This is a genomic window from Streptomyces sp. NPDC048417 (genome assembly GCF_040651615.1).
Classification (GTDB): Bacteria; Actinomycetota; Actinomycetes; order Streptomycetales; family Streptomycetaceae; genus Streptomyces.
On sequence record NZ_JBEZKI010000029.1, the window covers coordinates 114567 to 162555 of the forward strand.

Annotated in this window: 37 protein-coding genes, 1 tRNA gene and 2 pseudogenes (1 of these 40 running past the window's edge); 16 read left to right on the top strand and 24 right to left on the bottom strand. The window is 72.3% G+C overall.

Annotation, left to right across the window (positions count from 1 at the left end; translation table 11 throughout):
- Together AB0D59_RS37750 and AB0D59_RS37755 are read left to right on the top strand one after the other, a co-directional pair.
- Positions 1-2426 carry the 3' portion of a glycoside hydrolase family 48 protein gene (locus AB0D59_RS37750; protein ID WP_362575307.1) on the top strand. It extends 511 nt beyond the left edge of the window, so only the last 2426 of its 2937 coding nucleotides appear in the window; its start codon lies beyond the left edge, outside the window; its stop codon occupies positions 2424-2426.
- A gap of 178 nt (positions 2427-2604) precedes the next feature.
- Positions 2605-5262 carry a cellulose binding domain-containing protein gene (locus AB0D59_RS37755; RefSeq protein WP_362575309.1) on the top strand — a complete coding sequence of 886 codons (2658 nt, stop codon included), beginning with the start codon at positions 2605-2607 and terminating at the stop codon, positions 5260-5262.
- 60 nt (positions 5263-5322) lie between these two features.
- Here the strand turns inward: AB0D59_RS37755 and selD are convergent, their stop codons facing one another.
- On the bottom strand, positions 5323-6369 hold the full coding sequence (gene selD, locus AB0D59_RS37760) for a selenide, water dikinase SelD (RefSeq protein ID WP_362575311.1): 1047 nt from the start codon (positions 6367-6369) through the stop codon (positions 5323-5325).
- Positions 6370-6453: 84 nt separating this feature from the next.
- Between selD and AB0D59_RS37765 the strand changes: the two genes are divergently transcribed.
- Positions 6454-6546, top strand: a tRNA-Sec gene (locus tag AB0D59_RS37765).
- Positions 6547-6569: 23 nt separating this feature from the next.
- Here the strand turns inward: AB0D59_RS37765 and AB0D59_RS37770 are convergent.
- The 9 genes and pseudogenes from AB0D59_RS37770 to AB0D59_RS37810 form a co-directional block, all read right to left on the bottom strand.
- Complete coding sequence (locus AB0D59_RS37770) at positions 6570-8351, bottom strand: SelB C-terminal domain-containing protein (RefSeq protein WP_362575313.1); 1782 nt, start codon at positions 8349-8351, stop codon at positions 6570-6572.
- A gap of 3 nt (positions 8352-8354) precedes the next feature.
- Complete coding sequence (gene selA / locus AB0D59_RS37775) at positions 8355-9719, bottom strand: L-seryl-tRNA(Sec) selenium transferase (protein ID WP_362575315.1); 1365 nt, start codon at positions 9717-9719, stop codon at positions 8355-8357.
- 245 nt (positions 9720-9964) lie between these two features.
- Positions 9965-10963 (bottom strand): NrfD/PsrC family molybdoenzyme membrane anchor subunit, encoded by a 999-nt coding sequence (gene nrfD, locus AB0D59_RS37780; RefSeq protein WP_362575317.1) that lies wholly within the window; start codon positions 10961-10963, stop codon positions 9965-9967.
- Complete coding sequence (locus AB0D59_RS37785; protein ID WP_362575319.1) at positions 10960-11988, bottom strand: 4Fe-4S dicluster domain-containing protein; 1029 nt, start codon at positions 11986-11988, stop codon at positions 10960-10962. The genes nrfD and AB0D59_RS37785 overlap by 4 nt, the downstream gene beginning before the upstream one ends.
- Positions 11988-15299: a formate dehydrogenase gene (fdh, locus tag AB0D59_RS37790; RefSeq protein ID WP_362575321.1), complete on the bottom strand. Its 3312-nt coding sequence runs from the start codon at positions 15297-15299 to the stop codon at positions 11988-11990. Before fdh ends, AB0D59_RS37785 begins: the two co-directional genes overlap by 1 nt.
- A gap of 281 nt (positions 15300-15580) precedes the next feature.
- Complete coding sequence (locus tag AB0D59_RS37795) at positions 15581-16789, bottom strand: ferritin-like domain-containing protein (protein ID WP_362575323.1); 1209 nt, start codon at positions 16787-16789, stop codon at positions 15581-15583.
- A complete protein-coding gene (locus AB0D59_RS37800) occupies positions 16786-17640 on the bottom strand; it encodes a PhnD/SsuA/transferrin family substrate-binding protein (protein WP_362575325.1) in 855 nt (284 codons plus the stop codon). Before AB0D59_RS37800 ends, AB0D59_RS37795 begins: the two co-directional genes overlap by 4 nt.
- Positions 17640-18794 (bottom strand): acyl-CoA dehydrogenase family protein, encoded by a 1155-nt coding sequence (locus tag AB0D59_RS37805; protein WP_362575327.1) that lies wholly within the window; start codon positions 18792-18794, stop codon positions 17640-17642. Before AB0D59_RS37805 ends, AB0D59_RS37800 begins: the two co-directional genes overlap by 1 nt.
- Before the next feature lie 180 nt (positions 18795-18974).
- Positions 18975-20048, bottom strand: a pseudogene (locus tag AB0D59_RS37810) (rhamnogalacturonan lyase); the annotation flags it as partial.
- A gap of 17 nt (positions 20049-20065) precedes the next feature.
- On the opposite strand from AB0D59_RS37810, the gene AB0D59_RS37815 reads away from it, so the two are divergent.
- Together AB0D59_RS37815 and AB0D59_RS37820 are read left to right on the top strand one after the other, a co-directional pair.
- On the top strand, positions 20066-20359 hold the full coding sequence (locus AB0D59_RS37815) for a transposase (RefSeq protein WP_362575329.1): 294 nt from the start codon (positions 20066-20068) through the stop codon (positions 20357-20359).
- Positions 20360-20485: 126 nt separating this feature from the next.
- Complete coding sequence (locus AB0D59_RS37820) at positions 20486-20947, top strand: hypothetical protein (protein ID WP_362575331.1); 462 nt, start codon at positions 20486-20488, stop codon at positions 20945-20947.
- Between the two features lie 138 nt (positions 20948-21085).
- Here the strand turns inward: AB0D59_RS37820 and AB0D59_RS37825 are convergent.
- The 3 genes and pseudogenes from AB0D59_RS37825 to AB0D59_RS37835 form a co-directional block, all read right to left on the bottom strand.
- Positions 21086-21243, bottom strand: a pseudogene (locus tag AB0D59_RS37825) (SAM-dependent methyltransferase); the annotation flags it as partial.
- Between the two features lie 5 nt (positions 21244-21248).
- Positions 21249-21554 (bottom strand): 4a-hydroxytetrahydrobiopterin dehydratase, encoded by a 306-nt coding sequence (locus AB0D59_RS37830; protein ID WP_362575332.1) that lies wholly within the window; start codon positions 21552-21554, stop codon positions 21249-21251.
- A 43-nt stretch (positions 21555-21597) separates the two neighbouring features.
- A complete protein-coding gene (locus AB0D59_RS37835; RefSeq protein ID WP_362575334.1) occupies positions 21598-21726 on the bottom strand; it encodes a hypothetical protein in 129 nt (42 codons plus the stop codon).
- On the opposite strand from AB0D59_RS37835, the gene AB0D59_RS37840 reads away from it, so the two are divergent.
- The 7 genes from AB0D59_RS37840 (at position 21725) to narI (ending at position 31011) form a co-directional block, all read left to right on the top strand.
- A complete protein-coding gene (locus tag AB0D59_RS37840) occupies positions 21725-22555 on the top strand; it encodes a helix-turn-helix transcriptional regulator (RefSeq protein WP_362575336.1) in 831 nt (276 codons plus the stop codon). The genes AB0D59_RS37835 and AB0D59_RS37840 overlap by 2 nt on opposite strands.
- A gap of 86 nt (positions 22556-22641) precedes the next feature.
- Entirely contained in the window at positions 22642-23505 is an 864-nt protein-coding gene (locus AB0D59_RS37845; protein ID WP_362575338.1) for a helix-turn-helix transcriptional regulator, read from the top strand.
- 12 nt (positions 23506-23517) lie between these two features.
- Positions 23518-24333: an SAM-dependent methyltransferase gene (locus AB0D59_RS37850; RefSeq protein ID WP_362575340.1), complete on the top strand. Its 816-nt coding sequence runs from the start codon at positions 23518-23520 to the stop codon at positions 24331-24333.
- A gap of 153 nt (positions 24334-24486) precedes the next feature.
- Positions 24487-28170, top strand: a complete 3684-nt coding sequence (locus AB0D59_RS37855) for a nitrate reductase subunit alpha (RefSeq protein WP_362575342.1) — start codon at positions 24487-24489, stop codon at positions 28168-28170.
- A 32-nt stretch (positions 28171-28202) separates the two neighbouring features.
- Positions 28203-29798, top strand: coding sequence for a nitrate reductase subunit beta (narH, locus tag AB0D59_RS37860; protein WP_362575344.1), 1596 nt, complete (start codon positions 28203-28205; stop codon positions 29796-29798).
- Positions 29798-30292 (top strand): nitrate reductase molybdenum cofactor assembly chaperone, encoded by a 495-nt coding sequence (gene narJ, locus AB0D59_RS37865; RefSeq protein WP_362575346.1) that lies wholly within the window; start codon positions 29798-29800, stop codon positions 30290-30292. Before narH ends, narJ begins: the two co-directional genes overlap by 1 nt.
- On the top strand, positions 30289-31011 hold the full coding sequence (gene narI, locus AB0D59_RS37870) for a respiratory nitrate reductase subunit gamma (RefSeq protein ID WP_362575348.1): 723 nt from the start codon (positions 30289-30291) through the stop codon (positions 31009-31011). The genes narJ and narI overlap by 4 nt, the downstream gene beginning before the upstream one ends.
- 250 nt (positions 31012-31261) lie before the next feature.
- Here narI and dnaK read toward each other — a convergent pair whose 3' ends face one another.
- The 6 genes from dnaK to AB0D59_RS37900 form a co-directional block, all read right to left on the bottom strand.
- Positions 31262-33109, bottom strand: coding sequence for a molecular chaperone DnaK (gene dnaK / locus AB0D59_RS37875; protein WP_362575350.1), 1848 nt, complete (start codon positions 33107-33109; stop codon positions 31262-31264).
- A 137-nt stretch (positions 33110-33246) separates the two neighbouring features.
- Complete coding sequence (locus AB0D59_RS37880; RefSeq protein WP_362575352.1) at positions 33247-33672, bottom strand: OsmC family peroxiredoxin; 426 nt, start codon at positions 33670-33672, stop codon at positions 33247-33249.
- A 69-nt stretch (positions 33673-33741) separates the two neighbouring features.
- A complete protein-coding gene (locus AB0D59_RS37885; RefSeq protein ID WP_362575354.1) occupies positions 33742-35553 on the bottom strand; it encodes a hypothetical protein in 1812 nt (603 codons plus the stop codon).
- Positions 35550-36611, bottom strand: a complete 1062-nt coding sequence (locus AB0D59_RS37890; RefSeq protein WP_362575356.1) for a MoxR family ATPase — start codon at positions 36609-36611, stop codon at positions 35550-35552. Before AB0D59_RS37890 ends, AB0D59_RS37885 begins: the two co-directional genes overlap by 4 nt.
- A 181-nt stretch (positions 36612-36792) precedes the next feature.
- Entirely contained in the window at positions 36793-38793 is a 2001-nt protein-coding gene (locus tag AB0D59_RS37895; protein ID WP_362575379.1) for an alkaline phosphatase family protein, read from the bottom strand.
- Between the two features lie 131 nt (positions 38794-38924).
- Positions 38925-39356 carry a hypothetical protein gene (locus AB0D59_RS37900; protein WP_362575358.1) on the bottom strand — a complete coding sequence of 144 codons (432 nt, stop codon included), beginning with the start codon at positions 39354-39356 and terminating at the stop codon, positions 38925-38927.
- Between the two features lie 84 nt (positions 39357-39440).
- Between AB0D59_RS37900 and AB0D59_RS37905 the strand changes: the two genes are divergently transcribed.
- Together AB0D59_RS37905 and AB0D59_RS37910 are read left to right on the top strand one after the other, a co-directional pair.
- Complete coding sequence (locus tag AB0D59_RS37905; protein ID WP_362575360.1) at positions 39441-40214, top strand: MBL fold metallo-hydrolase; 774 nt, start codon at positions 39441-39443, stop codon at positions 40212-40214.
- A 2-nt stretch (positions 40215-40216) separates the two neighbouring features.
- A complete protein-coding gene (locus AB0D59_RS37910) occupies positions 40217-40858 on the top strand; it encodes a VTT domain-containing protein (protein ID WP_362575381.1) in 642 nt (213 codons plus the stop codon).
- 97 nt (positions 40859-40955) lie between these two features.
- Here the strand turns inward: AB0D59_RS37910 and AB0D59_RS37915 are convergent, their stop codons facing one another.
- From AB0D59_RS37915 to AB0D59_RS37925, 3 genes are all read right to left on the bottom strand, one after another.
- Entirely contained in the window at positions 40956-42113 is a 1158-nt protein-coding gene (locus tag AB0D59_RS37915) for an MBL fold metallo-hydrolase (protein WP_362575362.1), read from the bottom strand.
- Entirely contained in the window at positions 42110-43390 is a 1281-nt protein-coding gene (locus tag AB0D59_RS37920; RefSeq protein WP_362575364.1) for an aminotransferase class I/II-fold pyridoxal phosphate-dependent enzyme, read from the bottom strand. The genes AB0D59_RS37915 and AB0D59_RS37920 overlap by 4 nt, the downstream gene beginning before the upstream one ends.
- 119 nt (positions 43391-43509) lie before the next feature.
- Complete coding sequence (locus tag AB0D59_RS37925) at positions 43510-44613, bottom strand: hypothetical protein (RefSeq protein ID WP_362575366.1); 1104 nt, start codon at positions 44611-44613, stop codon at positions 43510-43512.
- 204 nt (positions 44614-44817) lie between these two features.
- Here AB0D59_RS37925 and AB0D59_RS37930 point away from each other — a divergent pair, with 204 nt between their 5' ends.
- Positions 44818-45198, top strand: coding sequence for a DUF2795 domain-containing protein (locus tag AB0D59_RS37930; RefSeq protein ID WP_362575368.1), 381 nt, complete (start codon positions 44818-44820; stop codon positions 45196-45198).
- A 54-nt stretch (positions 45199-45252) separates the two neighbouring features.
- On the top strand, positions 45253-45789 hold the full coding sequence (locus tag AB0D59_RS37935) for a type 1 glutamine amidotransferase domain-containing protein (RefSeq protein ID WP_362575370.1): 537 nt from the start codon (positions 45253-45255) through the stop codon (positions 45787-45789).
- Positions 45790-45810: 21 nt separating this feature from the next.
- Here the strand turns inward: AB0D59_RS37935 and AB0D59_RS37940 are convergent, their stop codons facing one another.
- The gene (locus AB0D59_RS37940) at positions 45811-46068 is read right to left on the bottom strand and encodes a DUF6158 family protein (RefSeq protein WP_360474837.1); all 258 of its coding nucleotides are present in this window, start codon (positions 46066-46068) and stop codon (positions 45811-45813) included.
- 146 nt (positions 46069-46214) lie between these two features.
- Positions 46215-47834, bottom strand: coding sequence for an ATP-binding cassette domain-containing protein (locus AB0D59_RS37945; RefSeq protein WP_362575372.1), 1620 nt, complete (start codon positions 47832-47834; stop codon positions 46215-46217).
- Between the last annotated feature and the right edge of the window lie 155 nt (positions 47835-47989).

Sequence of the window (47989 nt, forward strand, 5' to 3'; positions counted from 1 at the left end):
ACGCGGTGCCGCTGGCGGCGACCGCGGCGGCGGCCGACGGCGCGACGATCAGCAAGATCGAGTTCTACGACGACACCACGCTGCTGGGGACGGACACCTCGTCGCCGTACTCGCTCTCGGTCACCGGTCTGACCGTGGGCAGCCATTCGCTGGTGGCGAAGGCGTACGACAGCCTGGGCGCGTCCGCGTCCTCGACACCGGTCGGTGTCACGGTCGCCTCCGGTCCCGCCGTGGTCGCCTCACCGACCCAACTGGGCATCCAGCAGGGCGCGACCGGCACGTTCGGGGTGCGCCTGTCGAAGCAGCCGACCGCCAACGTGACGGTGTCGGTGGCCCGCACGGCCGGGAACACCGGGCTGTCGGTGAGCGCCGGGTCGTCGCTGACCTTCACCCCGTCCAACTGGAGCACCGCGCAGAACGTGACCGTCGCCGCGGACTCCGCCGGCACCGGCACGGCGACCTTCACCGTGTCCGCGACCGGCTACGCCGGCGCCGCGGTCACCGTGACGGAACTGGCCGCGTCGAAGGCGTACGACGCGCGTTTCCTGGACCTCTACGGGAAGATCACCAACCCGGCGAACGGCTACTTCTCCCCCGAGGGCATCCCGTACCACTCGGTCGAGACGCTGATCGTCGAGGCGCCGGACCAGGGGCATGAGACCACGTCGGAGGCCTACAGTTACCTTCTCTGGCTGCAGGCCATGTACGGCAAGGTCACCGGTGACTGGTCCAAGTTCAACGGCGCGTGGACCCTCATGGAGAAGTACATGATCCCGACCCACGCCGACCAGCCGACGAACTCCTTCTACAACGCGTCCAAGCCCGCCACCTACGCCCCGGAGCTGGACACGCCGAACGAGTACCCGGCGAAGCTGGACACCTCCGTGTCGGTGGGCTCGGACCCGATCGCGGCCGAACTGAAGACCGCGTACGGCACGGACGACGTCTACGGCATGCACTGGCTGGAGGACGTCGACAACGTCTACGGCTACGGCGACACCCCGGGCGGCGGCTGCGAGGCGGGCCCGACGGCCGACGGGCCGTCGTACATCAACACCTTCCAGCGCGGGGCGCAGGAGTCGGTGTGGGAGACGGTCCCGCAGCCGACCTGCGACGCCTTCAAGTACGGCGGGACGAACGGGTACCTGGACCTGTTCACCGGCGACTCGTCCTACGCCAAGCAGTGGAAGTACACGGACGCCCCGGACGCCGACGCGCGGGCGGTACAGGCCGCGTACTGGGCGGACGTGTGGGCGAAGGCGCAGGGCAAGGGCGCCGACGTCTCCGCCACCGTCGGCAAGGCGGCGAAGATGGGCGACTATCTGCGCTACGCCATGTACGACAAGTACTTCAAGAAGATCGGCAACTGCGTCGGCCCGTCGACCTGCCCGGCCGGCACCGGCAAGGACGCCTCGGACTACCTGCTGTCCTGGTACTACGCGTGGGGCGGGGCGACCGACACCAACGCGGGCTGGGCGTGGCGCATCGGGTCCGGCCATGTGCACGGCGGCTACCAGAACCCGCTGGCCGCGTACGCGCTCAGCTCGTACGCCGACCTGAAGCCCAAGTCGGCGACCGGGGCAGCGGACTGGAGTACGTCACTGACCCGGCAGCTGGAGTTCTACCGCTGGCTGCAGTCCTCCGAGGGCGCCATCGCGGGCGGGGCGACGAACAGCTGGCAGGGCCGGTACGCCAGTCCGCCGGCCGGTACGTCGACCTTCTACGGCATGTACTACGACTGGGAGCCGGTCTACCACGACCCGCCGTCCAACCAGTGGTTCGGCTTCCAGGCCTGGTCGATGGAGCGGGTCGCCGAGTACTACCAGCAGACCGGGAACGCCACGGCCCAGGCGGTTCTCGACAAGTGGGTGGCGTGGGCGCTGTCCAAGACCACGATCAACCCGGACGGCACCTACCAGATCCCCTCGACGCTCCAGTGGTCGGGCCAGCCCGACACCTGGAACGCCTCAAGTCCCGGCGCCAACAGCGGACTTCACGTCACCGTCGCCGACTACACGAACGACGTGGGCGTGGCGGCCGCGTATGCCAAGACGCTGACCTACTACGCCGCCAAGTCCGGCAACGCGACGGCGAAGTCGACGGCCAAGGCGCTGCTCGACGGCATGTGGGCCAACTACCAGGACAGCCTGGGGATCGCGGTGCCGGAGACGCGGGCCGACTACAGCCGCTTCGACGACAGCGTGTACGTGCCGAGCGGGTGGTCCGGGAAGATGCCGAACGGCGACACGGTCAACTCGTCGTCGACGTTCGCCTCGCTGCGGTCCTTCTACCAGGACGACCCTGCCTGGTCGAAGATCGAGAGCTATCTGGCGGGCGGGGCCGCGCCGTCGTTCACGTATCACCGGTTCTGGGCCCAGGCGGACATCGCGCTGGCCATGGGGTCGTACGCGGAGCTGCTGGAGTAGTTCGGCTGCGGGCGCGTCGTGGCCGGGCGCGCCCGCGCGGCGGAGCCGCGTATTGATACAGCCCCGCGCCCCTTACGGGGCGCTGCAGCCGGGCCGTCCTCACCCGCACTGAGGGCGGTCCGGCAACTCTCACCCTGCCCGGAAAGCGCTTACCCGTCTCTCGCGGAAGGGACTTCCCTTGCGAAGAACCCGCATCCTCACCGCCGTCCTCGCCCTCGCCGCCGGGCTGCTCGTCGGCACCCCGCCCGCTCTCGCCGCCCGCGAGACCACGCAGGTCGCGCTCGCCGCCGACAGCTACACCTGGCACAACGCCCGGATCGACGGCGGTGGTTTCGTCCCCGGGATCGTCTTCAACCGCAGCGAGAAGAACCTCGCCTACGCCCGTACCGACATCGGCGGCGCCTACCGCTGGCAGGAGTCGACGAAGACCTGGACGCCGTTGCTGGACTCGGTCGGCTGGGACCAGTGGGGCCATACGGGCGTGGTCAGCCTGGCCTCGGACCCGGTCGATCCGAGCAAGGTGTACGCGGCCGTCGGGACGTACACCAACAGCTGGGACCCGACGAACGGGGCCGTGCTGCGCTCCGCCGACCGGGGCGCCAGCTGGCAGAAGACGGATCTGCCCTTCAAGCTGGGCGGCAACATGCCCGGCCGGGGCATGGGCGAGCGGCTGGCGATCGACCCGAACAAGGACAGCGTGCTGTATCTGGGCGCGCCCAGCGGCAAGGGGCTGTGGCGGTCGACGGACTCCGGGGTGACCTGGGCGCAGGTGACCAACTTCCCCAACGTCGGCAATTACGTGCAGGATGCGACCGACACCAGCGGCTACGCCTCCGACAACCAGGGCATCACCTGGGTCACCTTCGACGAGTCGACCGGTACGGCCGGTACGGCGACGAAGGCGATCTACGTCGGGGTCGCCGACCTGCAGAACTCGGTGTACCGCTCGACGGACGCGGGCGCCACCTGGACCCGGCTCGCCGGACAGCCGACGGGATACCTCGCGCACAAGGGCGTGCTGGACGCCGTCAACGGATATCTGTATCTCTCCTACAGCGACAAGGGCGGCCCGTACGACGGCGGCAAGGGTCAGCTGTGGCGGTACGCGACCGCCACCGGCACCTGGACGAACATCAGCCCGGTGGCGGAGGCCGACACCTACTACGGCTTCTCCGGCCTGACGGTCGACCGGCAGCACCCCGGCACGGTGATGGCGACGGCGTACAGCTCCTGGTGGCCGGACACCCAGCTCTTCCGCTCCACGGACAGCGGCGCGACCTGGACGAAGGCGTGGGACTACACGTCGTACCCCAACCGCTCGAACCGCTACACGATGGACGTCTCGTCCAGCCCGTGGCTCACCTTCGGCGCGAACCCGTCACCACCCGAACAGGCCCCGAAACTGGGGTGGATGACGGAGGCGCTGGAGATCGACCCGTTCGACTCGAACCGGATGATGTACGGGACGGGAGCGACGCTCTACGGCACGGAGAACCTGGGCAAGTGGGACTCCGGCGGCCAGTTCACGATCAAGCCGATGGTGCAGGGCCTGGAGGAGACGGCGGTCGACGACCTGGCCGCGCCGCCGTCCGGCGGGGCCCAGCTCTTCAGCGCGCTGGGTGACATCGGCGGCTTCCGTCACACGGACCTGACCAAGGTCCCCTCGCTGATGTACACGTCCCCCACCTTCACGACCACGACGAGCCTGGACTTCGCGGAGACGAACCCCAACACCGTGGTCAGGGTGGGCAATCTCGACTCCGGCCCGCACATCGCGTTCTCGACGGACAACGGGGCCAACTGGTTCGCCGGGACGGACCCTTCGGGGGTGAGCGGCGGCGGTACGGTCGCGGCGGCCGCCGACGGCAGCCGGTTCGTCTGGAGCCCGGCGGGCACCGGCGTCCAGTACGCGACGGGCTTCGGCTCGTCCTGGTCGGCGTCGAGCGGGATCCCGGCCGGGGCGACCGTCGAGTCCGACCGCGTCGACCCGAAGACCTTCTACGGCTTCAAGTCCGGGAAGTTCTACGTGAGTACGGACGGCGGCGCGAGCTTCACGGCGTCCGCCGCGACCGGCCTGCCCAGCGGCGACAGCGTGCGGTTCAACGCGCTGCCCGGGACGAAGGGCGATGTGTGGCTGGCGGGCGGCGCCACGGACGGCGCCTACGGCCTGTGGCACTCCACGGACGGCGGCGCGAGCTTCGCCAAGCTCTCGAACGTCGACCAGGCCGACACGATCGGCTTCGGCAAGGCGGCGGCCGGCGCCTCGTACCAGACCCTCTACACCAGCGCGAAGATCGGCGGAGTACGCGGCGTCTTCCGCTCCACGGACAAGGGGGCGACCTGGACGCGTATCAACGACGATGCCCACCAGTGGGGTTGGACGGGCGCGGCGATCACGGGCGATCCGCGTGTCTACGGCCGGGTGTACATCTCCACGAACGGCCGGGGTGTGGTCTACGGCGACACAGCCGGCGGCGGTGACGACGGCGGAGGCGGCACGGATCCCACCCCGTCCGGCGCCTGCACGGTCACCTACCGGATCACCAACCAGTGGACGGGCGGCTTCCAGGCGGACGTCCGACTCGCCAACACCGGCACCGCGTCATGGACCGGCTGGTCCCTGGCCTGGTCCTTCCCGAACGGCCAGACCGTCGGCCAGCTCTGGAACGCCGACTGGACCCAGTCCGGCGCTTCCGTGACCGCGAAGAACGTCAGCTGGAACGGCACGGTCGCCGCCGGCTCCTCGGTGTCCTTCGGCTTCACCGGGGGCTGGACGGGGACGAACGCCAGACCCTCGTCCTTCAAGCTGGGCGACCAGACCTGCACGGTCGCCTGACCGGCCGAGAGGGCGCGTGCCGCACCGGGCACGCGCCCTCTCGGCCATCGACAGGCCCGGTCAGCGGACGACCAGTCGGTGCGCTCCCGCCGGGACCAGTTCGCCGATGACCGGGGCGCCCGGGACCTCGCCGGCGACGAGGAGGCCGCCGGAGGTCTGGGCGTCGGCGAGCAGCAACCGGGTCAGGTCGTCGGCGTCGCCGAAGTCGGTGTGCGGGGTGACCCATGCGAGGTTGCGGCGGGTGCCGCCGCTGATGTGTCCGGTGCGGGCGGCCTCCCGGGCGCCGTCGAGGAACGGCACCGCGGCGGAGTCGACGACGGCGGTCACCTCCGATGCGCGGGCGAGCTTGTAGAGGTGGCCCAGCAGGCCGAAACCGGTGACGTCGGTGGCGCAGACCGCCCCCGCGGCCACCGCGGCGCGCGCCGCGTCACGGTTGAGCGCCACCATCGTCTCGATGGCCTGCGGGAAGACCTCGCCGGTCGTCTTGTGCAGGTTGTTGAGGACTCCGAGGCCCAGCGGTTTGGTCAGGGACAGCGGCGTCCCCGGCCGTCCCGCGTCGTTGCGCAGGAGGTGGTCCGGATCGACGGTGCCGGTCACCGCCATGCCGTACTTGGGTTCCGGATCGTCCACGCTGTGGCCGCCCGCCACGACGCAGCCCGCCGCCGCGGCGACGTCCATTCCGCCGCGCAGTACCTCTCGTGCCAGCTCGAACGGCAGCACGTCGCGGGGCCAGCACAGGAGGTTGACCGCCACGAGCGGGGTGCCGCCCATGGCGTAGACGTCGGACAGCGCGTTGGCGGCGGCGATGCGGCCCCAGTCGTAGGGGTCGTCGACCACCGGTGTGAAGAAGTCCGCCGTGGCGACGGCGGCGGTCGCGCCGGCGTTGCCGGGCAGTCGGACGACCGCCGCGTCGTCGCCGGCTTCGAGGCCCACGAGCAGGTCGCCCGTGGCGGTGCCGGGCATCCCCGGGGCCGTCAGTCCGGCGACGATCTCCTCGAGTTCGCCGGGGGGAATCTTGCAGGCGCAGCCGCCGCCGTGTGCGTACTGCGTGAGCCGTACGGTCCCGTGCTCCTGTGGCTCGTGGACGCCCATACGTGTGCCTGTCATGGCTGCATCGATCCTTGCGGTGAAGGGGAGCGCCGTGTGGCGCGTTGACTTGCCCGGGAATGCGACGGTTCGATGGCCCCGCGGGGAGGCGTAAGGGTGCCTGGTGGCCCTCCCGGTCTTCAAAACCGAGGTGTCCGAGCAACTCGGGCAGGCGGGTTCGATTCCCGTCCGTCTCCGCCGATCCGCGCGTGCGGTCCGCGTCACCGGTCGTCCGGGGCTGTGGCGCGGCAGCGGCGCAGCGCCGCGTTCACCCGCACGGTGTGGCCGTGCCGGTCCAGGTATTCCAGCAGCGGGACGGCGACCCGGCGCGTGGTGTCCAGGGCCTGGCGGGCCTGGCTGGTGGTGAACGGCTGCTCCAGCCGGGCGAGGACGGCCGCGGCCCGTACGTCCGCGTCCGGAAGCAGCACGATTCCCTGGCCGATCCGCAACAGGGTTCCCGCGGCCTCGGCGGCCGCCAGCAGCTTGGGTGTGAGCCCGAGTTCGTGCAGCCGCTCGGCGTCCGGGGCGTGGAACGGCGCACGGGCCAGGTCCGCGCGTACGGCTTCCACCGCGGCCTCGGTCGCGGGCGGCAGCGTGGGGCCGCCGCGGCTGCCGTAGAGCCGGCCGTCGCTGTACCGCAGGCCGGGCGACTGTGCCCGGAGCGCCTCGACGAGGCCGCGCTCCGGCAGTCCGAGCGTCTGACGGGCCGCCTCCAGGGGCATGCCGGGTTCGAGGGGGTTGCGGGCGGCGTGCTCCTCGACCGCCTCGGTCAGGCGCTCGCGCAGCGCCGCCCAGTGGGCCGGGTCCGCCAGCCACTCCCCGGCGACCGGTTCCGCGGGCGGCCGCACCCCCATGGCGAGCAGCTCCGAGCGGCGGATCAGGCCGCGCCGGCGCAGTTCCCCGGCTCCGTCGGCGGGTCCCGGCGCCGCCGCCAGTTCCTGGGCCCGGGCCGCCGCCGCACCGCGCCGGGTCAGCCGCGGCGGGCGGACGTCCAGCACGGTGATCCCCGCGGGGACGCGGTGCAGTCCGGGGTCGCGCAGCAGCGCGCCGTCGCCGACGCGCAGCGGCAGCGGTGCGGCCAGCCGCAGGCGCGCGGTGTCCGCGCCGAGCGGGCGGACCGTCACCGGCACCGCCGCGGAGCCCGCGTGCAGGGTGAGGTCGCGCGGCAGATCACCGGCCGCGTCACCGCGCAGCCGTACGTCCACGATGTCGGTGGTCAGCCAGCGGTCCGGAGTGAGCAGCGCGTCCCCGCGGCGCAGTTCCCCGGCGCCCGGTCCCGTCACGTTGACCGCCACCCGTGCGACCGCCCCGGCCTCCTGGCACGGCTCCTTGAGGCACTCCAGCCCGCGTACCCGCAGCGTCCGCCCGTCGTGGGCGAGCCGGAGCCGGTCGCCGACGCGCACGGTCCCCGCGCCGAGGGTGCCGGTGACGACCGTGCCGTGGCCGCGCACCGTGAACGCCCGGTCCACCCACAGCCGTACGTCCGCGGCGAGGTCCGGGGCGGGCAGGTCGCCGGTCATCCGGACCAGGGCGGCGCACAGCGCGTCGAGGCCGGTACCCGTCACCGCGCTGACCGCCACGCCCGGCACGTCGCCCAGGGACGACCGGGCGATCCGGGCGAGCGCCTCGGCGCGGGCCGCGTCCGGTCCTGCCAGGTCGCAGCGGGTGACGGCGAGGACGCCGTGCCGTACCCCGAGCGCGTCCAGGACGGACAGGTGCTCCTCGGACTGCGGCTGCCAGCCCTGGTCGGCGGCGACGACGAAGAGGACGGCGGGAACCGGGCCGACCCCGGCCAGCATGTTGCCGACGAGGCGTTCGTGCCCCGGTACGTCGACGAAGGCCACGTCATCCGCGCCGGGCAGCCGCGTCCACACGAAACCCAGGTCCAGTGTCATGCCCCGGCGCCGTTCCTCCGCCCAGCGGTCGGGCTCCATCCCGGTCAGGGCGCGCAGCAGCGCGGACTTGCCGTGGTCGACGTGTCCCGCGGTGGCGACGACGTGCACGGGTCAGCTCCCTGTTCCCGGCCCGGCCGCCCCGGGCGGCACCTCGGCCAGGCGTACCGCCCGTGCCAGGAGCGCGTCGGCCTCCGGCGGCACCGCCCGCAGGTCCAGCAGGCAGCGGCCGTTCTCGACGCGGGCCATCACGGCCGGGGCCGTTTCGCGCAGCGGGGCCGCGTAGGCGACCGGCAGCGAGACGGCGGCGCTCGGCAGCATCACGCCCGGCGCGCCGCCGCCGCCGACCACCGCCTCGGTGTCGACGGCACGGCTGTCGAACCCGTCCGCGCGCAGGCTCCCGGCGAGGTCCCTGGCACGTTCCCGCAGCCGTACGGGGTCGGCGCGCAGCGCGGTGACGGTCGGCGGGACGGGGCCGCGCACGGTCGCCTCCAGGGCGGCCAGGGTCAGCTTGTCCACGCGCAGGGCACGGGCCAGCGGGTGCCGGGCCAGCCTCCGCACCAGTTCCGCGTCGCCCAGCAGAAGCCCGCACTGCGGTCCGCCGAGCAGCTTGTCGCCGCTGGCCGTGACCAGGGACGCCCCGGCCCGCAGCCAGGTCGTCGCGTCGGGCTCCCCGGGCAGTGCGGGCTCCGGGGTGAGCAGGCCCGAGCCGATGTCGGCCACCACGGGCACCCCCAGCGGGGCCAGTTCGGCGACGGACGCCTCCCGGGTGAAGCCGGTGACGCGGAAGTTGGAGGGGTGGACCTTCAGGACGAAGCCGGTGTCCGGGCCCACGGCCGCGGCGTAGTCGGCGGGTGTGGTGCGGTTGGTGGTGCCGACCTCGCGGAGCCGGGCGCCGGTGGCGACGAGCAGGTCGGGCAGGCGGAAGCCGTCCCCGATCTCCACCATCTCGCCCCGGCTGACGACGATCTCCCGCCCCTGGGCGAGCGCGGTCGCGGCCAGGACGAGCGCCGCAGCGCCGTTGTTGACCACATGGGCGGCCTCGGCGGCCGGCACGGCGCGCAGCAGGGCGTCGAGCGCGGTACGCCCCCGCCGGGAACGGGTCCCGGTGGCGAGGTCGAGTTCGACGTCCGTGGTGCCGGACGCGGCCAGCACGGCGTCCCGGGCCGCCTGCGACAGCGCGGCCCGGCCCAGGTTGGTGTGGAGCAGCACGCCGGTGGCGTTGACGACCGGGCGCAGGGTGCAGGCGGTGGCGGGGAGGGCGGCCACGGCACGGTCGGCGATCTCGTCGACGGGTACCTCGCCCGCCCGGGCCCGGGACTGCACTCCCGCGACCACGTCCTTGACCAGCTCCGGTCCGAGCCGCCGCGCCGCCGCGGTCAGCCGGGGATCGGCCAGCAGCACATCGGTGCGCGGCAGCCGCCGCCGCTCGTCGACGGGCGGGGCGGCGTCCGCCGCGCCGGCGTGGTCGCGCCCCATCCCGTGCACCTCCGCTCCGGCCCATGCTGATGGCAACGCGGCCAGGCTAGGTCGGCGGCCGCTCCCGGAGCCCGCGCCGCACCGTGCGCGGTCCGGCCCGGACCGGTACGGCTCACGGCCGAGGCGGGTCGGGGGCCGGTGCGCTGATCCGGTGCGGACCGTGACGAGGACACGCGGGCCTGACGCGGGCCGTGACGAGCGCGAGCGGGCACGCTGCCTCGCGCCGGGCGGGCACCGTCACGAGGTCACGTACCGCCCTCGGCCTCGCGCCGGGCGTCGAGGCGTTCGCGCTGCGGCTTCACCACGTACGCCGGGTCCTTCGTGGACGCCACGCCCGCCTCGAAGGTCCCGAACCGCTGGAACCCGCTGCCCGCCAGGAGCGCGAGGCCGCCGAGCGCGGCGGCGACCCGGCTGCGGCGGGCGAAGGTGAGCGCGGCACATGCCCCGCCGAGGGTCAGGTACTCCGACGCCCTGCGCATCCGGTGTGCGGCGCCGTGGGTGAACGCCGAGGTCTCGAACTGCGGCTTGCGGTCGATGCGGTGAGCCGCCACGATCTCGATCGCGGCCCCGAGGAGGGCCAGCCGGCGGGCCGGACCCGCCTCCGCCGGCGGGGCGCAGATCATCGCCAGGCCCGCGCCGCTCGCCGCGGCGGAACCCGTGAACACGAACGGCAGCTCCTTGTGGGCCTCGTGCCAGGCCGGTACCGCCGTCTGGGAGAGCAGAACGGCCGTGTACGAGGCCAGCGCGGGCGCGATCGCGGCCGCGGAGACGCCGCCGAGCCGGGCGGCCCACTTCACGGCGGTGGTGAGCCCGGCCCGGTCCAGCCAGGACCTCGGCACCAGTTCGGCGATGCCGGCCAGGGAGCAGCCGGGGCCGTACGACATCAGGATCCAGGTGCCCATCGACATCGGGGAACTCGGCTTCGCCACCCGCATCATGTGGTGGAAGCGCAGCGGCCGGCCGAGGTCGCCGATGAGGAGGTAGCTGCTGGCGAGCAGCGCCCCGAAGCTGCCGACGCGACAGGACCTGCGCATCTCGGGCCGCCCGGTCAGGTCGGCGCCGACGGCCAGCAGGGCGGCGCCCGCCGAGAGGCCGCCGGTGAGGAGGTAGGCGGGGACCTTCCACTCCCATACCGGCGGCTTCAGCACCGGGCGTCCGTAGTAGGACCGGAAGTCCGCGCGCGGGACCATCGACTCCTCGCCACCGCCGCCGCGGTGCTTCCCGCGCCCGCCGCGCCCGGTCATCGGCGGCCTCCCTTGACGAAGACCGCGGCGGACGCGGCCACCATCATCCCGGCGGCCACGGCCGCGTGCTTCCACATGGATCCCAGGTCACGGGTGGTGACGACCGGGTCCGGTGGCAGTCCGTAGACCTCCGGCTCGTCGAGGAGCAGGAAGAACGCGCCGTCGCCGCCGACTCCGTCGTCGGGGTCACGGCCGTACAGCCGGGCCTCGGGCACGCCTGCCTCGTGGAGCTGTTCCAGGCGGGCGTCGGCGCGCTCGCGCAGTTCGTCGAGCACGCCGAACTGGATGGAGTCGGTCGGGCAGGCCTTCGCGCAGGCCGGTTCCAGGCCGCCCTTGAGCCGGTCGTAGCACATGGTGCACTTCCAGGCCCGGCCGTCGTCGGGGCGGCGGTCGATGACGCCGTAGGGGCAGGCGGAGACGCAGTAGCCGCAGCCGTTGCAGATGTCGGGCTGGACGACGACGGTGCCGAACTCGGTGCGGAAGAGCGCCCCGGTGGGGCAGACGTCCAGGCATGCGGCATGGGTGCAGTGCTTGCACACGTCCGACGACATCAGCCAGCGGAAGTCCGTGCGGGTCTCCGCGCCGCTCCCGGCGCCGGGCAGGTCGAAGCTGGGGAAGCCCAGGTCGACCGGTTCCGTGCCGAGTTCGGCGCCGGCCCGCGGGCCCGCGTCGTGCAGCGCCTCCGCGACCACCTCGCGGGTGGTCTCCGTCCCGGACGGCCCGGTGGGCAGGCCGACCAGACCGGAGTCCTGGGCGCCGAGCCGCAGGTCCTGCTCGATGAAGGCGACGTGCCGCCAGGTGCTCGCGCCGAGCGAGCCGGTGTTGTCGTAGGACATGCCGAGCAGGTCGAAGCCGTCCGCCGGGACGTCGTTCCACTCCTTGCAGGCCACCTCGCAGGCCTTGCAGCCGATACAGACGGAGGTGTCGGTGAAGAAACCGACCCGGGGCGGGTGGTCCTCGGGGTAGCCGGCGTCCCCGGCCGGGTCCGCCAGCGGGCCGAAGAAGCTGTTCTCGTGCTCGCTCATCAGGGTTCCTCCGGCCCTTCAGTGGTGGCCGGGCGGCCGTCTTCGGGAGGCGTGTCCGTCCGGTGGCCGTGGGCCGTCACCTCGCTGGTGCCGGTCCTCGTGGTGATGCCCGCCCGGAGCCGGTAGTCCTCGACATAGGCGAGGAGTGCGGGGCCGCGCGGGCGCCGCCCGGGCCGGATGTCGCAGGTGAGCACCTTGCTCTCCTGGATCAGCACGTTGGCGTCGGCCACCACGCCGATCAGGTCGTTGACGACGTCGCCGGTGGTGATGCCGCGGCTGCCCCAGTGGTACGGCATCCAGATCTGGTGGACCGTGTGGCCGTCGAGCCGCAGCGGGGCCAGCCGGTCGGTGACGACCACCGTGGCCTCCACCGCGGTCCGGCTCGTGATCACGTGAGCCCAGTCCATGTGGTGCAGTCCGCGCTCGGCGGCGAGTTCCGGGGACACCTCCACCGTCAGTCCGGGCTGGAGCTCCGAGAGGTAGGGGAGCTGACGGCTCATCGCGCCGGCCGTGTGGTGCTCGGTGTACCGGGAGGCGGTGAACACGTACGGGAACACATCGGTGTGGGGCTCGGGAGGCGAGGGGTTGTACGGGTTGTCGGTGCGCGCGTAGGTCAGCCGGGTCGGGTTGGACTGCTGGGTGTAGAGCGCGTTGCGCAGCGGGGACTCTTCGGGCTCGTAGTGGGTGGGCAGCGGCCCGTCGACCAGGCCGGTCGGTGCGAACAGCGCCGCCTTCCCGTCGCCCATCATGATGAACGCGTCGTCCCCGGTCAGCGCGTCCGTACCGGTCGCTTCCGGCGGCGGCTGGTGGTGCGGCGGCTTGTGCCGCTGGAAGTCGGGGATGTCGTGGCCGGTCCACTCACCGCGGTCCCCGTCCCACCAGACGAGAGCCTTGCGCTCGCTCCACGGCCGGCCGTCCGGGTCCGCGGACGCCCGGTTGTAGAGGACCCTGCGGTTGAGCGGCCACACGAAGCCCCACTGGTTGTCCGTGATCGGGTGCTCGAACCGTGAGGTGCGGCGCCGGGCCTGGTTCGTCTCGTTCGCGAAGACGCCGCTGTAGATCCAGCAGCCGCACGCGGTGGTCCCGTCGTCCTTGAGCTCCTCGTAGGAGTTGACGGTGCGTCCGGTGGTGAGGTCGATGCCGTTGATGTGGCGCAGGACGTCCTCGGCGGACGGTTCGTCCCCCTGTTCCATCGCGTAGTCCCAGGCCAGTTCGAGGACCGGCCGGTCGCGTTCGTCCTGCGACCCCGCCAGCTTCTCCCGGACGATCCGCCCGAGGTGGTAGAAGAACCACAGGTCGGAGCGGCGGTCGCCGATCGGTTCGAGCGCCTGGTCGCGCCACTGGATCATGCGCTGGGTCTGGGTGAAGGTGCCGGACTTCTCGACGTGCGAGGCGGCGGGGAAGAAGAACACCTCGGTCTTGCAGGTCTCGGTGGAGATCTCGCCCGTCTCGATCTCGGGTGCGTCCTTCCACACGGTCGCGCTCTCGATCATCGCGAGGTCGCGGACGACCAGCCACTCCAGGTTGGCGATGCCGAGCCGCTGGAGCCGTCCGTGGGCCGACCCCACGGCCGGGTTCTGCCCGACCAGGAAGAAGCCGTGGACCGTGCCGGCGATCATGTCCATCGCGGTGCGGTAGGTGCCGTGGTCGTCGTTGATCCGCGGCAGCCAGTCGAAGCGGAAGTCGTTCTCCGGGGTGGCCGCGTCGCCCCAGTACTCCTTCAGCAGGGAGACCATGTACGTCCTGGCGTTCGCGAAGTACCCCTTGCGCATCACGTGGCTTACGTCGTCCACGAACTTGGTCAGGCTGGTGTGGGTGACGTTGGGCATCGGCAGGTAGCCGGGCAGCAGGTTGTACAGGGTCGGGATGTCCGTGGAGCCCTGGATGCTGGCGTGGCCGCGCAGCGCCAGGATGCTCCCGCCGGGCCGCCCCATGTTGCCCAGGAGCAGCTGGACGATGGCGCCGGCCCGGATGTACTGGGCGCCGACGGAGTGCTGTGTCCAGCCCACGCTGTAGACGAGCGAGGTGGTCCGTTCCCGGCCGGAGTTCTCGGTCCAGGCGCGGCACACGTCGAGGAACTGCCGCCGGGTGATGCCGCAGACCCGCTCCACCATCTCCGGGGTGTACCGGGAGAAGTGCCGTTTCAGGATCTGGAGCACGCAGCGCGGGTGCCGCATCGTGGGGTCCGTCGCGATCCGGCCGGCGGTGCCGGGCAGCGCCTCGTGACCGCCGGCCGACTGGGCGGGGGTGGCGGAGATGAGTGTGCTGCCCTGCCTGCCGTCGCCCTCGCCGCCGACGCACTCGTACGCCCAGCTGCTGCTGTCGTACTTGCCGGTCTCCGGGTTGTATCCGCTGAACAGGCCGTCCAGGTCCTCGGTGTCCTGGAAGTCCTCGCGCACCAGGAACGTGGCGTTGGTGTAGGCCCGTACGTACTCCTCGAAGTGCAGGTCGTTGGAGAGGATGTGGTTGACGACACCGCCGAGGAAGGCGATGTCACTGCCCACCCTGATCCGCACGTGCTGGTCCGCGTGCGCGCTGGTGCGGGTGAACCGGGGGTCGATGTGGACCACCCGGGCACCGAGCTTCCTGGCCTCGATGACCCACTGGAAGGCGACCGGATGGGCCTCGGCCATGTTGGAGCCCATGATGATGACGCAGTCGGCGTCCGTCAGGCTCTCCGGGGTGTCCGTGGCACCGCCACGGCCGAGCGAGGTTCCCAGACCGGGAACCGTGGCGGAGTGTCAAATGCGCGCCTGGTTCTCGATCTGCAGGGCGCCCAGGGCGGTGAACAGCTTCTTGATGAGGTAGTTCTCCTCGTTGTCCAGCGCCGCGCCGCCCAGGCTGGCGAAGCCCATGGTGCGGCGAAGTGGGTTGCCGTGCTCGTCGGAGTCCTGCCAGCCCCGGCGGCGGGCGTCGAGGACCCGGTCGGCCACCATGTCGAGGGCCGTCTCCAGGTCGAGGTCCTGCCATTCGGTGGCGTACGGGGCCCGGTAGCGCACCTTGTCCTCGCGCTGCGGTCCGGTGACCAGCTGCTTGCTGGAGGAGCCCTTGGGGCACAGGCGGCCGCGGGAGACCGGGCTGTCCGGGTTGCCCTCGATCTGGGTGACCCGCTCGTTTCGGACGTAGACGTTCTGGGCGCAGCCGACGGCGCAGAAGGGGCACACCGAGTGCACGACCCGGTCGGCGTCCTCGGTGTGGGGTGTGAGGGTCCTCGACCGCTTCGACTGGACCGCGCTGCCCCGGCCCAGCCGGTCGGCTCCGGTGATCTGCCGGTACACCGGCCACAGGCCCGCCCACCGTTTCACGCCCATCCGCCCGCTCCTTCGGGTCAGGGCCCCCGACCTCGTTTCCACGCTACCCGCGGGCCGGGCCGCGGCAAGTTCAGGGCGTCGCGGGCCGGGACGGGCGCGGCCGGCCGGGGAGCGCCTCGGTGGACCCGCGGTGCGGGCGGTCGCGGATGCCTCGACGCGTGGTCCAGGTAGATCGGAGCGTCGTCCTGGCCCGGGGCTCCGGCATGTTCGTCATGGTCCCCGCGCATCCGTTCGTTCGCCGACGGAGCCGGGTCCGGCTGTAGCTGCGCCGCCCCGCAGCGTCACATGAAGTTGCGGGTGTGCAGTGCGGACAGGGCCGCCGCCTCGTCGTCGGGGAACCCCAGGCGTGCCAGTCGGTGGCGGCGTCCTTCGTCCATCTCCTTCTGCAGGAGCTGCACCGCCTGCCAGCCGCTGGCGATGTCGGGGGGCGCCCAGGAGCCCGCGGCGAGCAGCACCAGGGAGTCGAAGACGTCCTGGCCGAGTCCCGCGGTGCCGGTCAGCGCGTCGTGCCGCCGCTCCACCGCGGCCCGCAGCCGGCCGTGCAGCAGCGGGTCGGCCGCGGCCCGGTGCTCCAGATGCCCGACGCCGAACGCCACGTGCCGTGCCTCGTCCTGGCGGACCAGACGGCTGATGCGGCGGGTGACCGGGTCGGGGGCGTGCCGCTCCAGGAAGGACAGGAGGTTGAGGAAACTGCCCTCCCCGAGCACGGACAGCAGGAAGGACGCGATGGAGAAGTCCGGTTCGGTCAGCAGGGTCGCCAGGGACGCCCGGCCGCCCACCGAGGAGGTGCCCATCTCGCCGCCGCGCAGTAGCGCCCGCCGGGTGAAGACCTCCACGTGCCGGGCCTCGTCGGCCGCCTGTACCGCGAGGAGTTGGAGCACCTCGCGGAAGTGCGGATGGACCTGGACCAGCAGCCGGCCCGGCACCACCAGGGCGGCCTGCTCGTTCTCCACCAGGTAGGTCATCACCTGGACGACGGCGGTCTCGATCTCGTCGGGCAGGGTGAAGTCCTCGTCCCAGTCCACCGCGCGGTAGGGGTCCCACTGCGAGGTGACCGCCTGCCGGTACAGACGGGGCGCGAGATCGGTCCACGCGACGTCCCTGTCGACGACGGCGAAGGGCACGTCCGGTCCGCCCGCCTCCACCAGCGCTCCGCGCGCGGCGAGGCCCCAGTGCAGGGGCACCCGGTCCGCGATCCCCCCGGCCGACACGCCACCGGCGCGTTCCGCCCCGTGCAGGCGGGCGCCCGCGACGGGCCCCGCCCGCACCCGCGCGACCACCGGCGCCTCCCGCGGGTCCGCGGCCTCCAGCTCGTGCCCCTCATGGCGGCACCAGGCGGCCAGATGGGGCAGGAGCGCCGGATCCGTCCCGAGCACCTCGACCCGTGTTCCGGGCGGTGCCTGCCGCAGGGCGCGGCTCAGCAGCAGCCGCGCGCCCTGCTCGAAGCCGAGCGTGCCGAGGTCGGCCGAGACCGTGCCCGCGGCTGTCACGGCCGGTAGCCGACCGCGGTGATCCGGCCGCTCGCGTCGTAGAAGCCGGTGGCGTCGACGGCCGCGGTCAGCTGGCCGAAGCCGGTCTCCCGGCCGGGCAGCCACCGGGTGAGCCCTTCCAGGTCCAGGAGTCGACGAACCTCGGGATCGCTGTACTTCATGGCGAGCAGCAGCGCCGAGAACCGGTCGCCGAGTTCCTTGTCCAGGGACGGTCCGGCCGCCAGTACGCAGTGGTCGTAGGGCTCGGTGCGCGACAGCAGCCGGGTACCACCGGGCGGCAGGATGCCCTCCTGCCCGAACAGCAGGTGGCCGGCGTCGATCATGCAGGCGGCGTCCGCCTCCCCCGCCATCAGCGCGCGGGCCGCGTCCCGTTCGCCGCCGATGTGGTCGCCGTGCAGGCCCACCCCGGTGTCATGACGGCGTACCTCGAAGTCGGTGCCCGCGACCAGGCCGAGATCGGCCAGGTGTTGCAGCGGGATCAGGGTCGACTGGGGTGAGTCGACCGCGCCGACGGCAACCGTCCGGCCCTTCAGGTCGGCCGTCGAGCGGATCTCGCCGTCCGCCCGGACCACCACCACGGAGGTCAGGTCGCGGTCGGTGTCGCGCATCACGAGCGGTGTCACCTCCGCACCCGCGGCGGCGGCCAGCCGGCGGGTGCGCAGCCAGGCCAGCGGCGAGTGCCAGGCCGCGTCGATCCGCCCGTCGATCAGGTCCTGTGCCTGCCGCTCGTAGTGGGCGTAGAGCACGAAGTCGAAGGGCAGACCCTGCGCGAGGAGCCAGGACCGGAAGCCGGACCAGATGGTCACGACCTTCGGGTCGTAGGCGACGGCGCCGAGGACCAGCTCCTGCATCAGGCCTCCTCGAAGAGCGGCAGGCCCAGTTCCACGCGGCCGCAGAAGTCGTGCAGCGCTTCGGTGGTGGGTGCCATCACTCGGGCCGCGAGGGCGTCCCGGAACCGTCGCTCCACGCCCGTCTCACGGCGGAAGGCGGCGCCGCCGCACAGGAGCATCGCGCCGTCCGCCACCTCGGCGGCGGTCTCCGCGGCGAGGGCCTTGATCTGCAGGACCCGCAGCGTCGCCTCGGGGCGTCCGGTCTCCGTCGCGGTGAGGGTCTCCTCCAGCAGGGCGCGGAGCGCGTCGGCACGAAGTCGCAGCCCCGCGAACCGGTTGCGGGTCATCGACTGCTGGGCCAGCGTCTGGTCCAGGTGCGCCAGGCGGGTGTTGCGAAGGTGCGCGGCGGTGAGACCGAGCAGTGCTTCGGTCACGCCGAGCGAGAAGGCGGCGCTGAGCACGAGGAAGCACGGCAGCACCACTTCCAGAGCGGTGCTCAGGCCCTCCCCGTCGGCACCCAGCAGCGCGGACCGGGGCACCGACACGTCCGTCGCCGACACAGGGCTGGATGCGTTGCCGCGCAGCCCGAACCCGTCGTAGTCGCCCTGTACTTCGAGGCCGGCGCTGCCTGCGGGCACCAGCCACAGCGACATCGGGCCGTCCGCCCGCAGCGGCCTGCTCGACCAGACGTAGCTGTCGGCCTCGCCGGCCGAGGTGACCCAGGACTTCTGCGCGTCCAGGCGCACCGCGTCGGCACCCTCGGGCACGGCGGTGCTCACCGGGGCCCAGAAGTGGCTGCGGGAACCGCGCTCGGAGAACGCCAGGGTGGTCAGATGGCGGCCGGCGGCGATCTCGCGCCGGACGTCCTCGGGGGCGTGCCGGTCGAGGACGGTGACGGCCGAGTAGTGCATGAGCAGCACCATGGCCGTCGACCCGCACGCACCCGCGAGCCGTTCGATCACCTGGGCGGCCTCACGCAGGCCCGCGCCCGCTCCACCGCTCTCCCGCGCGCTGAGCAGCCCCAGCAGCCCGGCCTCGCCGAGCGCCCGGATCCCCTCCCGCGGGAAGCGGCCGGCCCGGTCCACCTCGTCGGCGAGCGGCCCGACCAGGTCACGGATCAACGCGTCGAACGCGTCGGATCGGAGGTTCGGGGGTTCCGTCATGATCGTCTGCACGATTTCGCACCTTGATGTGGAGTGATTGGCAAATGTCCCATTCCTCCGGCCAGTCAAGCATTCCGTCCGGTGCACGCGACGGAGCGCGCGCCGAGCGACCGACCGCAACCGGTGCGACGCGGCGACACGCACATCATCGAGCGCGGGCGCGTGCCACCGCCGGCACGCGCCCGCTGCCGCTCAGGGTGTGTAGACCGTCGGGCGAGGTGCCGTGCCCATCCCGTCGCCGATGAAGAAGCTCGGGTGCGGGGGTTGGTTGTAGGCGGTGTTCTGCCAGGCCAGGGCCGTGCGGTACTGGGTGTCGTGGAGGAGGGTGGTGATCTTCGTACTGGTCTCGTACGGCGTGGAGTAGATGCGCAGGGCCGTGTTGTCCGTCGTCGGCCAGACGGCCTCCTCGCGCCAGTCGCCGAGGATGTCTCCGGAGAGGGACGGGGTCGCCTTGGTGCTGTTGTCGGAGTGCACGCCGGCGCCGGTCAGGAGGCGGGTGTCGGATGCCGTGCCGTACTTGTCTATGTGGGTGTCGTCCAGGAGTTCGCGGACCGGGTCGCCGTCCCACCAGGAGAGGAAGTTGATGCTGGAGGGCTTGCGGGCGGCGACCACCGTGCCCTTCGGATCGCGCACCCCGTCCGCGCGTGACGACCAGGACTCGGCGCCCGCGCTGCCCGCCCAGATGTCACCGGAGACACCCCGGCCGTTGTCGCCGTTGGCGGGAGTGGACCAGATGATCCCGCCGGTCCTGGCGTCCGCCATCCAGGAGGAGGGCTTGGAGCTGTCCTCGTCGACCTTGAACTCCTCCAGGCCGGGGCGGGACGGGTCGAGGTCGCCGACGTGCATGGCGTCGCCGTGACCGTTCTTCGTCGTCCACAGGCCGTTGCCCTTGTCGTCGACGGCCATCGAGCCGTACACGATCTCGTCCTTGCCGTCCCCGTCGACGTCCGCGACGGACAACTGGTGGTTGCCCTGGCCGTCGTAGCCCTTGCCGGTGTTGGTGGAGGAGTTGGTGTCGAAGGTCCAGCGGCGGGTGAAGGCGCCGTTGCGCCAGTCCCAGGCGGCGATCACCGTGCGGGTGTAGTAGCCGCGCGCCATGATCAGGGACGGACGGGAGCCGTCCAGGTACGCCGTGCCGGCGAGGAAGCGGTCGACACGGTTGCCGTAGGAGTCGCCCCACGACGACACCGTGCCGCGGGCCGGGACGTAGTCCACCGTGCCCATCGCCTTGCCGGTCTGCCCGTTGAACATGGTCAGGTACTCGGGCCAACCGATGCGGCGAGTTGGACGACGTCTGCGACCTCGTCGCGCGGTTCGCCTCGGCCCTCGTCAACCGCCGCGGCGAGGAGGAGCTCGAACAGTGGACCGTGGACGCCGAGGCCAGCCGCCTGCCCGAGCCGCGCGGATTCGCCGCCGGCCCGCGCAAGGACTGGGACGCGGTCATGGCCGGCCTTACGCTCCGCTGGAACTCTGGCCCGGTCGAGGGTCACGTCAACCGCATCACGATGCTGAAGCGCCAGATGTTCGGCCGCGGCGAGCTCGACCTCCTCCGCACGCGCATACTCCTCTCGCGGTGAAGACCACGGCGGGCGGTCTCCTCCCTCCCGAACTCCGACCAATCCACTCGGTGCTCGACCGGATGTCGGCAGGAGGTGGCATCTTGTACGCAGTACGTACACCCGTAGAGAGACCGGAGCCTGAGGGTGCTGCCTGCTGTTACCGGCCGCGATGAGTTCGCCGCGCTGGTCATCAGAACCGACTTCAGCGGCGAGCCGGCCTGGCGGTCCGTGTGCACCGAGCTGTCGAGGCCGTGGGGCGACGGCGACTACGAACCTGTCGTCCACGTCGTCGATGACCCAGCCTGGTCCGGCGCGACGGCTCACGACGTGGTCGCTGCCGTGTCCGCGGACGAGGATCTGAGCGTCGTCTTCCTCGCCGACCGCACCACGATGCGGGACCACGACCACTCGCTGCTGGCGGTGGCTGTCCTGACCAGGGACGAGTGCGAGAGTGACGAGGAGTTCGAGGCGTACAGCGGATCGGTCCGCGCTGTTCCCGCCGGCATCCACGACCTCCACGCGAACCTGTCGATCGCGAACCTGGACTTCGCGGACGTCGCCGATGCCGCCCGGCTCGATCCCGCAGGAGTCTTTCGGTCCTTCTAGGGACTTTCCGAATGTCGAGCCTGTGTGACCCAGTCAGACTTCGGGACCGGTGATGCTCGACACGACGGGACAGGCGGCTTTCCCGGAACTCGCGCCCGAGCCAAGGTGGTCTGTCCGGCGGGCGCCGGCCCGCTTTCCGAGGCGGCGGGTGACGATGCCGGTGCCGCAGGCGAGGTCGAGGAGGCGGCCGGGGCGGTCGGGATCAGGCCGAGGACGGCGTCCGCGGCCGCCTCGGCGCGGGGTTCGCCGCCGCGTGTCGCGTCGTAGACCCCGGCTTCGTTGTCTTAATCGAGCACATGGCTCAGTGTGCGCCGTGACCTGGGGCGATGTCCTCCACCTTGCGGGCGAGTTCGAAGTCCAGGGCGGTGACGGCGCCGCCCACGCTGTGGGTGTTCACGGTGAGGGTGACCGTGTGGTACCCGAGGGTGAGGTCGGAGTGGTGGTCGAGCTCGTCCTGGATACGGGCGATGTGCACGACCAGTGCCGTGGCGGCGAAGTGCGAGTCGAGCCGGTAGACGCGGGCGAGCCGGTCGCCGTCCAGCGACCAGCCCGGCAACTCGGCCAGCCGGTCATCGATCTCCTGCTGCGACAGCGGTGCGACGGCCATGGTGCGGCTTCCTTCCCTGAGATGCCCGGAGGCGTGCGTGGGTTCAGCCTGCCACGACCAGGCCCGCCGGGCGCGTGCGCACCGCGGTGCGCGTCGCCTCGCGGTCGGCGCCCTCGACGGGAGCCGCCGGCCCGGCCCGGCCGGCTCCCTCCTCGACTACGGTCGTCCGCATGACCCTTGTCACCGCCGGCCCCGCAGCCTCCCCGCCCGCGCCCGAGGGGAAGGGCGTCGGGCCGCTGCTGCGCGCCTGGCGGGAGCGGCGGCGGGTCAGCCAGCTGGAGCTGGCCCTGCGCGCCGACTCCTCGGCCCGGCACATCAGCTTCGTCGAGACCGGCCGCTCGCGGCCCAGCGAGGAGATGGTGCTGCGGCTGGCCGAGCATCTGGACGTGCCGGTGAGGGAGCGCAACGCGCTGCTGCTGGCGGCCGGTTACGCCCCGCACTACCCGGAGACCCCGCTGGACGACCCGGCGCTGGACGCGCTGCGCGACGGCATGGAACGGCTGATCCAGGGCTACGAGCCGTATCCGGCGCTGATCGTGGACGCCACGTACACCGTGGTCGCCGCCAACCGGGGCATCTCGATGCTGCTGGAGGGCGTACCGGAGTCGCTGCTCGCGCCCGCGCCGAACGCGATGCGGCTGACCCTGCATCCGCGGGGCCTGGCACCGCGGATCCGCAACCTGCGCGAGTGGCGCGGGCATCTGCTGGAGCAGATGCGACGGCAGATCGCGCTGCACCGCTCGGACGCGCTGCGGGAGTTGTACGAGGAGGTCGCCGGCTATCCGGCCCCGGCGGGCGTGGACGACGGCCGACCCGCCGACGCCGTCGCCTGGTTCGCGCTGCCGATGCGGATCGAACACCAGGGGCGGGTGCTGTCGTTCGTGTCGTCGATCTCGACGTTCAACACCCCGATGGACGTGACGGTCGCCGAGCTGGCCATCGAGACGTTCCTGCCTGCGGATCCGGCGACGACCAAGTACCTGCACTCACTGGCAAGTTGATCCAAGAGGTTGCCTCGACCAGGTGTGCGAGGCGGCTTCGCGTGGCACACTGCTCCCCGTACTTGTGCACGTAGGGGAGGCGTGGCGTGAGTGAGCGGCGTGCTGCGCCCACCGTAGGGCAGGTCGTGCTCGGCAAGCGGTTGCAGGAACTGCGGGAGGCCTCGGGCCTCGGCCGGGACGAGGCGGCGCGGGTGTTGCGGGTGGCACAGGCGACCGTACGGCGGATGGAGATGGCCGAGGTCGCACTGAAGATCCCGTACGTCCAGGTGCTGCTGGAGACGTACGGGGTGCCCGAGGAGGAGCACGCCGCGTTCGTGCGGCTGGCCGAGGAGGCCAACCAGCCGGGCTGGTGGCAGCGGTTCCACGACGTACTGCCGGACTGGTTCAGCCTGTACGTGAGCCTGGAGGGCGCGGCCCGGGTCATCCGCTCCTACGAACCGCACTTCCTGCCCGGCCTGTTGCAGACCGAGGCGTATGCGCGGGCCGTCCTGGAGGCCGGGACGATAGGCCACAGCGATCCCACGGCCGTGGAACGGCATGTGTCGCTGCGCCTCACCCGGCAGCGGCTGCTGGAGCAGGACGATCCGCCGCACCTGTGGGTGATCATGGACGAGACGGTGCTGCGGCGCCCGGTCAGCACCGACTGCGGGATGATGCGCGAGCAGGTCGACAAGCTCCTCGCCTTCGTCGAACGGGACCGGATCACCCTCCAGATCGCCGAGTTCGCGAGCGGCCCGCACCCGGGGACGTACGCGCCGTTCACGCTGTTCCGGTTCGCCGAACCGGAGCTGCCCGACATGGTCTTCACCGAGTATCTGACCGGCGCCCTGTACCTGGACTCCCGTGACGAGGTCGGCGCCCATCTGGAGGTGCTGGACCACATGACGGCCCGTGCCGCCTCGGCCCACCGGACCGAGGAACTGCTGCGGGAGTACCGTGACAACCTCTGAGGAGCCAAGACCGTGACCGCATCCGAGCCCGCACCCACGGCCGTCGACACCAGCCGGCCTCATCCGGCCCGGGTGTACGACTGGTGGCTGGGCGGCAAGGACAACTACCCGGTGGACGAGGAGCTCGCCCGGAGGATCCTCGCCGTGGACGGCACGGTGCTGCGCGGGGCACGCGCCAACCGCCGGTTCATGCAGCGGGCGGTGCGCGTCGTCGCCGAGTCCGGGACCCGCCAGTTCCTTGACATCGGCACCGGCATCCCCACGGAACCGAATCTGCACCAGGTGGCGCAGGGCGTCGCACCGGATGCGCGGGTGGTGTACGCGGACAACGACCCGATCGTGCTCCGGCACGCGGAGGCCCTGCTGCGCGGCACGCCCGAGGGCAGCACCGCCTATGTCCACGCCGACGTCCGCGACCCCGACACCCTGCTGGCCCACGCCGCCGAGACCCTGGACTTCGCGGAGCCGATCGCCCTGTCGCTGGTGGCGCTGACCCACTACCTCGACGACGACCCGGACGGCGACGACGTCCACGGCCTGCTGAGGAGGTACGTCGACGCGCTCGCCCCGGGCAGCCATCTGATCCTCTCCCAGGTCACCCCGGACCTCAGCCCCGAGGCCGTGGCGCAGGCGGCCGCGCACTTCCGGCGCAGCGGGACGCCCTTCCACCCGCGTCCGCTGACCGGCTTCCACCGCTTCTTCGACGGACTGGAACTGCTCGGCCCCGGGGTGATCCCGGTCTCCGGCTGGCGCCCGGAGCCCCAGGACGTGGCCCTCCAGCAGGAGGGCATCGTGCCGGTGTACGGAGCCGTGGCCCGCAAGGTCTGAGTCGTTCGGTCGCTCCGGACCGGCGACGCCTCCGGATGTCCTGGACAGGTGACCTCGTACGGCTCGGCCGGGTGACCCGTTCGGATCGTCTGGACAGGTGCGTTCCCGCGCCCGCCCCTAGCGTCGAAGCGAAGGGTGAGCAAGGGAGCGCAGGTGACCGACACGCAGACACCTCCCAGGGAGCCCGGTGCGGCGCTCCTCGGTGCCGCCCGGTTCTTCCGCCCCGGCGCGCCCGCGCCCGATCTGCACAGTGTGGCCCTGACCGGCGGCCGGGAGGCGGACGCCTTCTACCGGGACCGCTGGAGCCACGACAAGGTCGTGCGCTCCACGCACGGCGTGAACTGCACCGGCTCCTGCCGCTGGAAGGTGTACGTCAAGGACGGGATCATCACCTGGGAGACCCAGGAGACGGACTACCCGTCGGTCGGCCCCGACCGCCCCGAGTACGAGCCGCGCGGCTGCCCGCGCGGTGCCGCGTTCTCCTGGTACACGTACTCGCCGACCCGGGTGCGGTATCCGTACGTCCGGGGCGTGCTGCTGGAGATGTACCGGGAGGCGAAGAGCCGGCTGCGGGATCCGGTGGCCGCCTGGGCGGACATCCAGAACGACCCCGAGCGGCGCCGCCGTTACCAGCGGGCGCGTGGCAAGGGCGGTCTGGTGCGGGCCACCTGGGACGAGGCGGTGGAGATCGTCGCCGCGGCGCAGGTGCACACCATCGCGGCCTACGGCCCGGACCGGATCGCCGGCTTCTCGCCCGTCCCGGCGATGTCGATGGTGTCCCACGCGGCCGGCGCCCGCTACCACGCCCTCATCGGCGCCCCGATGCTGTCGTTCTACGACTGGTACGCCGACCTCCCGGTGGCCTCGCCGCAGGTCTTCGGCGACCAGACGGACGTCCCGGAGTCCGGCGACTGGTGGGACGCCGCCTATCTGATGATGTGGGGTTCGAACGTCCCGGTGACCCGCACCCCGGACGCGCACTGGATGGCGGAGGCCCGTTACCGCGGCCAGAAAGTGGTGGTCGTCGCCCCCGACTACGCGGACAACGCCAAGTTCGCCGACGAGTGGCTGCACCCGCACCCGGGGACGGACGGCGCGCTGGCCCTGGCGATGGGCCACGTAGTCCTGAAGGAGTTCTTCGTCGACCGGGAGACCCCGTTCTTCGCGGACTACGTACGGAAGTTCACCGACCTGCCCTTCCTGATCACGCTCACCGAACGGGACGGCGCGTACGTGCCGGGCAAGTTCCTGCGCGCCACCGATCTCGGGCGGCAGGGCGAGGGCGCCGAGTGGAAGACGGTCGTCCTGGATGCGACGTCCGGCCGCGCGGTCGTCCCCAACGGCTCCCTGGGCTTCCGCTGGACCGACACCGGCAAGGGCCGCTGGAACCTCGAACTCGGCGACATCGATCCGCTGTTGAGCCTGTACGGGAGTGAGTTCGCGAGCGGGGTCGAGGTGCTGCTGCCGCGCTTCGACACGGACGGCGGCGAGCACGGACAGGGCCGCGGGGAGGTGCTGCGGCGCGGGGTCCCGGCGACCCGGCTGGGCGGCGCGGACGGCCCGCTCGTGACGACGGTGTTCGACCTGCTGGTGGCGCAGTACGGGGTGTGGCGGCACGGCCTGCCGGGCGCCTGGCCCGCGAGCTACGAGGACGCGGGTACCGCGGGCACCCCCGCCTGGCAGGAGCGGCACACCTCGGTCCCGGCCGCCAAGTGCGTGAAGATCGCGCGGGAGTTCGCGCGGACCGCGGAGCGTTCCAAGGGCCGCTGCATGATCCTGATGGGCGCGGGCACCAACCACTGGTTCCACTCGGAGACCATCTACCGCACCTTCCTGGCCCTGCTCCAGCTGACCGGCTGCCAGGGCCGCAACGGCGGCGGCTGGGCGCACTACGTCGGCCAGGAGAAGTGCCGCCCGGTCACCGGCTGGGCCACTCTGGCCTCCGCCGACGACTGGTCCCGGCCGCCGCGCCAGATGATCGGCACGGCCTACTGGTTCCTCAACACCGACCAGTGGCGCTACGACCGTTTCGGCGCCGGCGTCCTGGCCTCGCCGCTCGGTGAGGGCAGGTTCGCCGGGATGACGGGTGCGGACTGCCTGGCGCTGTCGGCCCGTTCGGGCTGGATGCCGTCGTACCCGACCTTCGACCGCAACCCCCTGGAGCTGGGCGGGGTGTTCGGCGACCCGGTGGCCAGGGCGGTGGCCGAACTCCGGGCGGGGACGCTGAAGTTCGCCTGCGAGGACCCGGACGCCCCGGAGAACTGGCCGCGGGTCCTGACCCTCTGGCGGGCCAACCTGCTGGGCTCGTCGGCGAAGGGCGCCGAGTACTTCACCAAGCACCTGCTGGGCACGCACTCCTCGCTGCGCGCCGAGGAGGCGGCCCCGGCCGAGCGCCCCCGTGACGTGACCTGGCGCAAGGAGGCGCCCGAGGGCAAGCTGGACCTGCTGCTCTCGCTGGACTTCCGGCAGACCTCCTCCACCCTGCTGTCGGACGTCGTACTGCCGGCCGCCACCTGGTACGAGAAGCACGACCTGTCGTCCACCGACATGCACCCCTACGTGCACTCGTTCACCCCGGCCGTGGACCCGCCCTGGCAGGCGCGCACCGACTTCGACACCTTCAAGGCACTGGCCGAGCGGCTGAGCCAGCTGGCCGTGCGCCATCTCGGGGTACGCAGGGACCTGGTGGCCGCGCCGCTCCAGCACGACACCCCGGGCGAGATCGCCCAGCCCGGCGGGGTGGTGCGGGACTGGAAGCGCGGGGAGTGCGAACCGGTGCCCGGGGAGACCATGCCGAACCTGGTCGTGGTCGAACGGGACTACACAGCGATCGGCGGAAGATTCGCGGCACTCGGACCCCTGGTGGAGCAACTGGGTCTGCCCGCCAAGGGCATCGCCCTCAGGCCGGACCAAGAGGTCGCGCATCTGAAGGAGTTGAACGGCACCGGCTTCGAGGGCCGCCCCTCCCTCGACACCGCGGTCAAAGCGGCGAACACCATCCTGGCGCTGTCCGGCACCACCAACGGCCGGCTCGCCACCCAGGGCTTCCGCACCCTGGAGCAGCGCACCGGACAGGAGATGGCCCACCTCGCCGCCGAGCACGAGGGCAAGCGGGTCACCTACGCCGACACCCAGGCGGCGCCGGTCCCGGTGATCACCTCTCCGGAGTGGTCGGGCAGCCAGTCCGGCGGCCGCCGCTACACGGCGTTCACCCTCAACACCGAGCATCTCAAGCCCTGGCACACGCTCACCGGCCGCCAGCACTTCTTCCTCGACCACGACTGGATACACGAACTGGGCGAGGCGCTCCCGGTCTACCGGCCACCGCTGGACGTGCACCGGCTCCTCGGCGAACCGCGCCTCGGCCCGGACGGGCAGCGGGAGGTGACGGTCCGTCATCTCACCCCGCACGACAAGTGGTCGATCCACTCCGAGTACCAGGACAACCTGTTCATGCTCGCACTCTCCCGGGGCGGCCAGAACATCTGGATGTCCCCGCAGGACGCGGACGCGATCGGGGTGTCGGACAACGACTGGGTCGAGGCGGTCAACCGCAACGGCGTGGTCGTGGCCCGTGCGGTCGTCTCGCACCGTATGCCACCCGGCACGGTCTACATGCACCACGCGCACGAGCGCACGGTCGCCGTCCCGAAGACGGAGACCACCGGCATGCGCGGGGGCATCCACAACACGCTCACCCCGCTGATCCTCAAGCCGTCCCATCTGATCGGCGGTTACGCGCAGCTCTCGTGGGCCTTCAACTACCTGGGCCCGACCGGCAACCAGCGCGACGAGGTGACGGTGATCCGCCGCCGCGGCCAGGAGGTCGAGTACTGATGCCCCGTGACGGAGTCACTATCGGACGCTGCATGGCCCAGATCGCGATGGTCATGAACCTCGACAAGTGCATCGGCTGCCACACCTGTTCGGTCACCTGCAAGCAGGCGTGGACCAACCGGCCGGGCATGGAGCACGTCTGGTTCAACAACGTCGAGACCCGGCCCGGCCAGGGCTATCCACGCCGTTACGAGGACCAGGAGACCTGGCGCGGCGGCTGGGAGCTGAACCGGCGCGGCGCGCTGAAGCTCAAGGCGGGCGGCCGGCTGCACAAGCTCGCCGGGATCTTCTCCGACCCCAGGCTCCCGGAGATCAAGGACTACTACGAGCCCTGGACGTACGACTACACGAACCGCACCGACGCCCCGCTCGGCGACGACTACCCGGTGGCCCGGCCGGTCTCCCAGCTCGACGGCAAGCCGATGAAGATCGAGTGGTCGGCGAACTGGGACGACAACCTGGCCGGCGCCCCCGCCCACGGCGACCTGGACCCGATGGTCGAGCGCACCCGCCGGCAGGCCTCGGACAAGGTCAGGTTCGAGTTCGAGCAGACCTTCATGTTCTATCTGCCACGCATCTGCGAGCACTGCCTCAACCCGTCGTGCGTGGCCTCCTGCCCGTCCGGGGCGATGCACAAGCGGGCCGAGGACGGCATCGTCCTGGTCGACCAGGACCGGTGCCGGGGCTGGCGGATGTGCGTGACCGGATGCCCGTACAAGAAGGTCTACTTCAACCACGCCACCGGCAAGGCCGAGAAGTGCACCCTGTGCTACCCGCGCCTGGAGGTGGGGCTGCCGACGGTCTGCTCGGAGACCTGCGTGGGCCGGCTGCGCTATCTCGGGGTGATCCTCTACGACGCCGACCGGGTGACGGCGGCGGCCGAGACCAAGGACGAGAAGGCGCTGTACGAGGCCCAGCTGGGCGTCTTCCTGGACCCGGAGGATCCGGCGGTGCGGCAGGCCTGCGAGGAGGCGGGCATCCCGTACGACTGGCTGGAGGCGGCCCGCCGTTCCCCCGTGTACCGGCTGATCCACACCTACCGGGTGGCTCTGCCCCTGCACCCGGAGTACCGCACGATGCCGATGGTCTGGTACATCCCGCCGCTGTCCCCCGTCGTGGAGGCCCTGTCCGAGACGGGCCACGACGGCGAGGACGCCCAGAACCTCTTCGCCGCGATCGACACCCTGCGGATCCCCCTCGCCTACCTGGCCGAGCTGTTCACGGCGGGCGACACCGCGCCGGTGCGGGCGTCCCTGGAGAAGCTGGCCGCCATGCGCTCCCATATGCGGGCGCTCAACCTCGGCGAGGAGCCGGACGCGCGGATCTGCGCCGAGGTGGGGATGACCGCTGCGGAGATCGAGGCGATGTACCGGCTGCTGGCGATCGCCAAGTACGAGGACCGGTATGTGATCCCGACCGCGGCGGCCGGCGACGCACGCCGGCTGGAGGAGTCCGCGCTCCCGGACGGGTGCAGCCTCGACCACGACGGCGGCCCGGGCATGGGCGGCGACGGACCCTTCGGCCAGGACTCGGGCCGGAAACTGCTCCCCCTGGTGTCGGTGGAGAACTTCCACCTGCTGCGCAGACGGCAGACCGCCGACACCCCGGACGAGGCTAAGGAGGCCTGATGTCCACGGACGCGGTGTTCTACCAGGCGGCGGCGCTCTGCCTCACCTACCCGGACGACGACTTCGTCGCCCGGCTGCCGCTGCTGCGCGAAGCGGCCCCGCAACTGCGGGAGTTCACCGACCATGCGGCGGTGACCCCGCCGCAGGAGCTGGCCGCGCACTATGTGCAGGTCTTCGACTTCAAGAACCGGCACAGCCTCTATCTCAGCTGGTGGCACGACGGCGACACCCGCCGCCGGGGCATGTCCCTGGTCCGCTTCAAGGACGTCTACCAGGCGTACGGCATGGAGTTCACCGGCGAGGAGCTGCCGGACTTCCTGCCCGCGGTCCTGGAGTTCACGGCACGCACCGGCAACACGGACCTGCTCACCGAGCACCGTGACTGCCTGACCGAACTCCGGCGCAGGCTCACCGACTTCGGTACCCCTTATGCGTGCGTGCTGGACGCGGTCTGCGCGGCCCTGCCGACGGCACGCACCGGAGCCCGCCCATGAGCATCCTCCTGTGGGGCGCCCTGCCCTACGTCGCGTGCGCGCTGCTCGTCGCCGGCCTGGTCTGGCGGTACCGCTACGACAAGTACGGCTGGACGACCCGCTCCTCCCAGGTCTACGAGTCGAAGCTCCTCAACGTCGCCTCGCCCGTCTTCCACTACGGTGTCCTGTTCGTCCTGGCGGGCCATCTCATCGGCCTGTTCGTCCCGATGTCCTGGACACACGCGATCGGCGTGAGCGAGCACACGTACCACCTGTTCTCCCTGTACGGCGGCACGGTGGCGGGCGTTCTCGCGGTGACCGGCCTGGCCCTGCTGATCTACCGCCGCCGCACCCGGGCACCGGTCTTGCGCGCCACGACGGCCAACGACAAGGTGATGCACCTGTTCCTGGTGGCCGCGCTCCTGATGGGCATGACCGCCAAGCTGAGCCGCATCTCCGGAGACGGCTACCACTACCGCGAGACGATCGCCCCCTGGGCCCGCAGCCTCTTCACCCTCCAGCCGAAGACGGCCCTCATGGCCGGCGTCCCGGTCCTCTACCAGATCCACGCAGTCATCGGCATGACGCTGATCGCCCTGGTTCCCTACACCCGCCTGGTCCACATGTTCAGCGCCCCTCTCCAGTACCTCTTCCGCCCCTACGTGATCTACCGCACCAGAGACCCCCACCAACTGGGCCCGCGCCCGGAACGCCGGGGCTGGGAGACCACCCGCCGCTGACTCCCAGCCGTCCCTCTCGCCCAGTCCCCCTCGCCCACGCGCCCCCCTCGCCCACGCATCCCCCTCGCCCACGCGCCCCCCTCGCCCACGCATCCCCCTCGCCCGCGCGCCCCTCTCGCCCACGCGTCCCCCTCGCCCGCGCGTCCCCCTCGCCCGCGCGTCCTTCCGGCCGTACGCACCCTTCCGGCCACCGCTCACCCTTCCTCCGCCGCGGCGGCGATCAGCCACGACGGCGGATCACGGCGGTGCCTCACCCGGCCGCACCCCTCTCGTCGTCCACGATCTCCGCGTCCACCACGCCCTCCTCGCCGGCCTCGGACGGCCGCTGTTCCTCGGCCGACCCGCCGGAGGCACCCGCGTACATGGCCTGGCCCATGCGCTGGCTGACGGTCGCCAGTTTCTCCACCCCCTGGCGCAGCTCCGCGGTGTCGGCGTTGCGGTCCAGCAGGGTCTTGAGCTCGGTGATCGCCGATTCCACGTCGGTCTTCGTGTCGGCCGGTACGCGGTCCTCGTTGTCGCGGATGAACTTCTCGGTCTGGTAGACGAGTTGCTCGGCCTGGTTGCGGGTCTCGGCGGCCTCGCGGCGGTTGCGGTCCTCCTCGGCGTACTGCTCGGCCTCCCGCATCATGCGGTCGATGTCGTCCTTGGGAAGGGCGGAGCCGCCGGTCACGGTCATCTTCTGCTCACGCCCGGTCGCCAGGTCCTTCGCCGAGACGTGCATGATCCCGTTCGCGTCGATGTCGAAGGCGACCTCGATCTGCGGTACCCCGCGCGGTGCCGGCGGCAGGCCGGTGAGGTCGAAGACGCCGAGCTTCTTGTTGTAGGCCGCGATCTCCCGTTCGCCCTGGTAGACCTGGATGCCCACCGAGGGCTGGTTGTCGGCGGCGGTCGTGAAGATCTCCGAACGCCGGGTCGGGATCGTGGTGTTGCGCTCGATCAGCCTGGTCATGATGCCGCCCTTGGTCTCGATGCCCAGGGACAGCGGGGTGACGTCCAGGAGCAGGACGTCCTTGACGTCGCCGCGGATGACGCCTGCCTGGAGGGCGGCGCCGACCGCCACCACCTCGTCCGGGTTGACGCCCTTGTGCGGGTCCTTGCCGGTGAGTTCCTTGACCAGGTCGGTGACGGCGGGCATCCGGGTCGAGCCGCCGACCAGGATCACATGGTCGATCGCGGACAGCTCCACGCCCGCGTCCTTGACGGCCTGGTGGAACGGCTTCTTGCAGCGGTCCAGCAAGTCCGCGGTCAGCTCCTGGAACTGAGCCCGCGTCAGCTTCTCGTCCAGATGCAGCGGGCCCTCGGCGGATGCCGTGATGTACGGCAGGTTGACCGAGGTCTCCGTGGACGAGGACAGCTCGATCTTCGCCTTCTCGGCGCCCTCGCGCAGCCGCTGCAACGCCATCTTGTCGTTGCCCAGATCGATGCCGTACTGCCCCTTGAAGCGTTTGACCAGGTGCTCGACGACCCGCTGGTCCCAGTCGTCGCCGCCCAGGTGGGTGTCGCCGTTGGTGGCCTTGACCTCGATCACGCCGTCGCCGATCTCAAGGAGGGAGACGTCGAAAGTTCCGCCCCCGAGGTCGAAGACGAGGACCGTCTGCTCCTCGCCCCGGTCGAGGCCGTAGGCGAGCGCCGCGGCGGTCGGCTCGTTGATGATCCGCAGCACCTTCAGGCCGGCGATCTCTCCGGCCTCCTTGGTGGCCTGCCGCTGTGAGTCGTCGAAATACGCGGGTACGGTGATCACCGCGTCGGTGACGTCCTCGCCGAGGTACGCCTCGGCGTCCCGCTTCAGCTTCTGCAGCACCCGCGCCGACAGCTCCTGGGCCCGGTACCGCGTGCCGTCGACGCTCCCGCTCTCCGGGAACCGCCAGGCACCGTCGCCCATGTGCCGCTTCACCGAGCGCGCGGTGCGGTCCACGTTGGTCACCGCCTGCCGCTTGGCGACCTCGCCGACCAGCACATCGCCGTTCTTCGCGAAGGCCACCACCGACGGGGTGGTGCGCGCCCCCTCGGCGTTGGCGACGACGGTGGGCTCACCGCCTTCCAGGACGGCCACCACCGAGTTCGTCGTACCGAGGTCGATCCCGACCGCACGTGTCATGTCCGTCCCCTTCCGCCCAGGGCACTTCCCCGACTCCAGCACAAAACTTGAGCGGGCCGTTGTCAATGCCGGGTACCCCGTGAACGACGATGCCGCGCCCCCAGGACGGGGACGCGGCATCCGAAGGGGTACGACGGTCAGGCGAGCTTCGCGTCCAGGGTGATGGTGGTGCCGGCCAGGGCCTGGCTGACCGGGCAGTTCTTCTTGGCGTCCTCGGCGGCGGCGGCGAAGCCGGCCTCGTCCAGACCGGGCACCGTGCCCTCGACGGTCAGGTGGATCCCGGTGATGCCCTCACCCGGCTGGAACTTGACGTCGGCGGTGGTCACCAGCCTGGTGGGCGGGGTGCCGGCCCCGGCCAGGGCGTGCGAGAGGGCCATGGAGAAGCAGCTGGAGTGGGCGCCGGCGATCAGCTCCTCCGGGCTGGTCTTGCCGTTCGCCTCCTGGGAACGCGAGGCCCACGTGACCGGCTGCTGGCCGATACCGGAGGAGTCGAAGGTGATGACACCGTTGCCCTCGAGGAGGTTGCCTTCCCAAACGGTGTGTGCGGTGCGCGTGGTGGCCACGGTTGTTCCTTTCGGCGTACGAAGGCGAATGAACCGGTTTCGCTGCCTCCCATCCGATCACATCCGGGCTCACCGCACGCGGAAGACCGGCCCACGGGGAGTGAACGGCAGGCGACGGCCGTCGGGCACGAGGTACGCGTGCTCGCGCCGCACCCGCAGGACGTCGCACCAGCCGTCGGTGATCACCAGGACCGGCGCGTTCGGCGGGAAGTCGTCCGCGCGCTGCAACAGGTCGATCCCGGGCTGGAGGACGGTGCCGCCGCGGCCGTGCACCCGGACCCGCCCGGCGATCTCGGTCGTCGGCAGGTACCCGGCGTCGTGCGGGGCCGCGTCGCAGAACACGACACGGGCCGCCGGTACGTCCCGGGCCTCGGCGTAGGAGGCGATCGCGCCCAGGGCCTTGCCGAGCAGGGTGCGGTCCATGGAGCCGGAGGTGTCCAGGACCACGCCGAAGGTGCAGCGGGCGACCTCCTCGGGCGGGAAGTACCGGCCGGCGCGCGGGATGTCCGGGGTGGACGACTGCCGGCGGGAGGGCCGGGCGTACGACCGGACGGCTTCCGGCCGGGGCACGAACTCGTCGAACCAGCGAGCGAGCTGAGCGTCCCAGGGCAGCGGCGGATGGCTGAGCGCGCGGATCTCCTCGACCAGGCCGCCGGGCAGGAATCCGCGGTCCTGCGTCTGGTGCAGGTCGAGACCCTGGCCGAGGCCCCGGCGGTAGAACTCGTCGAGGTCGACGCAGGCGCCGGGCGGCCCGAGCGGCGCGCCCAGGACATCGCCGCGTCCCTTGCCGCGCAGGGTGGCCAGGCGCCGCATCCGGCGCAGGTCGACGGCGATCCGGTCGTACACCTCCTCCGCCGACAGGTCCTTCAGCTCCGGGTCGTGCAGCAGCCCTTCGGGCATGGTGCCGACGCGCATCTCGACCAGCCAGCCGTTGATCACGTAGTCGCAGGCGACGTTGAAGAGGTAGGGGTCGCGGCCGCCGAGGCGGTCGCCGTGGCGCAGGGCGGCATGCAGCATCTCGTGGGCGAGGACGAACCGCCACTCCTCGTCGTCCAGGGTGCGCAGCGGGTTCACGTAGATCTCGCCGGCCTCCGGGTTGACGGCGGCGATCGCGATGTCGTGGGCGCGGGCCAGCTCGGCGTCGGCGACCAGCTTGATGCCGGCCGCGATCCCGCCGAGCAGCGGATAGGAGGAGACGAACCAGCTGAGCGCCTGTTCCCAGGGGCGCAGCGGGGTCGGCGGCCCGGTCATGGAGGTGCGGCGTCCGCCGGCCAGGTCCATCGCCCGGGACATGGTCCGGGTCAGCGCGTGCGCGAACCCGACCTGCCAGTCGGGGACTTGGCCGGCCCACTGGTCCCAGGGCAGGAGGAGCTGGTCGGGCTCGCCGCCGCTGGTGCCGCCGCGCTCGTAGGCGGCCGGGACGCTGCCGGCCCGGCGCCAGCCGGCGGCCAGCCGGTCCTCGTCACCTTCCGGATAGGACGCGGGCAGGTGGTCCGGTGCCTCGCCGACCGGGAAGGTCCCCAGGAAACGGTTGACGACGGTGCACCGGGCGGCGAGGTCGTAGTGGTCGGGCTCGGGGCGCGGCCCGGTGGCGGCGGGCAGGTGACCGAAGCCGAGATGGATCGTGCAGTGAGCCAACGCCCAGGCCCACTCGGCCGGTTCGGCGCGCCGGGTGGCGTGGGCGTGCAGGACTCCGTTGGAATCGGCTCGAACCAGCCCTTCGTGGGGCGCCAGTTCACACTTCTCGTGCCGACAGAGGGTGAACTCGACCGCTCGCAGCGCCGGGTTGGCGCGCAGCAGCTCGACCCCGGCCGCGAAGTCCTCCGCCGCGGGGTCCTTCTTCTGTTCCTTCTTCTGGTCCTTACGGCCGCTGCGGCTCATCGTCGGGCTTCCACCAGCCGGGGCATGTCCCGGGCGGCCTCGATCAGGAACCAGGAGGGCAGCACGGGGTTGCCCTCGGGGTCGGAGGCGATGACGGTCTGGGCGACCTCGACGGAGATCTCGGCGAGCTGCACGAGCAGCGACTTGGCGCGGTACGCGGTCTGCCGGCCGTTCGCCGACATGTGTTCCTTGGCAGCGGGCAGCTCCTTGACCAGCCGCCCGCGGAACGACTCGGCGAGGTAGTACAGCAGGTCCCGGTCCTCGATCCGGTGCGGCCAGCCGGCGTCGCCCTTGAGGATCGCCTCGATGCCGAACCGGCTGCGCACGATCTTGACGTATCCGCAGAAGGCGGTGGCGTGGGCCGGGGTGAGCGTGCCGTGCGCGAGGACCTTCAGGGTCTCCTCGTCGAGGTCGCGCCCGAAGGAGTGCAGGGCGTCGGAGAGCATGTGCCAGGAGCGCGGGGTGGAGAACGGCTCCTCGGTCTTCGGCGGCTTGGACCACAGATGGTCGGGACGGTCGGTGAGGTGGTCCAGGATCCAGGGGTGGATGCCGTCGCCCGCGGCCCAGGCGAGCCAGTCGTGCGCGGAGGCCGCCAGGTGGACGTGGGCCAGCCGGTTGACCAGCGCGGAGGCGATGGGCCGGGCGAGGGCGTTGTCGGTGGCCCGGTTGCCGGCGCCGATCACGATCGACCCCTTGGGCAGCTCGTAGTTCCCGATCCGGCGATCCAGGATCAGCGAGTAGAACGCCTTCTGCACATCCGGGGTGGCCGCGTTCAGCTCGTCGAGGAAGAGGCAGTACGGCTCGTCGCGGGCGATCGCCTCGGGCGGGCAGAACACCGACCGCCCGTCACGGATCTGGGGAACGCCGATCAGGTCCTCGGGCGCGAGCTGCGTACCGAGCAGACTCACACACTCCAGCCCCAGCGACTCGGCGAACGCCCGCACCAGCGAGGACTTCCCGATCCCGGGCGCCCCCCAGATGAACACCGGCCGCACGGTGGCGAGGCCGAGGAGAAGCTCGGGGAGACGGGCGGGGGTGACGGTGACGGCAGCCTGCAAGAAGCGGCTCCTTCGGGGATGTTCGAGCGATGTGCGACTCGAACAGTGTGAGCCGGGGCCGAGAGGAACGCAGCTGATTTTCCGCCGGACGGCTTGAGGCGCCCCTCAAGGGGCGCGGGGCTGTGTCAATGTGCGGCTCCGCCGCGCGGGCGCGACCAGCCCCCACGCACCCGCACCCGAACTACGCGGCCCTCTCCTCGCCGGCAGGCAACGGCACCTGCGGCCCGTCCGTCTCCCGAAGCCACCGCCGCAGCACCCCGTGCACGGCCTCCGCCCCCACCAGCTCCTCGCCCTCCGCCACCGCCGCGGAAACGCAGACCGGCGACAACAGGAACGGCCTGCCCTGCGCGCCCCCCAGCCCCCCGTGCGACCCGATCTGCTCCTCGAACGCGAGGACGTCGCCGCCCTCCGGGTCGTACGACGAGTTCACCATGATGTCGGCGGTGTGCGGGAACGAGTGCGTGCGCCGGACGGCGTCCGCCGCGCCCGCCCCGAAGACGGCCAGCGGCCCCGGATGCCCGTCGAGCCGGTCCAGCGGTATCTCCGCGCCGTACGCCCCCAGCACCACCCCGCCGTGCTCCTCGCTGCGCACCAGCAGGAACCCGATGCCGGGGTGGTTGGCGAGGGTGGTGAGCAGGGCGGGGTACCGGGCGTCTATCTCCTCCTTGGTCATGCGGTGCGGCACGTCCGGGAACGCGACCAGGCCGAGGTTGCCGGAGGCGAGCACGACCGGTTCCGAACGCCGGGTGGGCCGGTGCCTCTCGCCACCCTCCTCGACGGGCCTGCGCAGGGCCGCGCGGACGGCGGCCCGGGCCTCGGCCCCGCTGTGGGTGCGCTCGGCCCGGCGCGGCACATGCAGCCCGCAGCCGGCCCGGACCAGGTCGCCGAGGGTGAGTCCGTACCGGGAGTGGAAGGTCTCGCCGGGACTCTGCCCGTGGTCGGAGAGGACGACGATCCGGTACTGCCGCGGGGCGTGCTCGGCGACCTTCTCGATCAGTGCCAGGGCGCGGTCCAGGCGTTGCAGCACCTTCTCGGCGTCGCGGCTGTGCGGCCCCGAGTGGTGGGCGACCTCGTCGTAGGCGACGAGGTCGGCGTAGACGGCGGTGCGGCCGGCCAGCAGATCGCCCATGACCGCGGCGACGACGACGTCCCGTTCGACGACGGTGGCGAAGGCGCGGACGAAGGGATAGAGGCCGCCGCGCCCCACGCGGGGCCGCTGCTTGCGCATCCGGGCCGCCGTCGACTGGCCGATCTCGCGGCCGACCTCGGCGAAGAAGGAGAGCGCGGTGCGGACGGCGTTGGCCGGGTCGGAGAAGTAGGCGAAGTAGCCGGCGCGGGAACGGTTCTCCCGGCCTCGGCGCCGGGTGGCTATGGACAGCACGAGGGCCTGTTCGTCGGCGCCGCCGCTGAAGAGGTTGCCGCGGCTGGCGCCGTCCAGGGTGAGCAGTCCCCCGTCGGCGGTGCGCTCGACGGCACGGCGCTGGAGTTCGGCGGCGCTGGTCGGGCGGTTGCAGACCATCACCTCCCGGCTGTCCTTCTCGTACCAGCGGAAGGCCGGGACGTCGAAGGTGGAGCCGTGCAGGATGCCCAGCTGGCTGGCGCCGGTCTGGCTGGACCAGTCGGTGCGCCAGAGGGTGAGCCGGTGGGTGGCGTCCAGCCAGGCGGCGACCGTGGGCATCAGGCCCTTGGCGACGGCGGCGGTGAGGACGTCGTGGCCGACGCCGTCGAGCTGGAGGAAGACGGTGCCGGGGGTGGCCGGGCAGGGCGGGCGGGAGCCGCTGCGGCGGGTGGCGAGACGGGAGAGCCGGCTCCGGTAGGCGTCGTCGTCGCGGACGGCGAGGGCACCGCCGGTGGTGGAGGCGACGGCGGACATCACGGCGGCCACGATCACGGCGGTCTCCGGGGCGGCCTCGCTCTGCCCCGAGGGGTTGATGCGCAGGGCGACGAGCAGGAGGGAGCCGTTGAGGAAGAAGACCAGCAGGCCGAGGACGAGGGCCGGCACCAGCAGCAGGAGTCGTACGAGCAGGGGCCATACGACGGCCGACAGGACACCGAAGGCGCCGGCGCCGAGGGCCGCGGTCACGGCGATTCGGGTGGCGCTGTCACCGTCGGCGGACTGGAGCTGGAAGTCGGGCAGGATCCCGGCGAGGACCAGCATGGTCACGGTGGACACCGCCCACACCACGACGCTCCGTCCGACCTGACTGACGACCCGCCGCCACCGCACGCCCCACCGACCTCACGTCCGCGACCCGCGTCCACCGCGGGTCTGCTGCCGCCAACACTGTCACACGGCCACGGACGCGAGCGGGCTCACCTCCCGTCGTACCCCGCCGTCGGCATCGACAGCCTCCGGTGGACCCGCGCCTTCATCTGGGCGTCGTAACAGGGCTCGGCCCGCCCCACCGTCTCCACCCGCACCCCGCGTCTCGCGCACTCCGCCGTGAAGTCCTCGACCGACGACAGCGCGCTCTCCAGCACCCGTCTGCTCGGTGCGACGAAGACGTCGAGGCCGGGCCGGACACCCGCCCACAGGGCGCTGTGGTCGTGCCGCAGCCCGCGGACCAGGAGTTCCCGGGCGATGACGTACCCGTGCTCCACGGCCCAGCGCGCGCACATCGCGTGCTGGCTGCGGGAGTCGACCAGGAAGGGGTCGATCTCCAGTTCCTCCAGGGGCGTCAGACTCGCGATGGCGGTCACCCGCACCGGCGCGAGCCCGCGGTAGGCACCCCGCACCTGTCCCATGGCGTCCCCCCTCACCTCCGGGTTTCGCCGCCGACCCTACTCCTGCACGTAGGCTTCGGGGAGTCGCGCGAAGGAGGCAAAGAGGTGCCGGTGGAGATCACCTGGTGGGGTCACGCCACCTGCACGATCGAGGATTCGGGCGTACGACTGCTGACCGATCCTCTGTTCGCACGCAGGCTCGCGCACCTGCGCCGCCGCCGGGGCGCCCCGCCGCCGCCCGAGGCCCGTCGTGCGGACCTCGCGCTCGTCTCCCACCTGCACGCCGACCACCTGCACGTCCCCTCGCTGGCCGGGCTCCCCCCGGGCACGCGCCTGCTTGTGCCCCGGGGCGCACCACGGGCGGTGCCCACGCTCCGTCGGCTCCGGCAGCTGCGGATCACCGAGGTCGGTGTCGGGGACGAGATATCCGTCGGCCCGCTCGTCGTACGAGTCGTGCCCGCACGTCACGACGGGCGCCGGCTGCCGGTCGGCCCGCACCGCTCCCCCGCCCTCGGATATGTCGTCGAGGGTGCGGCACGGACGTACTTCGCCGGGGACACCGGGCTGTTCGACGAGATGGCCGAGGCCGTCGGGCCGGTGGACGTGGCCCTGCTGCCGGTCGGCGGGTGGGGGCCCCACCTCGGAGAAGGGCATCTCGACGCCGGGCGGGCGGCGCGGGCGCTGGCCCGGCTGGCGCCGCGCAGCGCGGTGCCGGTGCACTACGGGACGTACTGGCCGATCGGTATGGACGGGGTGCGCCCGCACGAGTTCCACGCGCCGGGCGAGGAGTTCGTGCGCCTCGCGGCGGAGTACGCGCCGCAGGTGGCGGTGCACAAGCTCGGTCACGGGGAGAGTGTGCGGCTGGAGGTCGCACGGTGAGACTGCTGGTGGCGGTGGCGGCCGCCGGTGCGACGGCGGCCACCTCGTCGACCTCGTCGACCGAGTCCGCGCAGCAGGCGATCGGCTATCCGACGCTGTTTCTGCTGGTGCTGATCGGGGCGCTGGTGCCGGTGGTGCCGACGGGGGCGCTGGTCAGTTCGGCGGCGGTGGTGGCCTTTCACCAGACGGCGCCGTTCGCGCTGGCGCTGGTGCTGGTGACGGCGTCGCTGGCCGCCTTCCTGGGGGACGCGGCGCTGTACTGGCTGGGACGGCGCGGGATGAGGTCGAAGAACGGGTCGCGGTGGCTGGCGGCGATCCGGGCGCGGGCGCCGGAGGACCGGCTGGAGCAGGCGCAGGAGAAGTTGGCCGAGCACGGGGTGATGGTGCTGGTGCTGTCGCGCCTGGTGCCGGCGGGGCGGATACCGGTGATGCTGGCCTGTCTGCTGGCGGAGTGGCCGTTGCGGCGGTTCGCGCGGGGGAACGCGCCGGCCTGTGTGGCGTGGGCCGCGACCTATCAGTTGATCGGGATTCTGGGCGGGTCGTTGTTCCCGGAGCCGTGGGAGGGGGTTGTGCTGGCGGTCGCGCTGACCGTGGTGATCAGCGCGATGCCGGGTGTGTGGAGGCGGGTTCGTTCTGCCGGGTGACGGTACGTTGCGGAACGCGGGCGGGTGGGTGCTGGTCGCGCCCACGCGGCGGTGGCCGCACATCGATACAGGCCCGCGCCCCTGACGGGCGCCCCTGTTACCGAGCGCTGTCGAGCGAAGTCCGCTCCACAACCCTCGATCCCCCCACCGGCAGATCCCACAGGTTCTCCCGGTCCAGCCCCGCCTTCTCCCACGCCGCCCGTACCCGCCGCAACGGCTCCAGCACCGGCTCTGCCGACAGGATGAACGTGGCCCAGTGCATGGGGGCCATCCGCCGCGCCCCCAGGTCGGCCGTCGCCCGAACCGCCTCCTCCGGGTCGAGGTGGACGTCGCTCAGCCACCAGCGGGGGTCGTAGGCGCCGATGGGCATCAGGGCGAGGTCGATGCCCGGGTAGCGGCCGCCGATGCGGGAGAACCAGTGGCCGTAACCCGTGTCACCGGCGAAGTAGACGCGCTGCCCGTCGGCGGCGGTGAGGACCCAGCCGCCCCAGAGGCTGTGACAGGTGTCGGTGAGGGTGCGCTTGGACCAGTGGTGGGCGGGGACGAAGTCGAAACGGACGCCGGGCAGTTCCGCCGCCTCCCACCAGTCCAACTCGGTGACGGTGGTGAAGCGGCGGCGCCGGAACCAGCGGCCGAGGCCGGCCGGTGCGAACACCGGGGTGTCGCGCGGGAGGCGGCGCAGGGTGGGGGCGTCCAGGTGGTCGTAGTGGTTGTGGCTGATGACGACCGCGTCGACGCGCGGCAGGGTCTCCCAGTCGACGCCGACCGGGGTGACCCGGGCCGGGGTGCCGATGATGCGCCGGGACCAGACGGGGTCGGTGAGGACGGTCAGGCCGCCGATCCGGACGACCCAACTGGCGTGCCCCGCCCAGGTGACGGCGACCGTGTCGGTGTCGACGCGGGGCAGCGGGCCCGGCTCGTAGGGCAGCAGGGGGATGTCGGCGAGGCCCTCGCGCCCGGGGCGGACGGAGCCCTCGCGCGCGAAGCGGGCCATGGCCTTGAGGTCGGGCAGGGGTGCGGTCAGGCGGTCGTGGAAGGTCCGCGGCCAGACCCGGAGTTCGCCCAGCGGGCGGGGTTCGGCGAGTGGCGGGCACGGAGGCGCGTAGGAAGTCGGAGCGGTGGGGGTGGGGGCGGTGACGGTGGGTGTGGTGACGGTGGGGGTGGTGGCGTCCCGGGTCGTCGTGGCAGTCGGGTCGGCAGTCGTCGCGGGGGCAGTCGTCGTGGTGGACCCTGACTCATGCGTCTGCTGCGTCATCGAGGAGGCTCCCATCGCTGAGCGTCGTCGCGGAGATCGTCGAGTACCGACCTCAAGGACATCAACGCGCGTTGCACGTGTGGCAGTTCCAACGGTGCGGGGGACGTGAGGCATTCCAGGCGTTCCTCGTCGGTGCCGCCCAGCAGCGGCCCGGTGGCGAGCCGGACGCGCAGGGCCTGGAGGTCGTCGCCGAAGCGGTGGCCGCCGGGCGCGGGCATGCCGAGCCGGGCGGTGAGGAAGTCCTCCAACTCCTGTGCGTCGCCGACCCCCTGGGCGCCGAGCGCGGCGCGCAGCGGTTCCAGGTCGGCGTACAGGTGACGGCCGGCCTGCGGAGGCCGGGCCAGGCCGCCTCCGGCGACCACCGCGGTGTGCACGGCGGCGGCCACGCGCGCGTGCAGGCGTACGGCGTCCGCCCGGCGGGTGGTGACGGGCTCGGGCTCGTCGAGCGCGTGGGCGGCGGCGACCGCGACCGGCCCGGCGAGGCGGGCGCCGAGCGCGGTGAGGACGTCGAGCACGCGCGCGTGCAGGGCCGAAGCGGCGTCGCCCTCGGGGAACCGGGCGACCGCGGCGGGCCAGCCGGCCGGCAGCAGGGCGCCGGCCAGGTCGCTGACGACGGTGACCCGGTCCGGGAGCATCTCGGCGGGGCTGAGCAGCACGGTGGCGTGCGGCGCGTGCAGGGTGTCGCGCCAGGTCTCGTCGCTGACCAGGTGGAGTCCCTCGCCGGTGGCCGCCTCGACGGTCTCGTGCAGCAGTTCGGGCGGGGCGACGGTGGCGGTCGGGTCGTCGGCGACGGAGAGCACCAGCAGCCGGGGGTCGCCGCCCTCGTCCCGGACCCGGCGCACGGTCTCCAGCAGCGCGTAGGGGTCGGGCACGCCCCCGGACTCGGCCGGGGTGGCCACGTGGAAGACGGGCCGGCCGAGGAGCCGGGCGTACGGCGCCCACCAGGCGGCGCAGGGGCGCGGTACCAGGACGTCACCGCCGAGCGCGGCGGTGAGCGCCACCAGGAGGGCGGGGGCGCCGGGGCCCGCGGTCACCCGGCCGGGCGTGGCGGGCAGCCCACGGCGCTCCCAGTAGCCGCGGGCCGCGTCGAGCAGCGCCGGACCGCCGCCGACGGGCTCCTCCCCGCCCCGGCTCGCGGCGGCGGCCAGCACAGTGGAGAGTTCGGGCAGGACGGGCAGCCCGTCGTCGGGCAGCGCCGGCCCGTACCGGACGGGTCCGTGGCCCCGCGCGGGCGTGTCCCGGAGCGGCCTCTGACCCTCGGGATCCGTCCGCCGCATGTCCGCCTCCGCGCAGTCCGTGGTGCCGTGTGCCGTCCGGTCCGGGCCGTGCGCTCCGTCGGGTGGTGATGCGTACGGTGCCGGAGTGTTCGCCCTGGGGTTACCCGGTGGCGGCCGTCTCATCCGTGCGCGCGGGACCTCCCGCCGGCCAGCCGGTACACCGCGCCGCCGCACGCGGCCGCGATCAGCATGCCGCCCGCGACCAGTGCGGGAACCGAGTCCGTGAAGGCGCCGCCCGCCCCGGCCTCCACGCCGTGCTCGACGGTCGGCGGATCACAGGAGGTGTCACCGCCGCGCGGCTGGTCACACGCGTGGTCGTCCGCGCAGGAACCGGACGAGCCGGAGAAGCCGGCTCCGCCGGAACCCGAGGAGCCGAAGGAATGGGAGGAACCGGAGGGGGCACACTCGTGTCCGCCCTCGCCGCACGCCTTCTGCCCCGCGGAACAGGGCCGCTCGCCGTCACCCCCGGTCGCCGTGCCGCCCCCGACGTCCCCCCGAGAACCCGTGGCATCGTCACCCCGCCCGCCTGTGCCTGCGTCGCCCCGCCCGGCCGTGCCGTCGTCGTCTCCCCAAGTGCCCGTACCGGTGTCGCTCCGCGCGCCCGTGCCGGTGTCACCCTGAGGCCCCGTGCCGGTGTCGCCCCAAGGAGCCGTGGCATCGTCGCCGTGCGGGACCGCGCCGTCGTCCTCCCGAGAGAGCGTGCCGTCATCCCCGTGAGGCACCCCGCCGTCACCACCGGGCACCGCGCCGCCGTCACCATGAGGCACCCCGGTGTCACCACCGGGCACCGCGCCGCCGTCACCATGAGGCACCCCGCCGTCACCACCGGGCACCGCGCCGCCGTCACCATGAGGCACCCCGCCGTCACCACCGGGCACCGCGCCGCCGTCACCGTGAGGGACCCCGCTGTCCCCGCCCGGGACCGCGCCGGCGCCGGCCGGGGGAACGGGACTCCCCCCACTCCCGACAGCGCTCCCCCCGCTCCTGGTGACCGTGAAGGGCGTGTTCCGGGGCGGCCCCTGCACCCCGCCCGCCGCCGGGCAGGTCCCGTCGGTCGTCCCGCAGGTCACAGAGGGGGTGGCGCCGGGACGCGCAGCGCCGGGGCTCGCCTCGGCGGCGGGGCTCGCTTCGACGGCGGGGCCGGCCACGGCTGCCGTACCGGCGAGGCCGAACGCGGCACCCGCCAGGACGGCGACGGACAGGGCCCGAGCGGTACGGCGCATGGGGTGGCTCCTCGGAACGTACGACTCCGGGGACACGCGGCTGGTGCCCCCGCAGCCATCACAGCCCGCCCCACGCCGTGCCGCGCGCGGCCGACCCCCATTCGCGGGACACGCCCGCCCTTTCGGGTGACGGGCCGGTTCCGGCGTGTCGGCCCCGTGTCGCCGGGTACGCGTCCCGCACCCCTGAAGTACCTGGAGGGAGATATGCAGCGAGGTAGTGACCGGCTGAGCGTGCGCCGGGACGACGAGATGAAGCACGAGCTGCGCGAACTGCTCAGGTCCGGGCATCCGACACGCACCGAGGACTGGACCGACCCCGAGCCGCCCGCCGAGGACGATCCGGAGATGTACCGCGCCCCGATGCTGTCGTGGACCAGCGGGCGGCCGTCGTCGGCGACCGTACGGCAGGAGCTGGCCCGGTCCCTGACCCGGCACGACTTCCCGGCCCAGCCGAGTGAACTGGTACGCGCGCTGCGCCGCGGCAACGCCCCGGACGCCCTGGTCCGGCAGGTGTCCCGGTTGCCGCGTTCGACGCGCTACCGCAACCTGCTGGCACTGGCCGAGGCCGTGGTCGGCGGGGAGTGACCCGGGACACCGGCCAGGAAGCCGAGGAAGCCGAGAGAGCAAGGAGTGGACATCATGCGTGTCGCATTTCTGACCGCGCCCGAGGGCGTCGAGCAGGTGGAGCTGACCGAGCCGTGGAAGGCGGTCTCCGACGCCGGGCACGAGCCGGTACTGGTGTCGACGGAGCCGGGGCGAATCCAGGGCTTCGACCATCTTGACAAGGCGGACACGTTCCCCGTGGACGAGGTGGTCGGCGACGCCTCCGCGGACTCGTTCGGGGCGCTGGTGCTGCCCGGCGGGGTCGCCAATCCGGACTTTCTGCGGATGGACGAGAAAGCCGTGGCGTTCGTGAAGGGCTTCTTCGAGGCGGGCCGGCCGGTCGCGGCGATCTGTCACGCGCCCTGGACGCTGATCGAGGCCGATGTGGTGCGTGGCCGGACCCTGACATCCTGGCCGAGCCTGCGGACCGACCTCCGCAACGCCGGCGGCACCTGGGTCGACGAGCAGGTCCAGGTCTGCGGGGCCGGTCCCAACACGCTGGTCACCAGCCGTAAGCCGGACGACCTCAAGGCCTTCTGCGAGGCCTTCCTCGACGCGCTGCGCGAGGCTTGAGCCCGAGCAGGGCGCCGGATCTCAGCTGGCGGAGGCGCGCGGTGTCGCCGTCTCCGCGCAGCTGCGCTCCCTGGCGCCCTCCCTGGTGCGGCCGGCGGCGACGATGCGGCGCGGGTTGCGGCGCAGATACTCGCCCTCCAGCTGGGCCATGCGCTCGTTGTGGGCGCGCAGCGCGTCGTTGGAGCCGTACAGCAGGGTGTCGTGGCGCGTCCGGTGGATGGTCTCCAGCTCCTTCATGAGCTGCTGGTCGTCCAGTCGGCTGGGGTCTACTCCGGTCATGGTGGTACCCCGCTCGTCGTGTCCGTCCCGGCGGTCCGGATCCCTGCATCCACTGTACGAAGGTCCGGGCCGCCGGGCCTGTCTAGTGCTGCGACGGGAAAGGTTCACCGGTTCGCGACGCCCGGCAAACCTTTCCGGTCACAGCACTAGCGGGCCCGCTCCACCCGGCGCTCGTCCCACACCGGCTCCGGGGTCTCGCGGACCCGGCCGTCGGTGCCGAAGACCAGGTAGCGGTCGAAGGCGCGGGCGAACCAGCGGTCGTGGGTGACGGCGAGCACCGTGCCGTCGAAGGCCTCCAGCCCTTCCTGAAGGGCTTCGGCGGACTCCAGGTCGAGGTTGTCGGTCGGCTCGTCGAGCAGCAGCGCCGTTACACCCTGTAGCTCCAGCAAGAGGATCTGGAACCGGGCCTGCTGGCCGCCGGAGAGCCGCTCGAAGGTCTGTTCGGCCTGGTTGGTCAGCTCGTAACGGCGCAGCCGGGACATCGCGGCACCCCGGTCCTGGGAGTGTTCCGTCCACAGGATGTCGAGGAGGGTACGGCCCTGGAGCTCGGGGTGGGCGTGGGTCTGGGCGAAGTGCCCGGGTACCACCCGTGCGCCCAGCTTCCACTGTCCCGTGTGCGTCACCTCCTCCCCGGCCAGCAGCCGCAGGAAGTGCGACTTGCCGGAGCCGTTGGAGCCGAGGACGGCGACCCGCTCGCCGTAGAAGACCTCCAGGTCGAAGGGTTTCATCAGGCCGGTGAGTTCGAGTCCCGCGCAGGTGACGGCACGCACGCCGGTACGGCCGCCGCGCAGCCGCATCCTGATGTCCTGGTCGCGCGGCGGCTCCGGGGGCGGGCCGGCCTCCTCGAACTTGCGCAGCCGGGTCTGCGCGGCCGCGTACCGGGAGGCCATCTCGTGGGAGACAGCGGCGGCCTGACGGAGATTGAGCACCAGCTTCTTCAGCTGGGCGTGCTTCTCGTCCCAGCGGCGGCGCAGTTCCTCGAAGCGGGCGAAGCGTTCGCGCCGGGCGTCGTGGTAGGTGGCGAAGCCGCCGCCGTGCACCCAGGCGTCGGCGCCGGTCGGCGAGGGCTCCACGGAGACGATCTTCTCGGCGGCGCGGGCGAGGAGTTCCCGGTCGTGGGAGACGAACAGGACCGTCTTGCGGGTCTCCTTCAGCTGCGCCTCCAGCCAGCGCTTGCCGGGGACGTCGAGGTAGTTGTCCGGCTCGTCGAGCAGCAGCACCTCGTCGGTGCCGCGGAACAGGGCCTCCAGCACCAGCCGCTTCTGCTCGCCGCCGGAGAGGGTGCGCACCTGCCGCCACTGGGCCTTGTCGTACGGCACGCCGAGCGCGGCCATGGTGCACATGTCCCAGAGTGTCTCGTGCTCGTAGCCGCGGACCTCGGCCCAGTCGGCGAGTGCCTGCGCGTAGCGGAGCTGGGCGGCTTCGTCGTCGACGGTCATGATGCCGTGCTCGGCCCGGTCCACGGCCTGCGCGGCCTCCCGGATCCCGGGTGGCGCCACCGACACCAGCAGATCACGCACGGTGGTCTCGTCCCGTACGGAGCCGACGAACTGGCGCATCACGCCGAGGCCGCCGCTCGCGGTCACGGTGCCGCCGTGCGGCTTCAGCTCGCCGGAGATCAGCCGCAGCAGCGTGGTCTTACCGGCGCCGTTGGGGCCGACCAGCGCGACGGCGGCCCCCTCGCCGACCCGGAACGACACATCGCCGAGCAGGGCCCTCCCGTCGGGGAGGTAGTACTCGAGATGCGCGGCTTCCAGGTGTCCCATGGTCAGGGATTCTGCGCGGCACGGCTGAGATAGGGCAAACCGTTATCGGCCCGACGTCTTCGGCCGCGGGCGCGTAGTGGTTGCTCGCACGCGGCGGAACCGCATAGCGATACGGCCCCGCGCCCCCGCCTTGCCGGCGGGGGGGGGGGGCCCCG

What these genes read in the sequence shown, in the direction of transcription:
- selD (WP_362575311.1), bottom strand. Translation starts at nt 6,369, where the DNA reads ATGACAGGCACACGTATGGGCGTCCACGAGCCACAGGAGCACGGGACC.
- selA (WP_362575315.1), bottom strand. Translation starts at nt 9,719, where the DNA reads ATGGGGCGCGACCACGCCGGCGCGGCGGACGCCGCCCCGCCCGTCGAC.
- nrfD (WP_362575317.1), bottom strand. Translation starts at nt 10,963, where the DNA reads ATGACCGGGCGCGGCGGGCGCGGGAAGCACCGCGGCGGCGGTGGCGAG.
- AB0D59_RS37785 (WP_362575319.1), bottom strand. Translation starts at nt 11,988, where the DNA reads ATGAGCGAGCACGAGAACAGCTTCTTCGGCCCGCTGGCGGACCCGGCC.
- AB0D59_RS37800 (WP_362575325.1), bottom strand. Translation starts at nt 17,640, where the DNA reads ATGCAGGAGCTGGTCCTCGGCGCCGTCGCCTACGACCCGAAGGTCGTG.
- AB0D59_RS37830 (WP_362575332.1), bottom strand. Translation starts at nt 21,554, where the DNA reads ATGGCCGTCGCACCGCTGTCGCAGCAGGAGATCGATGACCGGCTGGCC.
- AB0D59_RS37840 (WP_362575336.1), top strand. Translation starts at nt 21,725, where the DNA reads ATGACCCTTGTCACCGCCGGCCCCGCAGCCTCCCCGCCCGCGCCCGAG.
- AB0D59_RS37835 (WP_362575334.1), bottom strand. Translation starts at nt 21,726, where the DNA reads ATGCGGACGACCGTAGTCGAGGAGGGAGCCGGCCGGGCCGGGCCGGCG.
- narH (WP_362575344.1), top strand. Translation starts at nt 28,203, where the DNA reads ATGGCCCAGATCGCGATGGTCATGAACCTCGACAAGTGCATCGGCTGC.
- narJ (WP_362575346.1), top strand. Translation starts at nt 29,798, where the DNA reads ATGTCCACGGACGCGGTGTTCTACCAGGCGGCGGCGCTCTGCCTCACC.
- narI (WP_362575348.1), top strand. Translation starts at nt 30,289, where the DNA reads ATGAGCATCCTCCTGTGGGGCGCCCTGCCCTACGTCGCGTGCGCGCTG.
- dnaK (WP_362575350.1), bottom strand. Translation starts at nt 33,109, where the DNA reads ATGACACGTGCGGTCGGGATCGACCTCGGTACGACGAACTCGGTGGTG.
- AB0D59_RS37885 (WP_362575354.1), bottom strand. Translation starts at nt 35,553, where the DNA reads ATGAGCCGCAGCGGCCGTAAGGACCAGAAGAAGGAACAGAAGAAGGAC.
- AB0D59_RS37900 (WP_362575358.1), bottom strand. Translation starts at nt 39,356, where the DNA reads ATGGGACAGGTGCGGGGTGCCTACCGCGGGCTCGCGCCGGTGCGGGTG.
- AB0D59_RS37915 (WP_362575362.1), bottom strand. Translation starts at nt 42,113, where the DNA reads ATGACGCAGCAGACGCATGAGTCAGGGTCCACCACGACGACTGCCCCC.
- AB0D59_RS37920 (WP_362575364.1), bottom strand. Translation starts at nt 43,390, where the DNA reads ATGCGGCGGACGGATCCCGAGGGTCAGAGGCCGCTCCGGGACACGCCC.
- AB0D59_RS37925 (WP_362575366.1), bottom strand. Translation starts at nt 44,613, where the DNA reads ATGCGCCGTACCGCTCGGGCCCTGTCCGTCGCCGTCCTGGCGGGTGCC.
- AB0D59_RS37930 (WP_362575368.1), top strand. Translation starts at nt 44,818, where the DNA reads ATGCAGCGAGGTAGTGACCGGCTGAGCGTGCGCCGGGACGACGAGATG.
- AB0D59_RS37935 (WP_362575370.1), top strand. Translation starts at nt 45,253, where the DNA reads ATGCGTGTCGCATTTCTGACCGCGCCCGAGGGCGTCGAGCAGGTGGAG.
- AB0D59_RS37940 (WP_360474837.1), bottom strand. Translation starts at nt 46,068, where the DNA reads ATGACCGGAGTAGACCCCAGCCGACTGGACGACCAGCAGCTCATGAAG.
- AB0D59_RS37945 (WP_362575372.1), bottom strand. Translation starts at nt 47,834, where the DNA reads ATGGGACACCTGGAAGCCGCGCATCTCGAGTACTACCTCCCCGACGGG.